44 protein-coding genes, 3 tRNA genes and 1 riboswitch (1 of these 48 only partly in view) are annotated in these 56,354 nt (G+C 63.3%); of the genes, 33 read left to right on the forward strand and 14 right to left on the reverse strand.

The features are described 5' to 3' along the window. The 6 genes from hrcA to AB4Y82_RS12005 form a co-directional block, all read left to right on the forward strand. On the forward strand, nucleotides 1–552 hold the 3' portion of the coding sequence (gene hrcA, locus AB4Y82_RS11980; RefSeq protein ID WP_441604133.1) for a heat-inducible transcriptional repressor HrcA. Its footprint begins 501 nt before the window's first position; only the last 552 of its 1,053 coding nucleotides appear in the window; the start codon falls outside the window, past its left edge; its stop codon occupies nucleotides 550–552. An 85-nt stretch (nucleotides 553–637) separates the two neighbouring features. Continuing rightward, entirely contained in the window at nucleotides 638–1,165 is a 528-nt protein-coding gene (gene grpE / locus AB4Y82_RS11985) for a nucleotide exchange factor GrpE (RefSeq protein ID WP_441604134.1), read from the forward strand. 160 nt (nucleotides 1,166–1,325) lie between these two features. Next, a complete protein-coding gene (gene dnaK / locus AB4Y82_RS11990; protein WP_441604135.1) occupies nucleotides 1,326–3,254 on the forward strand; it encodes a molecular chaperone DnaK in 1,929 nt (642 codons plus the stop codon). Nucleotides 3,255–3,384: 130 nt separating this feature from the next. Then, the gene (dnaJ, locus tag AB4Y82_RS11995; RefSeq protein ID WP_441604136.1) at nucleotides 3,385–4,518 is read left to right on the forward strand and encodes a molecular chaperone DnaJ; all 1,134 of its coding nucleotides are present in this window, start codon (nucleotides 3,385–3,387) and stop codon (nucleotides 4,516–4,518) included. A gap of 149 nt (nucleotides 4,519–4,667) precedes the next feature. After that, on the forward strand, nucleotides 4,668–5,471 hold the full coding sequence (gene dapB / locus AB4Y82_RS12000; protein WP_441604137.1) for a 4-hydroxy-tetrahydrodipicolinate reductase: 804 nt from the start codon (nucleotides 4,668–4,670) through the stop codon (nucleotides 5,469–5,471). 70 nt (nucleotides 5,472–5,541) lie between these two features. Beyond that, nucleotides 5,542–5,675, forward strand: a riboswitch (yybP-ykoY riboswitch). Between the two features lie 101 nt (nucleotides 5,676–5,776). Further along, on the forward strand, nucleotides 5,777–6,784 hold the full coding sequence (locus AB4Y82_RS12005; RefSeq protein ID WP_441604138.1) for a sodium:calcium antiporter: 1,008 nt from the start codon (nucleotides 5,777–5,779) through the stop codon (nucleotides 6,782–6,784). 41 nt (nucleotides 6,785–6,825) lie between these two features. Here AB4Y82_RS12005 and AB4Y82_RS12010 read toward each other — a convergent pair whose 3' ends face one another. Continuing rightward, nucleotides 6,826–7,521, reverse strand: coding sequence for a 2OG-Fe(II) oxygenase (locus AB4Y82_RS12010; protein ID WP_441604139.1), 696 nt, complete (start codon nucleotides 7,519–7,521; stop codon nucleotides 6,826–6,828). 213 nt (nucleotides 7,522–7,734) lie between these two features. Here AB4Y82_RS12010 and carA point away from each other — a divergent pair, with 213 nt between their 5' ends. From carA to greA, 3 genes are read left to right on the forward strand one after another with little or no spacing between them, the layout of a single operon-like run. Beyond that, nucleotides 7,735–8,871: a glutamine-hydrolyzing carbamoyl-phosphate synthase small subunit gene (carA, locus tag AB4Y82_RS12015; RefSeq protein WP_441604140.1), complete on the forward strand. Its 1,137-nt coding sequence runs from the start codon at nucleotides 7,735–7,737 to the stop codon at nucleotides 8,869–8,871. Further along, the gene (gene carB / locus AB4Y82_RS12020; protein WP_441604141.1) at nucleotides 8,864–12,091 is read left to right on the forward strand and encodes a carbamoyl-phosphate synthase large subunit; all 3,228 of its coding nucleotides are present in this window, start codon (nucleotides 8,864–8,866) and stop codon (nucleotides 12,089–12,091) included. Before carA ends, carB begins: the two co-directional genes overlap by 8 nt. Then, nucleotides 12,088–12,564 carry a transcription elongation factor GreA gene (greA, locus tag AB4Y82_RS12025; RefSeq protein WP_441604142.1) on the forward strand — a complete coding sequence of 159 codons (477 nt, stop codon included), beginning with the start codon at nucleotides 12,088–12,090 and terminating at the stop codon, nucleotides 12,562–12,564. Before carB ends, greA begins: the two co-directional genes overlap by 4 nt. Nucleotides 12,565–12,750: 186 nt before the next feature. On the opposite strand, the gene ykgO is transcribed toward greA, so the two are convergent. The 4 genes from ykgO to AB4Y82_RS12045 all read right to left on the reverse strand — a co-directional run bounded on the left by ykgO (nucleotide 12,751) and on the right by AB4Y82_RS12045 (nucleotide 16,714). Continuing rightward, nucleotides 12,751–12,876, reverse strand: a complete 126-nt coding sequence (gene ykgO, locus AB4Y82_RS12030) for a type B 50S ribosomal protein L36 (protein WP_010342887.1) — start codon at nucleotides 12,874–12,876, stop codon at nucleotides 12,751–12,753. Between the two features lie 126 nt (nucleotides 12,877–13,002). Then, nucleotides 13,003–13,899: a LysR substrate-binding domain-containing protein gene (locus AB4Y82_RS12035; RefSeq protein WP_441604143.1), complete on the reverse strand. Its 897-nt coding sequence runs from the start codon at nucleotides 13,897–13,899 to the stop codon at nucleotides 13,003–13,005. Nucleotides 13,900–14,260: 361 nt separating this feature from the next. Continuing rightward, entirely contained in the window at nucleotides 14,261–16,279 is a 2,019-nt protein-coding gene (locus tag AB4Y82_RS12040; protein WP_441604144.1) for an FAD-dependent oxidoreductase, read from the reverse strand. Between the two features lie 177 nt (nucleotides 16,280–16,456). Then, nucleotides 16,457–16,714, reverse strand: coding sequence for an acyl-CoA-binding protein (locus AB4Y82_RS12045; RefSeq protein WP_046973383.1), 258 nt, complete (start codon nucleotides 16,712–16,714; stop codon nucleotides 16,457–16,459). A 116-nt stretch (nucleotides 16,715–16,830) separates the two neighbouring features. Between AB4Y82_RS12045 and cmk the strand changes: the two genes are divergently transcribed. The 12 genes from cmk (at nucleotide 16,831) to AB4Y82_RS12105 (ending at nucleotide 35,640) form a co-directional block, all read left to right on the forward strand. Next, nucleotides 16,831–17,511 carry a (d)CMP kinase gene (cmk, locus tag AB4Y82_RS12050; RefSeq protein WP_441604145.1) on the forward strand — a complete coding sequence of 227 codons (681 nt, stop codon included), beginning with the start codon at nucleotides 16,831–16,833 and terminating at the stop codon, nucleotides 17,509–17,511. A gap of 167 nt (nucleotides 17,512–17,678) precedes the next feature. Beyond that, entirely contained in the window at nucleotides 17,679–19,352 is a 1,674-nt protein-coding gene (gene rpsA, locus AB4Y82_RS12055; protein WP_204636274.1) for a 30S ribosomal protein S1, read from the forward strand. A 73-nt stretch (nucleotides 19,353–19,425) separates the two neighbouring features. Then, nucleotides 19,426–19,713 carry an integration host factor subunit beta gene (locus AB4Y82_RS12060; protein ID WP_046973381.1) on the forward strand — a complete coding sequence of 96 codons (288 nt, stop codon included), beginning with the start codon at nucleotides 19,426–19,428 and terminating at the stop codon, nucleotides 19,711–19,713. A gap of 172 nt (nucleotides 19,714–19,885) precedes the next feature. Then, the gene (locus tag AB4Y82_RS12065; protein ID WP_441604146.1) at nucleotides 19,886–20,152 is read left to right on the forward strand and encodes a lipopolysaccharide assembly protein LapA domain-containing protein; all 267 of its coding nucleotides are present in this window, start codon (nucleotides 19,886–19,888) and stop codon (nucleotides 20,150–20,152) included. Further along, the gene (gene lapB / locus AB4Y82_RS12070; protein ID WP_121880817.1) at nucleotides 20,149–21,324 is read left to right on the forward strand and encodes a lipopolysaccharide assembly protein LapB; all 1,176 of its coding nucleotides are present in this window, start codon (nucleotides 20,149–20,151) and stop codon (nucleotides 21,322–21,324) included. The genes AB4Y82_RS12065 and lapB overlap by 4 nt, the downstream gene beginning before the upstream one ends. Nucleotides 21,325–21,331: 7 nt before the next feature. Then, the gene (locus tag AB4Y82_RS12075) at nucleotides 21,332–22,363 is read left to right on the forward strand and encodes an MraY family glycosyltransferase (RefSeq protein WP_441604147.1); all 1,032 of its coding nucleotides are present in this window, start codon (nucleotides 21,332–21,334) and stop codon (nucleotides 22,361–22,363) included. Next, on the forward strand, nucleotides 22,350–24,245 hold the full coding sequence (locus AB4Y82_RS12080; RefSeq protein ID WP_441604148.1) for a polysaccharide biosynthesis protein: 1,896 nt from the start codon (nucleotides 22,350–22,352) through the stop codon (nucleotides 24,243–24,245). Before AB4Y82_RS12075 ends, AB4Y82_RS12080 begins: the two co-directional genes overlap by 14 nt. Further along, on the forward strand, nucleotides 24,246–25,118 hold the full coding sequence (gene galU, locus AB4Y82_RS12085) for a UTP--glucose-1-phosphate uridylyltransferase GalU (RefSeq protein WP_441604149.1): 873 nt from the start codon (nucleotides 24,246–24,248) through the stop codon (nucleotides 25,116–25,118). A gap of 325 nt (nucleotides 25,119–25,443) precedes the next feature. Beyond that, nucleotides 25,444–31,470 carry an MG2 domain-containing protein gene (locus AB4Y82_RS12090; RefSeq protein WP_441604150.1) on the forward strand — a complete coding sequence of 2,009 codons (6,027 nt, stop codon included), beginning with the start codon at nucleotides 25,444–25,446 and terminating at the stop codon, nucleotides 31,468–31,470. 51 nt (nucleotides 31,471–31,521) lie between these two features. Continuing rightward, nucleotides 31,522–33,915 (forward strand): penicillin-binding protein 1C, encoded by a 2,394-nt coding sequence (pbpC, locus tag AB4Y82_RS12095; RefSeq protein ID WP_441604151.1) that lies wholly within the window; start codon nucleotides 31,522–31,524, stop codon nucleotides 33,913–33,915. 88 nt (nucleotides 33,916–34,003) lie between these two features. Further along, on the forward strand, nucleotides 34,004–35,293 hold the full coding sequence (locus tag AB4Y82_RS12100) for an NAD(P)/FAD-dependent oxidoreductase (protein WP_441604152.1): 1,290 nt from the start codon (nucleotides 34,004–34,006) through the stop codon (nucleotides 35,291–35,293). Then, nucleotides 35,290–35,640, forward strand: a complete 351-nt coding sequence (locus tag AB4Y82_RS12105) for a tRNA-binding protein (RefSeq protein ID WP_441604165.1) — start codon at nucleotides 35,290–35,292, stop codon at nucleotides 35,638–35,640. Before AB4Y82_RS12100 ends, AB4Y82_RS12105 begins: the two co-directional genes overlap by 4 nt. Here AB4Y82_RS12105 and AB4Y82_RS12110 read toward each other — a convergent pair whose 3' ends face one another. Beyond that, on the reverse strand, nucleotides 35,641–36,915 hold the full coding sequence (locus AB4Y82_RS12110) for an MFS transporter (protein ID WP_441604153.1): 1,275 nt from the start codon (nucleotides 36,913–36,915) through the stop codon (nucleotides 35,641–35,643). It lies immediately after the preceding gene. A 70-nt stretch (nucleotides 36,916–36,985) separates the two neighbouring features. On the opposite strand from AB4Y82_RS12110, the gene AB4Y82_RS12115 reads away from it, so the two are divergent. Then, nucleotides 36,986–37,597, forward strand: coding sequence for a TetR/AcrR family transcriptional regulator (locus AB4Y82_RS12115; RefSeq protein WP_441604154.1), 612 nt, complete (start codon nucleotides 36,986–36,988; stop codon nucleotides 37,595–37,597). A gap of 3 nt (nucleotides 37,598–37,600) precedes the next feature. On the opposite strand, the gene AB4Y82_RS12120 is transcribed toward AB4Y82_RS12115, so the two are convergent. Together AB4Y82_RS12120 and AB4Y82_RS12125 are read right to left on the reverse strand one after the other, a co-directional pair. After that, nucleotides 37,601–38,545 (reverse strand): MBL fold metallo-hydrolase, encoded by a 945-nt coding sequence (locus tag AB4Y82_RS12120; RefSeq protein WP_441611298.1) that lies wholly within the window; start codon nucleotides 38,543–38,545, stop codon nucleotides 37,601–37,603. Nucleotides 38,546–38,650: 105 nt separating this feature from the next. Continuing rightward, entirely contained in the window at nucleotides 38,651–39,352 is a 702-nt protein-coding gene (locus AB4Y82_RS12125; protein ID WP_441611300.1) for a pirin family protein, read from the reverse strand. A 238-nt stretch (nucleotides 39,353–39,590) separates the two neighbouring features. Between AB4Y82_RS12125 and AB4Y82_RS12130 the strand changes: the two genes are divergently transcribed. From AB4Y82_RS12130 to AB4Y82_RS12155, 6 genes are all read left to right on the forward strand, one after another. Then, nucleotides 39,591–39,666, forward strand: a tRNA-Gly gene (locus tag AB4Y82_RS12130). Between the two features lie 82 nt (nucleotides 39,667–39,748). Continuing rightward, a tRNA-Cys gene (locus tag AB4Y82_RS12135) sits at nucleotides 39,749–39,822 on the forward strand. Nucleotides 39,823–39,923: 101 nt separating this feature from the next. Then, nucleotides 39,924–40,010: transfer RNA gene (locus AB4Y82_RS12140), tRNA-Leu, on the forward strand. Nucleotides 40,011–40,552: 542 nt separating this feature from the next. After that, nucleotides 40,553–41,008 (forward strand): hypothetical protein, encoded by a 456-nt coding sequence (locus AB4Y82_RS12145; protein WP_441611301.1) that lies wholly within the window; start codon nucleotides 40,553–40,555, stop codon nucleotides 41,006–41,008. Nucleotides 41,009–41,556: 548 nt separating this feature from the next. Further along, nucleotides 41,557–41,862 carry a hypothetical protein gene (locus AB4Y82_RS12150; RefSeq protein ID WP_441605662.1) on the forward strand — a complete coding sequence of 102 codons (306 nt, stop codon included), beginning with the start codon at nucleotides 41,557–41,559 and terminating at the stop codon, nucleotides 41,860–41,862. A gap of 253 nt (nucleotides 41,863–42,115) precedes the next feature. Continuing rightward, nucleotides 42,116–42,466, forward strand: a complete 351-nt coding sequence (locus AB4Y82_RS12155; RefSeq protein WP_441605661.1) for a hypothetical protein — start codon at nucleotides 42,116–42,118, stop codon at nucleotides 42,464–42,466. 2,288 nt (nucleotides 42,467–44,754) lie between these two features. Here the strand turns inward: AB4Y82_RS12155 and AB4Y82_RS12160 are convergent. Next, on the reverse strand, nucleotides 44,755–45,273 hold the full coding sequence (locus tag AB4Y82_RS12160) for a hypothetical protein (protein WP_441605660.1): 519 nt from the start codon (nucleotides 45,271–45,273) through the stop codon (nucleotides 44,755–44,757). 436 nt (nucleotides 45,274–45,709) lie between these two features. Between AB4Y82_RS12160 and AB4Y82_RS12165 the strand changes: the two genes are divergently transcribed. Together AB4Y82_RS12165 and AB4Y82_RS12170 are read left to right on the forward strand one after the other, a co-directional pair. Continuing rightward, nucleotides 45,710–45,955 carry a hypothetical protein gene (locus AB4Y82_RS12165; RefSeq protein ID WP_441605659.1) on the forward strand — a complete coding sequence of 82 codons (246 nt, stop codon included), beginning with the start codon at nucleotides 45,710–45,712 and terminating at the stop codon, nucleotides 45,953–45,955. 152 nt (nucleotides 45,956–46,107) lie between these two features. Then, nucleotides 46,108–46,776: a response regulator gene (locus AB4Y82_RS12170; protein WP_441605658.1), complete on the forward strand. Its 669-nt coding sequence runs from the start codon at nucleotides 46,108–46,110 to the stop codon at nucleotides 46,774–46,776. Between the two features lie 71 nt (nucleotides 46,777–46,847). Here the strand turns inward: AB4Y82_RS12170 and AB4Y82_RS12175 are convergent, their stop codons facing one another. Continuing rightward, nucleotides 46,848–50,072 (reverse strand): Rne/Rng family ribonuclease, encoded by a 3,225-nt coding sequence (locus AB4Y82_RS12175; protein WP_441611302.1) that lies wholly within the window; start codon nucleotides 50,070–50,072, stop codon nucleotides 46,848–46,850. 341 nt (nucleotides 50,073–50,413) lie between these two features. On the opposite strand from AB4Y82_RS12175, the gene AB4Y82_RS12180 reads away from it, so the two are divergent. After that, on the forward strand, nucleotides 50,414–51,454 hold the full coding sequence (locus AB4Y82_RS12180) for an RluA family pseudouridine synthase (RefSeq protein WP_441605656.1): 1,041 nt from the start codon (nucleotides 50,414–50,416) through the stop codon (nucleotides 51,452–51,454). On the opposite strand, the gene AB4Y82_RS12185 is transcribed toward AB4Y82_RS12180, so the two are convergent. Both AB4Y82_RS12185 and AB4Y82_RS12190 read right to left on the reverse strand, forming a co-directional pair. After that, nucleotides 51,383–52,918 carry a CPBP family glutamic-type intramembrane protease gene (locus tag AB4Y82_RS12185; RefSeq protein WP_441605655.1) on the reverse strand — a complete coding sequence of 512 codons (1,536 nt, stop codon included), beginning with the start codon at nucleotides 52,916–52,918 and terminating at the stop codon, nucleotides 51,383–51,385. The genes AB4Y82_RS12180 and AB4Y82_RS12185 overlap by 72 nt on opposite strands. Further along, nucleotides 52,915–53,256: a 4a-hydroxytetrahydrobiopterin dehydratase gene (locus AB4Y82_RS12190; RefSeq protein ID WP_441605654.1), complete on the reverse strand. Its 342-nt coding sequence runs from the start codon at nucleotides 53,254–53,256 to the stop codon at nucleotides 52,915–52,917. Before AB4Y82_RS12190 ends, AB4Y82_RS12185 begins: the two co-directional genes overlap by 4 nt. A 138-nt stretch (nucleotides 53,257–53,394) precedes the next feature. Here AB4Y82_RS12190 and AB4Y82_RS12195 point away from each other — a divergent pair, with 138 nt between their 5' ends. After that, complete coding sequence (locus tag AB4Y82_RS12195) at nucleotides 53,395–54,003, forward strand: NfuA family Fe-S biogenesis protein (protein WP_441605653.1); 609 nt, start codon at nucleotides 53,395–53,397, stop codon at nucleotides 54,001–54,003. A gap of 69 nt (nucleotides 54,004–54,072) precedes the next feature. Here the strand turns inward: AB4Y82_RS12195 and AB4Y82_RS12200 are convergent, their stop codons facing one another. Next, nucleotides 54,073–54,426 carry a c-type cytochrome gene (locus AB4Y82_RS12200; protein ID WP_441605652.1) on the reverse strand — a complete coding sequence of 118 codons (354 nt, stop codon included), beginning with the start codon at nucleotides 54,424–54,426 and terminating at the stop codon, nucleotides 54,073–54,075. 17 nt (nucleotides 54,427–54,443) lie between these two features. Beyond that, nucleotides 54,444–54,767: a c-type cytochrome gene (locus AB4Y82_RS12205; protein WP_046971176.1), complete on the reverse strand. Its 324-nt coding sequence runs from the start codon at nucleotides 54,765–54,767 to the stop codon at nucleotides 54,444–54,446. A 179-nt stretch (nucleotides 54,768–54,946) separates the two neighbouring features. On the opposite strand from AB4Y82_RS12205, the gene AB4Y82_RS12210 reads away from it, so the two are divergent. Next, nucleotides 54,947–56,107: a glycoside hydrolase family 18 protein gene (locus tag AB4Y82_RS12210; protein ID WP_441605651.1), complete on the forward strand. Its 1,161-nt coding sequence runs from the start codon at nucleotides 54,947–54,949 to the stop codon at nucleotides 56,105–56,107. Nucleotides 56,108–56,354 lie beyond the last annotated feature (247 nt).

Consider the following 56,354-nt stretch of genomic DNA (forward strand, 5'->3'; position numbering starts at 1 on the left):
CAGCTGGCCAAGCCGCTGGACGCGCGCGAGCTGGAGCACGCCGCCAACTACCTCAATACCCAGTTCGCCGGCCTGCGCCTGGACGATATCCGCGCCCATCTGCTGCGCGAGTTGCGCGAGACCAGCGGCGAACTCAACCGCCTGATGTCCAGCGCGGTGGAACTGGCCGCGGCCTCGTTCGCACCCCAGACCGAAAGCGACGACGTGCTGGTCAGCGGCCAGACCAACTTGATGGGTTATTCGGAACTAGCGAACTTAGAGCGCCTGCGCGAGCTGTTCGAGGCCTTCCAGCAGAAAAACGAGCTGCTGCAGCTGATGGAAGTGTGTGCCAAGGCCCCCGGCGTGCGGCTGTTTATTGGCGAAGAATCGGGTTTTGCCGCACTTGATGGTTGCAGTGTGGTCACGGCCAGCTATGGTGCGCAGGGTCGCGTGCTGGGCGCGGTGGGGGTCATCGGACCCACCCGCATGGCCTATGAACGGGTGATTCCCGTGGTACAAGCCACGGCCGGATTGCTTAGCGACGCCTTGAATCGCGTCGCTACGACCTTATAACCCGCTCGGGAGGCGGGGTTTTACCCGCAAGTGTTTGACGGTTGGTGCGCGATGCACCGGCCACGGATAAGGCTTGGAGTGATTCATGCAAAGCAACGACCCAACGGTGTCCAACGAGACGCCAGGCCAGCAGGGCGAGACGGGCAGCGCCGAACTGGAAGCGCTGAAGTCGCGTATCGCCGAACTGGAAACCAGCAACGTAGAGCTGCGCGACACCGTGCTGCGCGAAAAGGCGGAAATCGAGAACCAGCGTCGCCGACTTCATCGCGACGTGGAGCAGGCTCGCCGCTTCGCCAACGAGAAGCTGCTCAACGAGCTGCTGCCGGTCTATGACGGGCTGGAGCGCGGCCTGCAGGTGGAAGGCGGTGATATCGCCAGCGTGCGCGAGGGCATTGCGCTCACGCTCAAGTCGCTGCTGAAGATCGCCGAGAACAACGGCCTGGTGCAGGTCGATCCGCTGGGTCAGCCGCTGGATCCGGAGCGGCATCACGCGGTGAGCATGGTGGAGGCCCCGGGCGCGGCCCCCAACACGGTCGTCAACGTGCTGCAGAAGGGCTACGTGTTGAACGACAGGCTGCTGCGCCCGGCGTTGGTGGCGGTCGCCAAGGAATGACGCCCGCGCCGGCGGTCGAGGACGCCTGAATGGCGTCCCCTGTCGGCAACGGTGGCAAGGCATCCGGGGTCTTGTCGGCATTGAGATGCCACGCGGCAAACCCCATCTGACAAAACAGTTGCGGCCGAGGGGTCGCTTAAAGAATTCGGGAGTAAACAACATGGGTAAAATCATCGGTATCGACCTGGGCACGACCAACTCGTGCGTTGCCGTGATGGACGGCACCACCGCCAAGGTCATCGAGAACTCGGAAGGCGATCGCACCACGCCGTCCATCGTCGCTTTCACCAAGGACAACGAAGTCATGGTGGGCGCGCCGGCCAAGCGCCAGAGCGTGACCAACCCCAAGAACACCTTCTACGCGGTGAAGCGCCTGATCGGCCGCAAGTTCACCGACGCGGAAGTGCAGAAAGACCTGCACATCGTGCCCTACGGCATCGTGGCGCACGAAAACGGCGACGCCTGGGTCGAAACGGCTGATGGCCGCAAGATGGCTCCGCAGGAGATCTCGGCCAAGGTCCTCATGAAGATGAAGAAGACCGCCGAAGACTATCTCGGCGAGCCGGTGACCGAAGCCGTGATCACCGTGCCGGCCTACTTCAACGACAGCCAGCGCCAGGCCACCAAGGACGCCGGCCGCATCGCGGGCCTGGACGTCAAGCGCATCATCAACGAGCCGACCGCCGCCGCACTGGCCTACGGTCTGGACAAGAAGGGCGGCGACCGCAAGATCGCCGTGTACGACCTCGGCGGCGGCACGTTCGACGTGTCCATCATCGAGATCGCCGAAGTCGACGGCGAGAAGCAGTTCGAAGTGCTGGCCACCAATGGCGACACCTTCCTGGGTGGCGAAGACTTCGACATGCGCGTCATCGACTACCTCGTCGAAGAATTCAAGAAAGACCAGGGCATGGACCTGCGCAAGGATCCGCTCGCGCTGCAGCGCCTGAAGGACGCCGCCGAGCGCGCCAAGATCGAGCTGTCCTCCAGCCACCAGACCGAAGTGAACCTGCCGTACATCACGGCCGACGCCTCCGGTCCGAAGCACCTCAACATCAAGCTCACCCGCGCCAAGCTCGAAGCGCTGGTGGAAGACCTGGTCAAGCGCACCATCGAGCCGTGCCGCACCGCGTTGAATGACGCCGGCCTGCGCGTGTCCGACATCAATGAGGTGATCCTCGTCGGTGGCCAGACCCGCATGCCCAAGGTGCAGGAGTCGGTGAAAGACTTCTTCGGCAAGGAACCGCGCAAGGACGTCAACCCGGACGAGGCCGTCGCTGTCGGCGCCGCGATCCAGGGCGGCGTGCTGGGCGGCACCGTCAAGGACGTGCTGCTGCTGGACGTCACCCCGCTGTCGCTCGGCATCGAGACGATGGGCGGCGTGATGACCAAGCTGATCGAGAAGAACACCACCGTGCCGACCAAGGCCTCGCAGGTGTTCTCCACCGCCGACGACAACCAGACCGCGGTGACCGTGCACGTGCTGCAGGGTGAGCGCGAGCGCGCCAGCGCCAACAAGTCGCTGGGCAAGTTCGACCTGCAGGGCATCGACGCTGCACCTCGCGGCATGCCGCAGATCGAGGTCACCTTCGACATCGACGCCAACGGCATCCTGCACGTCTCGGCCAAGGACAAGAAGACCGGCAAGGAACAGAAGATCGAGATCAAGGCCGGCTCGGGCCTGTCCGAGGAAGAGATCAACCGCATGGTGGCCGACGCCGAGGCCAACAAGGAAGAAGACAAGAAGTTCCACGAACTCGTCGGCACCCGCAACAAGGCCGACCAGCTGGTCCACGCCACCCGCAGCGCGCTCAAAGAGCACGGCGGCAAGGTGCCGGCCGATCAGCTGAGCACGATCGAAGGCGCCTTGTCGGATCTGGAAAAGGTCAAGGACAGCGACGACAAGTCGGCCATCGATTCGAAGATCGAGAAGCTCGAGCAGGTCGCCCAGGCGCTGTACGCCGCGGCCCAGGGCGGTGCCCAGGCTGATGCCGGCGCACACGCGGGCGGTCAGCAGCAGGGCGGCCCGGCCGGCCACGACGACGTGGTCGATGCCGAGTTCACTGAAGTCAAGGACGAGAAAAAGTAATATTGGCCGGTCGGCGCTGCCGATCTGACGCAGCCCGCGCCCGGGAGTTCACCTAGGCGCGGGCTGTTTGTTGAGTAGACATGGGTCCTACGATTCATGAGTAAGAGAGCAGTCCATGCCGGATGCAACGATGAGCAAGCGTGATTACTACGAAGTCCTGGGTGTAGAACGTACCGTCACCGAGGTCGAACTGAAGAAGTCGTTCCGTCGACTGGCGATGAAGTACCACCCGGACCGTTGTCCGGACGATCCGCATGCGCAAGAGAAATTCAAAGAGGCCAAGGAGGCCTACGAAGTGCTGGCCGACGCGCAGAAGCGCGCGATGTATGACCAGCACGGCCATGCCGCGTTCGAGCACGGCATGGGCGGTCGCGGCGGCGCCGGTGGCTTTGGCGACATGGGCGACATCTTCGGCGATATCTTTGGCGACATTTTCGGCATGGGCGGTGGCGGCGGACGCGGACGTTCGCGTCGCGGCTCCGACCTGCGCTACATCATGGAGCTCGATCTGGAAGAAGCCGTCTTCGGCGTCGAGAAGAAGATCGAGATTCCCACCCAGGTCAATTGCCATCACTGCAACGGCAGCGGTTCGGCCGACGGCAAGACGGTGACCTGCAAGACCTGCGCAGGCCATGGCCGCGTGCGCATGCAGAACGGCATTTTCTCCATCCAGCAGGCCTGCCCGCATTGCGGCGGCAGCGGCCAGGCGATCGAGAAGCCCTGCAAGCAGTGCGATGGCGAAGGCCGTCTGGAAGAAACTCGCCAGCTGTCGGTGAACATTCCTGCCGGCGTCGACAACGGCGATCGGATCCGCCTGACCGGGCAGGGCGAAGCCGGTCCGACCGGTGGCGAAGCCGGTGACCTTTACGTTGAAGTGCGCGTGCGCGATCACGCCATCTTCCAGCGTGACGGCAATGATCTGCATTGCGAGCTGCCGATCCGTTTTGCGCAGGCGGCGCTGGGTGCGGAGTTGCTGGTGCCCACGCTGGAAGGCGAAGTGCCGATCAATATTCCGCCGGAAACGCAGACGGGCCAGATGTTCCGTCTGCGCGGCCGCGGCGTGAAGTCGGTGCGCAGCACTCGCAACGGTGATCTCATTTGCCGCGTGGTAGTGGAAACGCCGGTGCGTCTCACCAAACAGCAGCGCGACCTGTTCGAGCAGCTTGAGGCAACCTTTGCCGATGGCGAGGCCGACAAGCACACGCCGCGCGCCAAGACCTGGGTCGATGGCGTCAAGCAGTTCTGGTCGCGCGTCACCTCGTAAGTTCACGCGATCCGCCGGCCCACAAAGCCCTGGCTCCCGCCGGGGCTTTGCTTTTTGTGGAACCCCGTTGACGGCGGCTACGCACGCGGGCGCCCGCAGGCGGTAGCATCGCCTCTCATGTCCGTCGTGCCCGAGAAAGGAAGCCATCTATGACCCAGCCCGTCCGCCTTGCCATCAATGGCGCCACTGGCCGCATGGGACAGGCCTTGCTGACCTTGGTGAAGGACGATGCCCGCTTCGCGCTGGTCGCTGCAATCGCCTCGCCCGAATCGTCCAGGCTGGGTCAGCCCGTCGATGCATGCGAGGGCTCGCTGGCCTATACGCATGAATGGCCGGCGGCCGATGCGCTGGACGTGGTGGTGGATTTCAGCGGCCCGGCGGGTCTGGCCGAAGCGCTGACCTATTGCGAATCGCATGGCGTGGCGCTGGTCACCGGCACCACCGGCCTGGACGCGACCTTTGCGCAACGCCTCAACGCCTCGGCGGCCCGCATCGCCTTGCTGCGCTCGGCGAACTTCAGCCTGGGCGTGGCGGTGCTTACGCGACTGCTGCGCCAGGCTGCTGCAGCCTTGCCGGATTGGGATCTGGACATCATCGAGGCGCACCACAACCGCAAGGAAGATGCGCCATCGGGTACGGCGCTCGCGCTGGGCGAGGCGGCAGCGTCCGCACGCGGCACGTCGCTGCGCGAGAGCGCGGTGTACGCGCGCGAAGGGCGGGTGGGTCCGCGTCAGCAGGGCACCATCGGCTTCGCGGTGGTGCGCGGCGGCGATATCGTCGGCGAGCACGAAGTGTTGCTGATGGGACAGGGTGAACGTGTGGAGCTGGTCCATCGCGCCACCGATCGTTCGATCTTTGCCCGCGGCGCACTTGAGGCTGCACATTGGCTCAGCGGTCGCGAAGCGGGCGATTACGATCTCGATGCGATGCTGGCGGATCGGGCCTCGCGCTGAGCCGATGCGGCGCGAAAACGCGTCGCGTTCCTGGCGCTCGCTTGCCTGGGGGCGGCGGGGCCTCTAAAATCCCGTGTGTTGTCATTGGGGAGTAGCCATCCTCACCCCACGCAACCGGCCTCCGGTTGCTTCTAGAGGAATCCGCGTCAACAGACTTGAAGCTTCGGCTTCATGGCGTGGATGGTCACCGGTTCCTTCTGGTTCCGGCAGCCCGGCGAGACCTTTGGCCGCGACGCGCTCACCCTGCCGGGCGAGCTCGCGTCGCTGCGCCAATGGTTTTCCGCTCGCCCGGCCTTGGAAAAAGCATGCTCATTGCCCTGTTGTTCCTGCTCTCGGCCGGTGCGATCTATCTCGCCTGCGAATATTTCGTCAACGGCGTGGAATGGTTCGGCCAGAAGCTCAACCTGGGCGCGACGGCTACAGGCACCGTGCTGGCGGCCTTCGGCACGGCGTTGCCGGAAAGCGCGGTGACCTTTGTCGCGGTGATCCTCGGCAAGACGCCCGAGCAAAAAGACATTGGCGTGGGCGCCGCGCTCGGCGGCCCCTTGGTGCTGGCGACGATCGCGTACGCGGTGGTCGGCGTGGCGCTGTGGATGAATCGCCACAAGCTGCAGCGTGCCGACCATCAAGTGCGTGTGGCGCACGGACGCCTGGCGCGCGATCAGTCGTGGTTCCTGGCGATCTTCGTGGTGAAGTGCACGCTTGGCCTGGTCGCATTTGCCTTCAAGCCGTGGCTCGGTGTGCTGTTCCTGGCCGCCTATGGCTTGTACGTGTGGCGCGAGTTGAAGTCTTCCGACACCGCACCTGAGGAAGAAGAACTCGAGCCGCTGAAGTTCCAGCCCAAGGCGATCGATCCGTCGATCTGGTGGGTGATTGCGCAGACCACGCTGGCGCTGATCGTCATTGCCTTCGCGTCGCATACCTTCGTCAAACAGATCGAAGCGATCGGCATTGCGCTCAATCTCTCGCCACATCTGGTGGCGCTGGTGCTGAGCCCGGTGGCCACCGAGCTGCCTGAGACCATGAATGCGCTGATCTGGGTGCGTCAGGGCAAGGAGCGCCTGGCGCTGGCCAATATCTCCGGCGCCATGATGATTCAGGCGACCATCCCCAGCTCGCTGGCGCTATTTGCCACGCCGTGGCTGTTCGATGCGCCGCTGATGGTGGCGGGCGTGCTCACCGGTGTGGCCATCATCTACCTGTGGCAGTTGTTCCGTCGCGGACGCGTGGATGCCCGCTCTCTGGTGCCGGTGGGGCTGCTCTACGGCGTGTTTGCTGCCTATATCGCGTGGCACTACGGGACGCAGCTGTAAGCACCCGGGGCAGGGCGCACCGCTGAGTGCGCCCTCGCTGATCAGTCGCGATGCGCGGCGTTGCGATCGCGGTCGGCGCCCAGCTTGCGATCAAGCGAGCCGAAGATCTTCTTGAACGCGCGCGCAAATTTGCCGCGCTTGGTCTTGCGCAGCTTTTCTTCTTCGCTGGTGAGCCAGGCCACCTGGATCACGCGGCGCTCGCCCTCGTAGGGCAGGTGGCCGTGGAAGGAATTCTCACAGCGCTTGAACACCGCAAATTCGCCGTAGAGCGGCTTGAGCTCCGGCGCGATCATGCTGTCGATGCTGTCGATACTGCCCAGAAAGCGCAGACAGCCGTCGCTGGTGTCCGGCCAGAGGTTGTTGAGGTAGAGCAGAGCCGTGGCCACCTTGGACTTGCTGTCCGTATGGATGGTCCCGTGGCGCTTGTTGAGCGACCGGCACAGCGTGATGAGGGTGGGGTACTGGCCCAGGTTCTCGATCCCCAGGCGCTCGCCGATGGCGCGGGCGAACTCGGCCGAGCTCAGGCGGTTCACCAGTGCATTGATCGAGGGGCCGCAGTCGCTGGCGTCATACGGGAAGAAACCGGCGCTCGCATAGCGCGGAAAATCGCGCTCCAGGTCGCCGCGCGCCTCGTCCGGCAACTGACCGTGCGCGATCAGGAACGGGAACGGCTCCGCCCTGATGTCGGTGTCCGGTCGGTCAAGACGGGCGGGATCGAGCAGCGCGACTGAGTTCATGGATGTCCGAGCATGGGTGAGACCGCGCTAGTGTACTGCCCGGACAGGGGCCCGCAGGGCTTTTCTCCCGGTGGCGTTCAGCTGTTTTTGGTGGACACCAAGGGGGYTTGCACCTATCATTGCGACCCGCCCTGCAACATTCCTCGACTAAGGTCCTCAAGCCTGCTTTGGTGCGGCTTGCGGACCTTGCTGCACCTAAAAGGCGGTCCTCCGATGCCTATTCCCGCTCTGCTTGCCCTCGAAGACGGCAGCGTGTTCCACGGCTACGCCGTTGGCGCGACTGGCGAAACTGTCGGCGAGGTGGTTTTCAACACCGCCATGACCGGCTACCAGGAGATCCTCACCGATCCCTCGTACGCCAAACAGCTTGTCACCCTGACTTATCCGCACATCGGCAACACCGGCGTGAACGTCGAGGACGAAGAGTCCGCTTCGGTCCACGCCGCCGGCCTGATCGTGCGCGACGTGCCGCGCCGTGCCAGCAACTGGCGCAGCACCGAAAGCCTGACCGATTACCTCAAGCGCCACGGCATCGTGGCCCTGGCCGGCATCGACACGCGCCGCCTGACCCGCATCCTGCGCGACAAGGGCGCTTTGAACGGCTGCATCGTCGCCGGCGAGCAGATCGACGTCGAAGACGCACTTGCCAAGGCGCGCGCCTTCCCCGGCCTCAATGGCATGGACCTGGCCAAGGTGGTCAGCGTGGGCGAGTCCTACCAGTGGAACGAGGGCGTCTACGACCTCGATCGCACCGCCTTCAACCAGCCGTCCAAACGCTTCAAGGTCGTGGCCTACGACTACGGCGTGAAGTACAACATCCTGCGCCTGCTGGCCGAGCAGGGTTGCGACATCACCGTGGTGCCTGCGCAGACGCCGGCTGGCGACGTGCTGGCGATGAAGCCCGATGGCGTGTTCCTGTCCAACGGCCCCGGCGATCCGGCGGCCTGCGACTACGCCGTGGAAGCCACCAAGCAGTTCCTAGAGGCGAAGATCCCGCTGTTCGGCATCTGCCTGGGTCACCAGATCATGGGCCTGGCGCTGGGCGCCAAGACGCTGAAGATGAAGTTCGGCCACCACGGCGCGAACCATCCGGTGAAGGATCTGGACGATGGCCGCGTGCTGATCACCTCGCAGAACCACGGTTTCGCGGTCGATCCGGCCACGCTGCCGGCGAACGTGCGCGTCACCCATACCTCGCTGTTCGATGGCTCGCTGCAGGGCTTCGCGCTCACCGACCGTCCGGCGTTCTGCTTCCAGGGTCACCCGGAAGCGAGCCCCGGCCCGCACGAGATGAGCTACCTGTTTGATCGTTTTGCCGCCCTGATGCAGGAGGCCCGCAAGAATGGCTAAGCGCACCGATATCAAGAGCATCCTCATCATCGGCGCCGGTCCGATCGTCATCGGCCAGGCCTGCGAGTTCGACTACTCCGGCGCCCAGGCCTGCAAGGCGCTGAAGGAAGAGGGTTACCGCGTCATCCTGGTGAACTCCAATCCCGCCACCATCATGACCGACCCGGAGACGGCCGACGCCGTCTACATCGAGCCGATCAACTGGCAGACGGTGGAACGCATCATCGCCAAGGAGCGCCCCGATGCGGTGCTGCCGACGATGGGCGGCCAGACTGGCCTCAACTGCGCGCTGGATCTCGCCGACCACGGCGTGCTCGAGAAGTACAACGTCGAACTGATCGGCGCGTCGCGCGAAGCCATCCGCATGGCCGAAGACCGCGAGCTGTTCCGCGTCGCCATGGCCGAGATCGGCCTGGAGTGCCCGAAGGCCGAAGTGGTTCGTACTTTCGAGCAGGCGCTGATCACGCAGACGAAGGTGGGCTATCCCACCATCATCCGCCCCAGCTTCACGCTGGGCGGCTCCGGTGGCGGTATCGCGTACAACCGCGAAGAATTCGAAGAGATCGTCAAGCGCGGCCTCGAGCTTTCGCCGGTGGGCGAAGTGCTGGTCGAGGAATCCGTGCTCGGCTGGAAAGAATTCGAGATGGAAGTGGTCCGCGACAAGGCGGACAACTGCATCATCGTGTGCTCGATCGAAAACCTCGATCCGATGGGCGTGCACACCGGCGACTCGATTACGGTCGCGCCGGCGCAGACGCTCACCGACAAGGAATACCAGCGCCTGCGCGATGCATCCATCGCGGTGCTGCGCAAGATCGGCGTGGATACCGGCGGCTCCAACGTGCAGTTCGGCATCAATGCCGAGAACGGCCGCGTGGTGGTGATCGAGATGAATCCGCGCGTGTCGCGTTCGTCGGCGCTCGCTTCCAAGGCCACCGGTTTCCCGATCGCCAAGATCGCGGCGAAGCTGGCGGTGGGCTACACGCTCGACGAACTCAAGAACGACATCACCGGCGGTCTCACCCCGGCCTCGTTCGAGCCGAGCATCGATTACGTCGTCACCAAGATTCCGCGCTTCGCGTTCGAGAAGTTCCCCTCGGCCGACGCGCGCCTCACCACGCAGATGAAGTCCGTCGGCGAAGTGATGGCGATGGGCCGCACCTTCCACGAATCGCTGCAGAAGGCGCTGCGTGGCCTGGAAATCGGCAAGACCGGCCTCAACCCGACCGGCCTGGATCTGACCACCGAAGAGGGCGTCAACGCACTCAAGCGCGAACTGCGCGAGCCGCGTCCGGATCGCGTGTTCCATCTGGCCGATGCGTTCCGCGCCGGCTTGTCGCTGGAAGACGTGTACGGTTTGAGCCGCGTCGATCCCTGGTTCCTGGCGGCGTTCGAAGACATCGTGCTCACCGAGAAGGACGTCCAGACGCAGGGCATCACCGTGCTCGACGCCGCGCGCATGCGCGAGTTGAAGCGCATGGGCTTCTCCGACGCGCGCCTGGCCGAACTGCTCGACACCAATGAAGCGGCCATGCGCCATCTGCGTCGTACGCTGGGCGTGCGCCCGGTGTACAAGCGCGTGGACTCCTGCGCCGCCGAGTTCGCCACCACCACGGCCTACATGTACTCGACCTACGAGGAAGAGTGCGAGGCCAACCCGACCAATCGCGACAAGATCGTCGTGCTTGGTGGCGGCCCGAACCGCATCGGCCAAGGTATCGAGTTCGATTACTGCTGCGTGCACGCAGCGCTCGCCCTACGCGAGGATGGTTTCGAAACCATCATGGTCAACTGCAATCCGGAAACGGTTTCGACCGACTACGACACCTCCGATCGCCTGTACTTCGAGCCGCTCACGCTCGAGGACGTGCTGGAGATCGTTGATCTGGAGAAGCCCAAGGGCGTGATCGTGCAGTACGGTGGCCAGACGCCGCTCAAGCTTGCACGTGCGCTGGAAGCGGCTGGCGTACCGGTGATCGGTACTTCGCCCGACAGCATCGACCTGGCCGAGGATCGCGAGCGCTTCCAGCAGATGATCGAGAAGATCGGCCTGAAGCAGCCGCCGAACCGCACTGCGCGCACGCCGGAAGAGGCTTTGGCCTCGGCACGCGAAATCGGCTACCCGCTGGTGGTGCGTCCGAGCTACGTGCTGGGCGGCCGCGCGATGGAAATCGTCTATAGCGATGCCGATCTTTCGCGTTACATCCGCGATGCCGTGCAGGTCTCCAACGATTCGCCGGTGCTGCTGGATCGCTTCCTCGATCACGCGGTCGAAGTGGACGTGGACATCATCGCCGACGCCGAAGGCAACGTGCTGGTCGGCGGCATCATGGAGCATATCGAAGAGGCCGGCGTCCATTCGGGCGACTCGTCCTGCTCGCTGCCGCCGTACTCGCTGACGCAGGAGGTGCAGGATGAAATGCGCCGCCAGGTCACCGCGATGGCGAAGGAGCTGAAGGTCATCGGCCTGATGAATACGCAGTTCGCCATCCAGGGCGATACGGTGTTCATCCTCGAAGTGAACCCGCGCGCCTCGCGGACCGTGCCGTTCGTATCCAAGGCGACCGGCGTGCCGCTCGCCAAGATCGCCGCACGCGCCATGGCCGGCCGCTCGTTGATCGAGCAGGGCACCACGCGCGAAGTGATCCCGAGCTACTACTCGGTGAAGGAAGCGATCTTCCCGTTCCTGAAGTTCCAGAACGTGGATCCGATCCTCGGTCCTGAAATGCGCTCCACCGGTGAGGTGATGGGCGTGGGCCGCAGCTTCGGCGCCGCCTTTGCGCGCGGTCACGATGCCGCCGGCATCAAGACGCCGCCGAAGGGCAAGGTGTTCGTATCGGTGCGCGATGCCGACAAGGATCGCCTGCTGCCGGTCGCCCGCGAAGTGCTGGAGCGCGGCTTCAGCCTGGTCGCCACTGACGGCACGGCCAAGTACCTGGCCGAGCATGGCGTGGCCTGCGAGCGCATCAACAAGGTGATCGAAGGCCGTCCGCACATCGTCGACCTGATCAAGAACGGCGAGATCGTCTATATCGTCAACACCACCGAGGGCAAGGCGGCGATTGCCGACTCGTTCTCGATCCGACGTGAAGCCCTGCAGCAGCGCGTCACGTACTCCACCACGGTCGCGGGCGCCCGCGCGCTGGTGCATTCGCTGGATTATCACGGCGACGGCTCGGTGCACAGCCTGCAGGAACTGCACAAGGAACTGAAAGCATGAGTCGTGCGCCCATTACCAAGGCAGGCTCCGAGCGCCTTCGTAGCGAGCTGGAAAAGCTGAAGTCCACCGATCGGCCGCATATCATCGCGGCCATCGCTGAGGCGCGCGCGCATGGCGACCTGAAAGAGAACGCGGAGTACCACGCGGCACGCGAGCAGCAGAGCTTCATCGAAGGCCGCATCGCGGCCTTGGAAGCGCTGCTGTCGACGGCCGAAGTCATCGACGTCAGCCGTCTTGCGGCCGGTTCGCGCGTGGTGTTCGGCGCCACCGTGGATCTGGAAGACGAGGACAGCGGTGAAGCGGTGACCTATCAGATCGTGGGCGACCTGGAAGCCGACATCAAGCAGCGCCTGATCGCCGTCTCCTCACCGATCGCGCGCGCGCTGATCGGCAAGAGCGAAGGTGACAGCTTCGAGTTCACCGCGCCCAATGGTGTGAAGCATTACGAGATCACGGGCGTGCGTTACGCCTGATCTCGCGGGGAACCATCCCTTGTAGGAGCGCACTTGTGCGCGACCGCAGCGCTGAAGCTCAACGCTTCGCCGGGTTGTCGCGCACAAGTGCGCTCCTACAGAAAGGCCGGTCGCTGTTCAAACTCAAGGCAACAAAAAAGGGCCGCTTTCGCGGCCCTTCTTCTTAAGACTCATCGCAGCTAGCAATTAGCGCTGACGAGCCTTGAAACGCGGGTTGCTCTTGCAGATCACGAACACTTTGCCGCGACGACGCACAACCTTGCAGTCACGGTGCCGCGCCTTGGCGGACTTCAAAGAGGAAAGCACCTTCACGGCCAGCTCCTGAAACTATTAAAAGAAAAATACAAGACGGCAAGTGTAAACAGTTTCCAGGAGTCGCACAAGTCTTTGGATCGACTGCCAATTGACTGTTCATGACGGATCGGGCGGTCGTCGCGGTCAATCTGCTTCGGTCATGGCGCTCAGGAAGCGCCGGACCACTGGCGAGGGCTCGTCGATCCGGCTGGCGAGGGCAAGCAGCATATAGGCATCGGGATCCTCCAGCCGCAGGTATTTCACGCCGGGCAGGCTGACCGAGCGCATCGAGGCAGGCACCAGGGCCAGCCCCATGCCGGCGGCCACCAGCACCAGCAGACCATTGATCTGCTGCGCCTGCTGGCTGATCAGCGGGTGGAAGTTGGCCTTGGCGGCGATCTGCGCCAAGCGGTCGTACAGCGTGGCGGCCAGTTCGCGAGGCTGGACCACGAAGGCCTCCATGGCCACTTCGCGCAGCCAGATGCTTTCGCGGTCGGCCAGCGGGTGGTTGGCGGGCAGGGCGAGCAGCAGAGGTTCGCGGTCGATCACGTCTAGCCGCAGAAGCTTGGCCATGCCGGGGTGCTCGGGTTCGTCGCGCACGAAGCCCACGTCCACCTCGCCAGCCAGCAGGGCGGCGTACTGCTGCTCGGTGTACATCTCGCTGAGGATCAGCCGTACCTGGGGGGCAAAGCTGCGGTAGCGCAGCAACGTCTGGGGCAGGGCCGGGTGGAAGGTCACCGACACCGTATAGGCCAGCCGCAGCTTGCCGCTGAAGCCGGTGGCGGCGTCCGCCATCTGGGCGCGGGCCTCTTCGGCCTTGGCCAGGATCTGTCTGGCCTGATCCAGGAACAGCTTGCCGGATTCGGTCAACGCGACGTTGCGCTTGTTCCGTTCCAGCAGGCGCACTCCCAAGTCGTTCTCAAGCGCTTGTATCTGCTGGGAAAGAGGTGGCTGGGAGATGTAGAGCCGCTGGGCTGCGCGAGTGAAGCTCAGCTCCTCGGCGACCGTTACAAAGTAACGAAGCTGTCTGAAGTCGAACATGGGAGGGCTTTAATAGGGTTTTCGTATAAGTCGATGCCTAAATATATATTTGTTTCTATAACCCGTCGATCATATTATTTCTTCCGTCCCGCCACCGTCCCCTCCCCCCAGGTGGCGGCGACCCTCGCCCCGCTGCGACGCTATCCCCGCGATGTCTGGTCTTCCTCCCCCCTGACCCACATCGACGCGTCGCCCAGCGGGGCGCTTTCTTTTCAGACGCAGCGCCCGGCCGAAAGGCCGGGCGTTGTCGTTTGTGGCCGAGGCATGATTCACCATCTCCCTTGTGGGAGCGCACCCTGTGCGCGACTGAGGTCGCCCCAGTCGCGCACAGGGTGCGCTCCCACAGGGGACTGAGGCTTGGTCAAAGCGTGGCGGCCAACCTCGTACCCTGGTCAATGGCGCGCTTGGCATCCAGCTCGGCAGCCACATCGGCGCCGCCGATGACATGGGTGGTGACACCAGCGGCCATCAGGGCATCCGCCAGCGACCGATTCGGCTCCTGCCCGGCGCAGACGATCACGTTGTCCACCGGCAGCACCTGTGGCTGCCCATCCACCCTGATGTGCAGGCCCGCGTCGTCGAAACGCTCGTAGCTCACGCCGCCCAGCATGGTGACGCGCTTGGCCTTGAGCGTGGCGCGATGCACCCAGCCGGTGGTCTTGTTGAGGCGGGCGCCGGGGCGTCCTTCGGAGCGCTGCAGCAGCCATAGCTGGCGGGCCGGCGCTTCGGGATGGGCCGGGGCGAGGCCGCCGCGGTTGTCGAGCTGCATGTCCACGCCCCATTCGCGGGTCCAGCGCGCGACGTCGAGCGTGGCCGATGGCGCGTGTTCCACCAGAAATTCGGCCACGTCGAAGCCAATGCCGCCGGCGCCGATGATGGCGACACGTTGACCCACGGGCTTGTTGCGCGCGAGCACGTCGAGGTAGCTCAGCACGCGTGGGTCATCGCTGCCGGGAAACTGCACATGACGCGGCGTGATGCCGGTGGCGACCACCACTTCATCGTGGCCATCGGCGGCGAGCGTGGCAGCGCTGGCGACGTGCCCAAGTTTCACCGTCACGCCGGCGTCGTCGAGGCGATGGCGGAAATAACGCAGGGTTTCGTGGAATTCCTCTTTGCCGGGAATCCGCTTCGCGTAGTTGAACTGGCCGCCGATTTCGCTGGCCTTGTCGATCAAGGTCACCGCGTGGCCGCGTTCGGCCAGCGTGCTCGCGCAGGCGAGGCCGGCGGGGCCGGCACCGATCACGGCAATCTTCTTGCGCAAACTTGTCGGCTCAATGCGCAACTCGGTTTCGTGGCAGGCGCGCGGATTGAGCAGGCAACTTGCGCGCTGATTCTTGAAGACGTGATCGAGACACGCCTGGTTGCACGCAATGCACGTGTTGATGCGATCGCTGCGTCCCACCTTCGCCTTGAGCGCCCACTCGGGGTCGGCCAGCAACGGGCGCGCCATCGACACCATGTCCGCATCGCCGTCGGCAAGAACCCGCTCGGCCACCTCCGGCATATTGATGCGGTTGGTGGTGATCAGCGGAATTGCTACTTCACCCTTGAGCTTTTTGGTGACCCACGCAAAGCCCGCGCGCGGCACGCTGGTGACGATGGTGGGCACGCGGGCTTCGTGCCAGCCGATGCCGGTATTGATGATGCTGGCGCCGGCCGCTTCGATCGCCTTGGCGAGCGTGACGATCTCGCTCCAGTCCTGGCCGTTCTGCACCAGGTCCAGCATCGACAGGCGATAGATGATGATGAAGTCGCGACCCACCGCCTCGCGCGTGCGGCGCACGATTTCCACGGGAAAACGCATGCGTCTGGCGGCATCGCCACCCCAGGCATCGCTGCGCTGGTTGGCATGCGAGGCCAGGAACTGGTTGATCAAATAGCCTTCCGAACCCATCACCTCGATGCCGTCGTAGCCGGCATCCTGGGCGAGTTTCGCGCAAGCCACGAAATCACCGATAGTGCGCTCAACGCCGCGGCTGGAAAGCGCGCGCGGAGTGAACGGCGTGATCGGGGATTTGATCTTTGATGGCGCGACCGAAAGCGGGTGATAGCCATAGCGCCCCGCATGCAGTATCTGCATGCACAGCTTGCCGCCTTCGCCATGCACCGCCCGCGTCAGCTTGCGGTGGCGCGCGACATGCCACGGCATGCTCAGCCTGCCGCCGAACGGCTTCAGCCATCCCTGGATGCTGGGCGCAATGCCGCCGGTCACCATCAGGCCGACGCCGCCCCGCGCACGCTCGGCGAAGTAGGCGGCGAGCTTGTCGTAGTCGCTGGATTTGTCCTCCAGCCCGGTATGCATCGAGCCCATCAGGATGCGATTGGGCAGGGTGGTGTGCCCGAGGTCGAGCGGGGAGAACAGGTGTGGGAAGTTCATGCGGACCGTCGACGAGGTTCAAACGATCGTATGAATGTGCCTGTGGTAGGCGTTTGAAAGCAAGGGCCGGCGATGTCCTCGTGCCCCAGGCGCGGGCACAACATCGCGATCGCCTGCTCACTGGGAGCCGACGGAGAGGGCATACAACAAGGGTTCGGCCCCGATGCGGGGCGGGACTTAGCTCAGGAGTTCCTGCACAAACTCGATGTAGCGCTGCATTGCTTCCTCTTCGGAAACGCCGCGCAGATGGGCCCAGGCCTCGTACTTTGCGGTACCCACGAAGTCGAAGAAGCCCGGCGGGTCGCCATGGACATCGCCTTCGGAGCCTTGCTTGTACAAGGCATAGAGCTTGAGCAGGGTGTCGTTGTCCGGCCGCTGGCCAAGCCGCTGGATATCTTCGGCGGCCTGATCGAATTCGCGGCGCAGATCGGTCATGGTGTGAAGTTGCATAGGGTCTGACGGAAAGAGATGGCGAGTGGACATCCTCCCGTTCCGTGCGAGGACCAACGCGATAGCATATGCGTTTTCTTTCGTCGCCGTCAGGAGCCCCCATGACTTCATCGCAGTCCGTCCCCGTACTTACCATCGACGGACCCTCGGGGTCGGGCAAGGGCACCATCAGTCGCATGGTCGCTGAGAAACTGGGCTGGCGCCTGCTGGACTCCGGCGCCCTGTACCGCGCGGTGGGCTATGCGGCGGGCATGGAGGGGCTGGACCTGTCCGACGCCGAGGCGGTGACCCGCTGCGCCCAGACCACCAAGATCCGCTTTGTGGCGACGACCGATGGCAGTGATACCCGGATCATGGTCAACGGGCACGATGCCACGGATGAATTGCGGACTGAAACGGCTGGCGGGGCGGCCTCGGCCATCGCCTCGATTCCTTCGGTACGTCAAGCACTTGTAGAGATGCAGCTGGGCTTTCGCAAGGCCCCGGGCCTGGTTGCCGACGGTCGCGACATGGGTACCGTGATCTTCCCCTCGGCGCCCTTCAAGGTGTTTCTGACCGCCAGTGCCGCCGAGCGGGCGAAAAGGCGCTATAAGCAGTTGAAGGAAAAGGGGCTGAGCGTTACACTTGGCACTCTTCAGCGCGAGATCGAGGCGCGCGACGAACGTGATGCGTCACGAACCGTCGCGCCGCTTAAGCCGGCCGCCGATGCGGTTTTCATCGATACCACCGGCATGGGCATCGACGTCGTCGTCGCGAAAGTATTGGCTGTCGTGCAGTCCTGACCAGGGCTGCCGGCGGCTTTTGGCGCCCCTGCCGCGGCAGGGGTCTTGGTCAACGGTGCCAACGGAGCGATCCGGCGACACCCATAACCGGTGGGCCGACTGTCTGTGCGCTATTCATTCCACGGCGCGCATAGGACTTAAGGCCTTTTCTCATTTCTGGAATCAACATGACTGAAAGTTTTGCCGAACTGTTTGAACAGAGCCAACAGGCTATCTCCAAGCTGAAGCCGGGCGCGATCGTCACGGGTATCGTTGTGGAAATCCGCAACGACGTCGTCGTGATCAACGCTGGCCTGAAGAGCGAAGGCATCGTCCCGATCGAGCAGTTCAAGGACGAGAGCGGAGAGCTGGAAGTGCAGGTAGGCGACGAGGTGAAGGTTGCCCTCGACGCCCTGGAAGACGGTTTCGGCGAGACCAAGCTCTCCCGTGAGAAGGCCAAGCGTTCCATGGTATGGGACGACCTCGAGCAGGCCTTCGACAAGGAAGAGACCATCACCGGCAAGATTTCCGGCAAGGTCAAGGGTGGTTTCACCGTCGACATCAAGGACGTCCGCGCATTCCTGCCGGGCTCGCTGGTCGACGTGCGTCCGGTCCGCGATCCGGTTTACCTGGAAGGCAAGGACCTCGAGTTCAAGATCATCAAGCTCGACCGCAAGCGCAACAACGTTGTGGTCAGCCGCCGCGCCGTCGTCGAGACCGAGTTCTCCGAAGAGCGCGAGAAGCTGCTTGAGCGCCTCACCGAGGGCGCAGTGGTCAAGGGCACCGTCAAGAACCTCACCGACTACGGCGCGTTCGTGGACCTGGGCGGTATCGACGGCCTGCTGCACATCACCGACATGGCGTGGAAGCGCGTGCGTCATCCGTCCGAAGTCGTCAACGTCGGCGACGAGCTGGACGTCCGCGTGCTGAAGTACGACCGCGAGCGCAACCGCGTGTCGCTGGGCCTCAAGCAGCTGGGCGACGACCCGTGGGTCGCCATCGCTCGCCGCTACCCGGTCGGCAGCCGCCTGTTCGGCAAGGTCTCCAACGTCACCGATTACGGTTGCTTCGTTGAGATCGAGCCGGGCGTGGAAGGCCTCGTGCACGTTTCCGAAATGGATTGGACCAACAAGAACGTCAACCCGGCCAAGGTGGTGCAGGTCGGTGACGAGACCGAGGTCATGGTCCTGGACGTGGATGAAGAGCGTCGCCGCATCTCGCTGGGTATCAAGCAGACCCGCTCGAACCCGTGGGAAGCTTTCGCAGCGATGCACAAGAAGAACGACAAGGTGTCCGGTCAGATCAAGTCGATCACCGACTTCGGCATCTTCATCGGTCTGGACGGCGGCATCGACGGCCTGGTTCACCTGTCCGACATCTCCTGGCAGGCGTCTGGCGAAGACCTCGTTCGCAACTTCAAGAAGGGCGACGAGATCGAAGCCGTGGTGCTGGCCGTTGATCCGGAGCGCGAGCGCATCTCCCTCGGCATCAAGCAGATGGAGCAGGATCCGTTCGGTCAGTTCATGGCTACCAACCCGCGCGGCACCATCGTCAACGGTACCGTCAAGGAAGTGGATGCCAAGGGCGCCGTGATCGACCTGGGCGAGGGCGTCGAGGGTTACCTTCGCGCCAACGACATCGCCAAGGAGCGCATCGACGATGCCACGCAGCATCTGAAGGTTGGCGACAAGGTCGAAGCCAAGTTCACCGGCATGGACCGTAAGGGCCGCCAGCTGCAGCTGTCGATCCGCGCCAAGGACGAAGAAGACGTTGCCGATGCCATGGCTGAGTACTCGTCCGCTTCCGGCGGCACGACCAAGCTTGGCGCGCTGCTCAAAGAGCAGCTCAACAAGGCTGACTAAGCAATAAGCAAAGCAGGAATGCGGGGCGGCGGTACGTCGCCCCGCGGTTACACGTCACGGACATTGGGGACCCATGACCAAATCCGAATTGATTGAGGCGCTGGCACGGCGTCAGACCCACCTTGCGTTCGCCGACGTGGAGTTGGCGGTCAAGAGCGTGATCGAACAGATGAGCCATGCCCTGTCCAATGGCGAGCGCATCGAAGTCCGAGGCTTCGGCAGCTTTGCGCTGCACTACCGCCCGCCGCGTATGGGACGCAATCCCAAGACCGGCGACGCCGTAGCCCTGCCGGGCAAGCATGTCCCGCATTTCAAGCCGGGCAAGGAATTGCGCGAGCGCGTCAACTTGAATCTGGATTGATCACCCGTTCGACGGGAATCACCACGATCTTTGGAAGGCAGGACGGCGATGAGCCGTTCCTGCCTTCTTTTTTTCAGCGGACGGAGCAGGAAAAAACGAACGGCGGCGCAATTCTGAAGGTCGGCCGAACAGCCGCCTGTGCCGCTCCACGGCAATCGGGTAAAGTCCCCGTATGCGCCTGATCGTTACGCTGATTCTTCTCCTCTTCATTGCGGCCGGCATCGTCGTCGGCGCGCTCAATGCCGATCTGGTCGCCTATGACCTCGGCTTTGCCCGCCTGCAGCTGCCCAAAGGCGCCGCCCTGTTGCTGGCGCTGGTGATCGGCTGGCTGCTGGGTGGACTCACCGCCTGGCTTGGCGTCAGTTCTCGCCATCGCCGCCTGCGCCGCAAGACGGCCGCGGCGGATGGCAAGGCGAAAACCTCTCCGGCTGGTGCATGAGCGCGCTTCTCTACGTCCTCGTCCTGCTCGTACCCGCAGCATTTGCCAGTGGCTGGTGGACCGCCCGCCGGGCCGGTGTGCGGCGCTCAGGCGCGCAGGTGAGCGAGCTTTCGTCGGACTACTTCCGCGGCCTCAACTACCTGCTCAACGAGGAGCAGGACAAGGCCATCGAGGTGTTCCTCAAGCTGGCCGAATACAACCGCGACACGGTGGAAACCCATCTTGCGCTGGGCAATCTGTTCCGCCGTCGTGGTGAAGTGGATCGTGCGATCCGCCTGCACCAGCATCTGGTCTCGCGGCCGGGTCTGTCCGATGCCATGAAGACCGTCGCCCTGCTGGAGCTGGGCGAGGACTATATGCGCGCCGGCCTGCTCGATCGCGCCGAAACCCTGTTCTCCGATCTGGTGGCGATGGATGCGCATGCGCCGTCCGCGCTGCGCCACCTGATTGCGATCTACCAGCACGAGCGCGACTGGCATAAGGCCATCGAGCATGCGCGCCGCCTGGAAGCGATGACGGGCGAAGACGAGGCGAACATGATCGCCCAGTTCTATTGCGAGCTGGCCGAACAGTCGCGACAGCACGGCGCCCGCCAGGAAGCGCGCGAATATCTGCGCCAGGCGTTTGCCTGCCAGGCCGATTGCGTGCGAGCCTTCATGCTGACCGGACGTCTATACGCCGAAGAAGGTCAGCACGCGGAAGCGGCCAAGGCCTATGAGCATGCCGTCGAGGCGGACATCGCCTTCGTGCCGGAAATCCTGCCGCCGCTGCTCAACAGCTATGCACGCTCGCAGCAGATGGAGCATGCCGAGCACTTCATGCGCGACATCCTCGAGCGCTATCACGGCATCTCGCCGGTGCTCGCGCTGACGCGCCTGTATCAACAGCGCGACGGTGAGCGCACCGCTGTTGAATTTCTCACCTCCCAGTTGCGCCAGCGTCCCTCGGTGCGCGGACTGATGGCCTTGATCGACGCCACCATGGACAAGATGGAAGGCGAGGCGCGCGAGAACTTCCTGATCCTGCGCGACCTCACCAAGAAGCTGCTCGAGGGCCAGGCGATGTATCGCTGCAGCCGTTGCGGCTTCGGCGCCAAGGCGCACCACTGGCAATGCCCCAGCTGCAAGAACTGGAGCACGATCCGTCCCATCCACGGCGTAGCCAACGAATGAGGCAAGGATGACTCCCGCTACGCTGGCGTTAGGGATGGTGCTGGCCGCGTTGGTGATTGCGATGGTGGTCGTCCGCGGCGCCATCGCCTACGCGCATCGCCGCGGCATGATGGACATGCCCGGGCAGCGTCGTTCCCATACGGTCCCCACGCCTCGTGGCGGTGGCATCGGCATCGTCGTGGCGGTGCTGCTGACCATGCCGCTGAGCCTCATCATGCTGCCGGTGGCACTGCCGCCGGTCGTGGTGGCAGCGTTCGCCGTGACCACGCTGCTGGTCGCTGCGGTGGGTTGGTGGGACGACCATCGCTCGCTGCCGATCCTGCCGCGCTTTGCCATCCAGCTGTTGGCGGCTGGCTTGTTGGCGATGGCGCTCGCGATCACCGGGATGTCCTGGTGGTGGGTGCCGGTGCTGGTTCTCGCCGGCGGCTGGAGCATCAACCTGCACAACTTCATGGACGGCATCGACGGCCTGCTGGCCCAGCAGGTGATCTTCGTCGGGGTGGGATTGGCCCTGTTGGCCTCTGCAGCCGCCCAACTGGCCTTGGCGACGGCCTGCGCCTGCCTGGCCGGGGCGGCCCTGGGTTTTTGGGTCTTCAACCGGCCCCGGGCCCGCATTTTCATGGGAGATGTGGGCAGCGGCACCATGGGATTGCTGATTTTCGCCCTGACCGCAACGCTCTGGCGGGTCGATTGGCACTTACTGTGGCCTGCTTTGATCCTCAGTTCATCTTTTGTAGCGGACGCTAGCCTTACTCTGTTGGCTCGTATGGTCAGTGGCCGCCGTTGGTACACTGCACACCGTGAACACCTGTACCAGTGGATGGTACGCAGTGGTTTCACGCATGCCACGGGGGGGGCGTGCTATCTGGCCTGGAACGTGTTGGTGGCAGCGCCCTTGGCGCTCCTCGCATGGGCCAGGCCAGCGTGGTCGGTGCCGGTCTTTACCGGTACCTACCTGATAGCGACCGCCGTCTGGATATTCATGAAGCGCCGTAGTCTGCGGCGTGTTTTGGACAAGGGTCGACATGTCGCTACGTAATTGGGTCGGTGTCATTCATCCGCGTACGGCCGTGGTCCTCCACGACCTGCTGATGGCTGCGCTGGCATGGTGGATCGCCAAGGCCCTGCGCTACGCCATGATCGACAACGCGGCGATCAGCTTCCACGCGCTGGAGTTTCCGCTGGTCCTGCTGGTGCAGGGCGCGGTCCTGAGCTGGACCGGCCTGTACAAGGGCGTGTGGCGCTTTGCCAGCCTGCCGGACCTGTGGAACATCCTGCGTGCGGCGATCATCGGCGCGCTCGCCATCGCGGCCGTGCTCATCCTCTACAACCGCCTTGCCGATGTGCCGCGCTCGGTGCTGCTGGTGTACCCGGTGGTGCTGTCGGTCCTGCTCGGCACACCGCGCCTGGCGTATCGCTTCTGGAAGGACAGCCGGGTCGACCTGTTCCAGGCCAAGCCGGCCCAGCGCGTGCTTATCGTGGGTGCCGATCGCGCCGGCGAGGCGCTCTCGCGCGATCTGCATCGCGACAACGGTTTCACCGTGGTGGGTTTCGTCGACGACAAGGAAAGCCTGCGCGGCGCCAGCATCAATGGTCGCCCGGTGCTTGGTCGCATCGACCAGATTCCCGAGCTGGCACGCGAAGTGGCTGCACAGATGCTGCTCATCGCCATGCCTGGCGCCACCACCCAGGAAATGCGCCGGGTGGTGGAGCTGTGCGATCTCAGTGGCCTGCCGTATCGCACCGTGCCCAAGCTGGAAGACGTGGTTTCCGGTCGCGCGCACTTCAACGAGATCAAGGAAGTCGCCATCGAGGATCTGCTCGGCCGCGACACCGTGGAGCTCGATTGGACGGCCATCCGCGTCACGCTTACCGGTCGCCGCGTGCTGGTGACGGGCGGCGGCGGTTCGATCGGTTCGGAGCTCTGCCGCCAGGTCGCGCGCCTGGGAGCGCAGGCCTTGTGCGTGGTCGACAACTGCGAATTCAATCTCTACCGGATTTCGCAGGAGTTACGCGCCGAGTATCCGGAACTGATCTTTGAAGGCGTCCTCGCCGATTGCGGCGATGTCGCCGCAATGCGCAAGCTGTTCGGCGAATACAAGCCGCAGGTCGTGTTCCACGCCGCGGCCTACAAGCATGTGCCGATGTTGCAGGGCCAGTTGCGCGCCGCGTTCCGAAACAATGTGCTGGCCACGCGCAACGTGGCCGACCTGGCGGATCGCCACCAGGTGGAAGCCTTCGTGCTGATTTCCACCGACAAGGCGGTCAACCCGACCAGCGTGATGGGCGCCTGCAAGCGTCTGGCGGAAATCTGGTGCCAGAACCTCAACGAGCATTCCAATACGCACTTCATCACGGTGCGCTTCGGCAATGTGCTCGATTCGGCAGGTTCGGTGGTGCCGCTGTTCCGCGAGCAGATCCGCAACGGCGGCCCGCTCACCATCACGCATCCGGAAATCTCCCGCTACTTCATGACCATCCCCGAGGCCTGCCAGCTGATCCTGCAGGCAGCCAGCATCGGCAAGGGCGGCGAGATCTTTGCGCTGGACATGGGTGAGCCGATCAAGATCCGCGATCTGGCCGAGCAGATGATCCGCCTGGCCGGTCGCAAGCCGGGAACGGAAATTCCCATCGTCTACACCGGTCTGCGTTCCGGTGAGAAGCTGTTCGAGGAGCTGTTCCACCCGCTCGAGAATTACATCGAGACGACGCACGTGAAGATCTTTCTTGCGCAATACCGTCCGGTGAAATGGGATTTGCTCAACACGCAGATGGCCAAGGCAGCGGACGCTGTGGTGGCTTACGACGAGGATACGCTGCGTCAATGCGTCTCCAATCTGCTGCCGTCGTTCCGCTGGAGCGATTCGGTGCAGATGGATAACGTGGTGACGCTGCGTCGTAATGAATCAGGAGAGAAGTGAGTGAGTAAGCCGTTGCGCAAGGTCGTGTTTCCTGTCGCCGGTCTCGGCACGCGTTTTCTTCCCGCGACCAAGGTGGTTGCCAAGGAAATGCTGCCGGTGCTGGATCGTCCGTTGATCCAGTACGCCGTCGATGAAGCGGTGGACGCTGGCGCGGACACGCTGATTTTCGTCACCAACCGCTACAAGCACGCCATCGCGGACTATTTCGACAAGGCCTACGAGCTGGAAGCGAAGCTGCAGGAAAAGGGCAAGGACGAATTGCTCGCACTGGTGCAGGGCACCTTGCCCAGGCACGTGCGCGCCATCTTCGTGACCCAGCCCGAAGCGCTCGGTCTGGGGCATGCGGTGCTGTGCGCCAAGCCGGTGGTGGGCGACGAGCCGTTTGGCGTGGTGCTGCCGGACGACCTGATCTGGAACAAGGGCAAGGGCGCGCTGCGCCAGATGGCCGAGCTCGCCCAGTCGGCCAACGCCGGCGTGATCGCCGTGGAAGAAGTGCCGCACAGCGACACCGACAAGTACGGCATCGTCGATGCCACGCCGGTGGACGAGCGCAGCGCCAAGATTCGCCACATGGTGGAAAAGCCCAAGCCGGCCGACGCGCCGTCGAACCTGGCCGTGGTCGGCCGCTACGTGCTGCCGGGTCGCATTTTCCAGTTGCTCGAGCAGACCACGCCCGGCGCCGGTGGCGAAATCCAGCTGACCGACGCCATCGATGCCTTGCTCAAGGAGCAGGGCGATGTGCTGGCGTACCGCTTCGAAGGCACGCGCTTCGATTGCGGCAACAAGGCCGGCCTGGTCCGCGCCACCATGCACATGGCCTTGCAGGATCCCAAGCTCGCGCCGGTCGTGCGCGAGATCATGGCCACGCTCTGATCTTTGCCTGACGTACCGGCCCCGGCCGGTACCTCATCTGGCCTTGCGCAACGCGGGCCGGGAACAGTCTCAAAGGGCGGGCGGCGCCGATGCGTCGCTGACGCAACCATGCCAGAATCCTTGCCGCGCTTTGCCATCTTTGGCGCGCAAGCTGTTCGTGGGGTAAGCCGGTGATGTTGAGTCCGCTTCGCAAGAGGCGGGCGTTTTGGCGCACCTGAGCTGCACCGAGACCGGCTTGCCCGAGGAATGTTCTGATCGATTGCGCGCGTCAAATCGATCACAGTGTCCCCAGTCGTGTTCATCGGATGAAGAACGGGAAGGCATCATGGATCTGCTGCGATTTCTGCTGTTGTTGCCCTTGCGCCTGCTGCGCGGGCTACTGACGGGCCTGGGCCTGATACTGCGTCCGCTGTTCGGACAGGTCAGCTGGTCGGCGCCCACCTGGGTGCCCGCGACCGGCGGCTGGATTCGCCGTCGCCCGGTGCATGCCGCCGGCGCACTGCTCGCGGCCCTCGTACTCGCCGCCGCGGGGTGGTTCGGCTGGCAGTGGTACAAGAATCGTCCCCAGCCGGTTGAGCCAACGCGCATCACGCTGAGCGCATCGGCCCCTTCCATCACGGACTATACGAAGCAACCGATCGTCATCAGTCCGCTGATGGTGACGTTCTCCGGGTCAGCTGCGCCCATCGAGCAGGTGGGCAAGCCGGTTACCGCCGGTATTGCCATGCAACCGGCAGTAAAGGGGCAGTGGACGTGGGTCGACGATCGCACCTTGCGCTTCGTCCCCGCCGAGGATTGGCCGGTCGGCAAGCACTACGAAGTGCGCTTCGATGTCGCCAAGGCGTTCGCCCGCCAGGTGCTCATGGCTGACGACCACTTCGAGTTCGACACGCCGGCATTCGAGGCCAAGGTGGAGCGGGGCGAGTTCTATCAGGATCCGCAGGACGCCACCGCTAAGAAGACCATCCAGCCGGTGACGTTCAATTACCCGGTCGACACCGCCGATTTCGAGAAGCGCATCGAAGTGGGCCTGATGCAGCGCGGGTCCCGCGACGCGCCGCTGAAGTACACGGTCACCTACGACCAGTACAAGCTGCATGCCTGGATCCACTCGCAGCCGCTGTCCTTGCCGCGCGACGAAAGCGCCGTGGCCTACACCATCGCCAAGGGAGTGCGCAGCGCGCGTGGCGGCGACGCCACCGCTGCCGAGCTGAAGACGCAGGTGCGCGTGCCTGGCCTTTACAGCCTCACCATCGACGGCATCGAGCCGACCCTGGTCGACAACGAAAAGTACGAACCCGAACAGGTGTTGCTGGTCAATGTCGGCGGCGCCGTTCGCGACACCGAGCTGGCTGGTCTGATCAAGGCGTGGGTGCTGCCGCCGCGCAAGGCCGCAGAGCAGCAGGATGACGATGCGCCGCCGTATCCGTGGAGTGAAGGGGAAGTGGGCGAGGCGCAGCTGCGCCAGAGCCAGCCGCTGAAGCTTGAGATGGTGCCCACCGAGAATGACTACGACGCCGTGCAGAGCTTCAAGTTCCACGCGTCGCCCGGGCAGCGTGTGTATGTGCGGGTGGACAAAGGGCTGAAGACCTTTGGTGGCTACATCCTGGGCAAGCCCTATGGCAGCGTCGTCACGGTACCCAACTATCCCAAGCTGCTGCGCTTCATGGCGGACGGTTCGCTGTTGTCCATATCGGGCAGCAAGCGTGTCTCGGTCGTGTCGCGCAATCTTCCCGGCATGCGCGTGGAGATTGGTCGCGTGCTGCCGGATCAGCTGCAACATCTGGTGAGCCTCAACCAGGGTTCGTACGCGCATCCGGACCTGAGCTACGCCTTCAGCGAAGACCATATCGTCGAGCGCTTTGAACAGAAGCGCAGCTTCCCCAAGGACGATCCGGCCAAGGCCCATTACGAGGGCGTCGACCTTGGCCAATACCTGAAGGAAGGCAAGCACGGCGTCTTCCTGTTGCACCTGTCCAGCTACGACGCCGTGGCGGAAAAAAAGCAGGAAGACGCTCGCAAGGCTGCGCAGAACGAACCGCAGGCAGCGCCCACCAACGATGCGTCAGGCGACGAATCGGAAGATGGCGAAGCTGACCAGGGCGAGATGTCGAACGATGACGATGGCAGCGTGCCTGCGGCTGACACGCGCATGATCGTGGTCACTGACCTGGGCATGCTGGTGAAGCGTTCGCTGGATGGCAGCCAGGATGTGTTCGTGCAATCGATCCGCTCCGGCCAGCCGGTCGGCGGTGCCTCGGTATCCGTGCTGGCGGTGAACGGGCAGACGCTGTTCAGCGATACCACCTCGGCGGATGGCGTCGTGCATTTCCCAAGCTTCAAGGGGCTGGAGCGTGAAAAGCAGCCGACGCTGTATGTGGTGAAAAAGGGTGACGACTTGTCGTTCCTGCCCATTGGCGGCAGCAGCAGCTATGACCGCAAACTCGACTTCTCGCGTTTCGACGTGGGCGGCGAGCGCAATGCGCAGAACGAAGGCCAGCTGTCGGCCTACCTGTTCTCCGATCGCGGCATCTATCGACCGGGCGATACCTTCCATGTGGGACTGATCGTGCGCGCTGCCAGCTGGACGCGCAGCGTGGCGGGCGTGCCGCTGCAGGCGGAGATCGTCGATCCGCGCGGCATGACAGTGAAGCAGTTGCCAATGTCGATGGACGCCACCGGTTTTGGCGAACTCGACTACGCGCCCGCCGAAACCGCGCCGACCGGTACCTGGACGGTGAACCTCTACATCGTCAAGGACGGCAAGGCGGCTGCGCAGATCGGGAGCACCACCGTGCAGGTGAAGGAATTCCTGCCCGATCGCATGAAGGTCGAAGCCAAGCTCGCCGGGCAAGTGACCGAGGGCTGGGTCAAGCCGGACCAGATCAAGGGCGTGGTCGACGTGATGAACCTGTTCGGCACGCCCGCCGCGAATCGTCGCGTGGAAGCGTCGGTGACGCTGCGTCCGGCATGGCCGGCATTCCGCAGCTGGCCCGACTATCACTTCTACGATGTGCGCCGCGCCAAAGAGGGCTATGAAGACAAGCTGCAGGACGGCAAGACCGACGACAAAGGCCATGCCGAGTTCGATCTGGACCTGAAGAAATACGCCGACGCCACGTATCAGCTGTACTTCCTGGTCAAGGCGTACGAGCCCGAGGGCGGTCGCAGCGTGGCCGCGGCAGCGCAGACGCTGGTGTCGAGCAACGACTGGGTAGTGGGTTACAAATCCGTCGACAACCTCGATTACATCAACCGCGATGCGTCGCGCAACGTGCATCTGGTGGCGATCGACCACACGGCCAAGTCGATGGCGCTCAAAGAGCTCAAGGCGCGCCTGATCGAACGTCGCTATATTTCGGTGCTGACCAAGCAGGACTCGGGCGTCTTCAAGTACCAGTCCAAGCTCAAGGAAGTGCCGCTCAACGAGCAGCCGCTGTCGATTCCGGCCAACGGCATGGATTACGCGCTGCCGACCGACAAGCCGGGCAACTATGCGCTGGTGATCGTGCGCAGCAGCGACGGCGTGGAAGTCAATCGCGTCGAGTACTCCGTGGCGGGTGCGGCCAACGTGTCGCGTTCGCTGGATCGCAACGCGGAGCTGCAGCTCAATCTGAGCAAGCAGGATTACGCGCCCGGCGAATCGGTGGATATCGCCATACGAGCGCCCTATGCGGGCAGTGGCCTGATCACCATCGAGCGCGACAAGGTCTATGCGCACGCCTGGTTCCACGCCGATACCAGCAGCTCTGTGCAGCACATCACCGTGCCGGCGGACTTCGAGGGCAACGGCTATATCAATGTGCAGTACATCCGCGATCCTTCCTCGGATGAAATCTTCATGAGCCCGCTGAGCTATGGCGTGGTGCCGTTCTCGGTCAATCTGGACGCACGCCGCAATGCCATCAAGGTGGATGCGCCGGCGCTGGTGAAACCCGGCCAAACCGTCACGTTCAAATTGAGCGCCCCGCAGCCGACCCGCGCCGTGGTGTTTGCCGTGGACGAAGGCATCCTGCAGGTGGCGCGCTACAAGCTGGGCGATCCTCTGAAGTTCTTCTTCCGCAAGCGCATGCTCGAAGTGGGCACCTCGCAGATCCTCGACCTGATCCTGCCCGACTTCGAGAAGCTGATGGCGATGGCCGCACCCGGCGGCGACGCCGACGGCGCGATCGGTCGCCAGCTCAATCCGTTCAAGCGCAAGCGCGACAAGCCGGTGGCGTATTGGTCCGGCATCGTCGAGGTGAATGGCGAGAAGGATCTCACCTATCGGGTGCCCGACTACTTCAACGGCAAGCTGCGCGTGATGGCGGTGGCGGTGTCGTCCGATCGCATCGGCACCTACGAGGGAGGCACCACGGTACGCGGCGACTTCGTGCTCTCGCCCAATGTGCCCACGACGCTGGCGCCGGGTGACGAAGTCGAAGTCAGCGTGGGTGTTGCCAATAACCTCACCGGACTTGGCGGCAAGCAAGTGCCCGTGGCGGTGACCTTGAAGACAGGGCCGCAGCTGCAGGTGGTCGGCGCGCCGAACCAGAGCTTGAATCTGGGCGAGATGCGCGAGGGCGTGGTCACGTTCCGCGTCAAGGCGACCGACAAGCTCGGCTCCGGCAACCTGAGTTTCACCGCGGGCTATGGCGACAAGTCGGCCCACCAGAGCGTAGACGTTTCCGTGCGCCCGGCGTCGGCTTATCGCACCCAGGTGGATGTGGGCCGCGTGGATGCGGGTACCAAGCAGGATCAGCCGGATCTACGCCGCCTGTTCACCGAATATGCGTCGCGTGATGCGGCCATTTCCAATATCCCGGTGGTGTTGTCCAGCGGCCTGACCACGTATCTGGTCAATTTCCAGCACTACTGCAGCGAGCAGATCGTCAGTTCCGCCATTCCCAGGCTGGTGCTGTCGAAGTGGCCGCAGGTGAAGGTGTTTGCGGATGCCTTGCAGCCGGCGATGAGCGGCAAGAAGCTCAGCAACGAGGAAGCCTTGACCCAGTTCCTGGACGTGCTGCACTCGCGCCAGAACGGGCAGGGCGGCTTCGGCCTGTGGTCGGCGACGCCGGACTCCAATCCGTTCGTGTCGACCTATGCCATGCACTTCATGCTGGAAGCACGCGATCGTGGGGTGGAGATTCCGCGCGACATGTTCGATGCCGGCAACAAGTACCTGCATCAGCTGGCCAGCGACGACACGCTCGATGGGCTGGATCTGCTGCGCCAGCGCGCGTATGCCGTGTACTTGCTGACCCGCCAGGGCAACGTCACCACCAACGACCTGGCTGCCGTGCAGAAGCGTCTGCAGGATGCGTACCCGGATCAATGGAAAAGCGATCTCGCCGCTGCCTGGCTGGCGTCCTCCTACCAGTTGCTCAAGCAGGACAAGCAGGCTGCGCAGCTGATCGCCGGCCCGCAGAAACTGCTCGAGCGCAGTGCGGCCGACAAAGACTATCGCTACGGCTATTACTACGACTCGTTGATCCGCGACGCGAGCACCTTGTACCTGCTCAGCAAACACTTCCCCGAGCGCACCCGGGCACTGTCGCCCCGTGTGATGGAGAACATCACCGAGCCGCTGGAACGCGGCTGGAACAACACGCTGTCCTCGTCGATGGTGCTGCTGGCGCTCGATAGCTACGCCTCGCAGAACACCACGCAGCTGGACAAACTGCGCATCGATCAGGTGCACGCCGACGGCGCGGTCAAGGCCATCGCCGCGCTGCAGGGCAATCTGCTGCAAGCGGGCAGTTGGGATGCGGACGCCAAGCGCCTGCGCTTCACCAACGACAGCACGCTGCCGGCGTGGCGTGTGGTGAGCCAGGGCGGCTTCGATCGCGATCAGCCGTCCAAGGCGATCAAGGACGGGCTGGAAATCACCCGCGATTACACCGACGTCAACGGCAAGGCGATCGACAAGGTCACCATCGGTCAGGAAATCGATGTGCACGTGAAAATCCGCGCCACCGACGATCGTGGCATCGACAACGTGGCCATCGTCGACTTGCTGCCCGGCGGTTTCGAACCGGTGATCCAGCCGCCGCCGGCGGTGACGGATCAGCAGCAGGACGGCAGCGAGCAAAACGACGCCGGTGGCGATAGCGAGGTCAAGGCCAGCGCCTGGCGTTCGCCGATCGGCGTAGGCAACACCAGCTGGGCGCTGCAGTACACCGACGTGCGAGAGGATCGGGTGGTGCTCTACGGCACGGCCACGCCGGAGGTGGGCGAATTCGTCTACCGCATCAAGGCGACCAATGCCGGCAAGTTCATCGTGCCGCCGGCCTATGGCGAGGCGCTGTACGACCGTCGCGTGCAGGCGCGCACGGCTGGCGGCGTCACCCTGGAGGTCGTCCGTCAGCCTTGAGGAAAGCGGAGCGCCCATGCCAGCGCATGGGTGCTCCCACGGACACGCCGCATGACCACGCCGCCGCTCATCGCCCGTAGTTGCCGCGCTCTGCTTCGCTGGATCGTGCGCTGGCAGAATGCCTTGGTCGGCGTCGCGCTGCTGGCGGCATTGCTGGTGGGAGTGCGCGTGTGGCCGCACCATCCCCTGAGTGCCTGGCTGCCGTCGTCGACCGCGGTGTACGACGCGCGAGGCCGATTGCTGCGCCTCACGCTGGCCAGCGATCAGCGTTATCGACTATGGGTGCCGCTCAAGGACGTATCCCCCGCATTGGTTGACGGCGTGCTGCTGCACGAGGATCGCTGGTATCGCTGGCACCCCGGCTTCAATCCCTATGGGCTGATGCGTGGTGCCTGGGTCACCTATGTGAGCCATGGCAATCGGCAGGGCGGTTCCACCGTCACGATGCAGCTGGCACGCTTGCTCTGGCGGCTCAATACGCGCACGCCCGCAGGCAAGCTGCAGCAAATCGGCCGTGCGCTGCAGCTGGAACTGTTTTATTCCAAGGATCAGATTCTCGAGGCGTATCTCAACGCTGCGCCGTACGGACGCAATGTTGAAGGCGTGGGTGCTGCGAGCCTGGCCTACTTCGACAAACCCGGCGATGCGCTGAGTCTGCCCGAAGCGTTGACGCTTGCGGTGATTCCGCAGGATCCAAGCCGACGGCTGCAGGCCGGTGCGGATGCGCCGGATCTGATTAGCCAACGGCTCAGCACTTCGCGCAATCGCCTCTACGCGAAATGGAAAGCGCTGCATCCCAAGGACGCGAGTCTGCAGCCGCTGTTCGCCTTGCCGTTGCGCCTGCGTCCGCTATCCAAGCTACCGTTCGAAGCACCCCATGCCGTGGATCAGGTACTCGCCGAGCGCAGGGTGCTGTCCAGCGATACGGACAGTCGCGTCACCACCACCCTCGATCTCGATCTCCAGCACGTGCTGGAGCGGCAGGTCGATCACTACGTCGAGCGCAACAGCGGTCGCGGCATTCGCAATGTGGCAGCCATCCTGGTGGACACGCGCGACATGGGCGTGAAGGCAATGGTCGGTTCAGCCGACTACGCCAATGCGGATATCCAGGGGCAAGTGAACGGCACGCTGGCCAAGCGTTCGCCGGGTTCAACGCTGAAGCCCTTCATCTATGCGCTGGGATTCGACAAGGGCGTGCTCCATCCACAGACGGTTTTGCGGGATGTGCCGACCGCGTTCGGCCCGTACGCGCCGGAGAATTTCGACGGGCACTTCCTCGGGCCGGTGACCGCCACCGAGGCCCTGGTGCGCAGTCGCAATATTCCGGCTGTGTGGGTGGCGTCGCAGCTCCAGCAGCCGAGCTTCTACCAGTTCCTGCGCGATGCCGGCATCAGTCGCATGGCGAGCGAAAAGCATTACGGACTCGCCCTGGTGCTCGGCGGCGGCGAAGTGACCATGCAGGAGCTGGCCGGCCTCTACGCGATGCTCGCCAATCGTGGCGAGCTGCGCCCACTGCGCTTGCTTGCGACCAACGCGCCCAGCAATGGCACGCGCCTGCTCAGCGAAGAGGCCAGCTTCATGGCGATGGACATGCTGCGGCAGAATCCGCGGCCGGACGAGACCACCGGTGCGCAGCCGGATCGTCTGCCGGTGTATTGGAAGACCGGCACATCATGGGGCTTTCGCGATGCATGGACGGCTGGCAGTTTCGGGCCGTACGTGCTGGTGGTCTGGGTCGGCAACTTTGATGGCAGCAGCAATCCCGCCTTTGTCGGCGTCGACGCGGCGGCGCCGTTGTTCTTCCAGATGGAAGACGCCTTGCGCGCCGCGCAGCCGCAGATGAGCGAACCCGTGCGACATATGCCGGCGCAACTTCGGCGCGTGGAGATCTGCCTGGCGAGCGGCGATCTGCCCAACCAGTGGTGTCCGCAACGCGGCATGACGTGGTTCATCCCCGGCAAATCGCCAATCCGGGTAAGCCAGGTGCACCGCCCGGTGGTGATCGACGATGACACCGGCAAGCCGGCCTGTCCACCGTATGCGGGCAAGCGGACGCACGTGGAGGTTTACGAATTCTGGCCGTCCGAACTGCAGCGCGTGTTCGTGCAGGCCGGTATCCCGCGCCGCACGCCACCGCGTAACGACAGCTGCGTACTGAGCGGCGTGGACGGCGAGCCTCCGTCGATCACCTCGCCTCTGCGCGGCAGCATCTACGCGCTGCGCCTGAAGTCGAACGGCCAGGATCGCATCGCCTTCAGCGCCAACGCGGACGCTTCGGTGCGCGAGATGTACTGGTTCGTCAACGATGCCTACGTGGGACGCAGCGCGCCCGGCGAGTCGATGTTCTGGCAGCCGGCCAGCGCAGGCAACTACGAGGTGCGCGTGGTCGATGACCGAGGGCGCAGCGACCTCAGGCCCTTGGGCGTGAACGTGGTCGACTGAGGCGTCGTGATCATCGGCATGGCCCAATGACATGCCGGGGCTGCGCTATGCTTGATGGCCCGACCCGAGACAGCCACACGTCCATCGCATGACTTCGTCACCGGCCGCTTCTTACTACCTCGCCACGGCGACGCCATACGCGCCGTACGCTCCGTTGCAAGGCAAGACCGATGCGCGCGTGGCGATCATCGGCGGCGGTTTTGCCGGCCTGCACACGGCCCTCGGCCTGGCCGAACGCGGCGTCCGCGATGTGGTGTTGCTCGAGCGTGAGCGCGTCGGCTTCGGTGCCTCCGGGCGCAACGGTGGTTTCGTCTTTGGCGGCTACTCGCTGGGCGAGCAGGCGCTGCTCGACCAGCGCGGACAAGAGGCGGCACAGGCCCTGTTTCGGCTCACGACCGAGGCGGTGACGCGTATTCGCCAGCGCGTCGCACAGCACGACATTCCCTGCGACCTGGTGGACGAAGGCATCATCTGGGCCAACTGGTTCCGCGATCCCGCCGTGCTGCGCCAACGACAGGAACTGCTCGCACGCCACTACGGCGTGAGCTGGGAATGGCTGCCGCAGCACGAGTTGCGCGGGCGCGTGCATACCACGCGTTACTACGACGGCCTGTACGAACGCGATGCGCTGCATCTGCATCCACTCAACTTTGCCATCGGACTTGCTGGCGCAGCGGCGGCGCAGGGCGTACGTGTTCACGAGAATACCGATGTATGGCAACTGCGGCGGGAGGGCACGCGCTGGCGGATCGAAACCGCGCAGGGTTCGGTCCACGCCGATCAGGTCGTCCTTGCGTGCGGCGGTTATCTGGCCGGGCTGCGCCGTCAGGTCGATCGCGCCATCCTGCCCATCGCCACTTATGTGATGGTGACGGAACCGCTGGGCGACCGGATGGCGGATTGCCTGGAGACGCGGGCGGCTGTCTACGATTCGCGCTTTGCCTTTGACTACTACCGTCCGCTACCGGATAGCCGCCTGCTGTGGGGCGGCCGCATTTCGGTGCGCGATCGCTCGCCGCGTGCGGTGCAGGCATTGCTGATGCGCGACTTGCTGCGTGTGTTTCCGCAACTGAAAGGCGTGGGCGTCGATTACGCGTGGTCCGGCCTGATGAGCTACGCGCGCCACCAGATGCCGCAGATCGGCAGCAGCGGCGACGGTTTATGGTGGGCGCAGGCGTTCGGTGGGCACGGCCTGGCACCGACGTGTGCGGCAGGCGACCTGCTGGCTTCGGCGCTGGCCGAGGGCGATGACCGCTGGAAGCAGTTTGCTCCCTATGGCTTGGCGCCCACGTATCGACCGTTCGGCTACATTGGCGCGCAGAGCAGTTATTGGTGGCAGCAGAGCAAGGACTGGTTCAAGACGAGGTTGGAAGGATGAGCGGCATAAACACAGTCAACGAAATCAGTTGGGCCGATTTCGAAAAAGTGTTGATCGTCGCCGGCACCGTGACGCGCGTCGAGCCCTTTCCCGAAGCGCGCAAGCCGGCGTGGAAAGTGTGGGCGGATTTTGGACCCTATGGTGAGAAGAAGACCAGCGCGCAGGTCGTGAATCTCTATCGCGCCGAAGATCTGCTCGGACGCCAGATTGTCGGCGTGATCAACTTCCCTGAGAAGCAGATCGGGCCTTTTCGCTCGCAGTTTCTGCTCACCGGGTTCCACACCGATGAAGGCGTGGTGCTCACGGCGATCGACCGACCCGTTCCCAACGGCACCCGGCTTGCCTGATCACGCGGGCTGCAACGCGGGTTGCAGCGGCGAGCGACGCCGTATCATCAAGGCCAGTCCCGCCGCGATCAGGCCGGTCACGCCTGCCACCACGAACGGCTGCAGGTAGTCGCCGTTCTGCGTGCGCAGCGCACCTGCAAAGAACGCGGCGCTTGCGGCACCGATCTGATGACCGGCGGCCACCCAGCCAAACACCACAGGCGCATCGCGATCGCCAAACGCTTCAGAAGCAAGGCGCAACGTCGGAGGCACCGTGGCGATCCAGTCCAGGCCGTAGAACATGCCGAACAGCGACAGACTGGTCAGCGAGAAATCGGAATAGGGCAGCCAGATAAGCGATAGCCCGCGCAGGCCGTAATAGACGAACAGCAGCTTGCGAGGATCGCAGCGATCGGTCAGCCACCCCGACAGCGTGGTGCCGACCAGGTCGAACGCACCCATCATCGCCAGCAGACTCGCCGCGCGCACTTCGGGAATGCCATGGTCGCCGCACATCGCGATGAAGTGCGTGCCGATCAGGCCGTTGGTGGTGAAGCCACAGATGAAGAACGTGGCGAACAGGAACCAGAACGTGCGCTGCCTGGATGCCGTCGCCAAGGTTCCCAACGCGATGGCGAGCAGGTTGCGACGCGGTGCGGTGTCCACCTCATCTTCAGTCGCGCCATAGGGGCGCAGACCGATATCCGACGGACGCTCCGGCAGCAGCCACCAGGCGAGTGGGATCAGCAGGGCGCAGCCCGCAGCGACAGTCCACACCACCGGCCGCCAGCCACCATGTTCGGCAATCGCTGCAAGCGCCGGCAGGAAGGCGAGGGTGCCGGTAGCCGTGCTGGCGGTGAGCAAGCCCATCATCAAACCGCGATGGGTGATGAACCAGCGATTCACCACGGTGGCGCCCAACACGATGGCCACGCAACCCGATCCAATGCCGGAGAACAGTCCCCAGCTCAGCATCAGGTGCCAGGGCTGCGTCATCCAGGCGCTGGCAGAGATGGACAGCGTCATCAGGACCAGGGCCGCGATCAAGGTCCGGCGCACGCCTACGGCCTGCATAAGCGCTGCTGCGAAGGGACCAACCATGCCGTACAGGAAGATGCCCAGGGCGGCCGAGAGGGAAATCGTGTCCCGGCTCCAGCCAAAGGCCTTGCCCAGGGGAAGGATCAGCACGCCCGGCGCAGCGCGGACGCCGGCGGCGGCGAGCAGGGCGAGAAAGATCACGCCGGCAACGACAAAGGCGTACTTCTGGCCGAAGGGACGGGTGCGCTGTATAGTCATGTTACCGACCGGTACGTAGAATGGGCGAATCGTACGTACCGATCGGTAACATTGTCAACCCTGATCAGCCATGCCGACCAAACGCAGCCAGACCCCGCCGACCGAACCCACCTCCGACGCCAAACCCAAGGCGGCCGAACGCATTCGCCGTACCGCGCGCGAACTGTTCTATCGCGAAGGCATCCGCGCGATCGGTGTGGAAGAGATCGTGACGCGCGCCGGCGTGACCAAGCCCAGTCTCTACCGCAGCTACGCGTCCAAGGACGAACTCGCCGCCGAATACCTGCGCGACTACGAAGTGGCTTTCTGGAAAGTGTTCGAGGCTGGCGCGCAAATCCATCCCGATGATGCGCGGGCACAACTGATGGCGTACTTCGAAGGGCTGGCTCAACGCGCCACCCAGGCAGGCTATCGCGGCTGTGGATTGACCAACGCGGTGGTGGAATATCCCGGCGACGATCATCCCGCGCGCAAGGTCGCCGAGGAACACAAGCAGAAGTTGCGCGAGCGACTGATCGAACTGTCGACGGCGATGGGAGCGAAAGATCCGGCACTGCTCGCCAATGGCCTGCTCCTGCTGCTCGAGGGTACGTATTCCTCGGGCCAGCTATTCGGACCGCATGGCCCCGCTGAATCGCTGGTCAAAGTCGCCAATCAGTTGATCGACGCATCGCGGCCTTGATCTTTAGCTGGCGCGGCGCTGCTGATCCAGCCAGATGCCGAGGCCTTGCGCGTTGAGCTCCACGTCCATGCCCAGGATCTCCAGCAATTGCGCGCGGTCACCCGACCAGCCATGTGCTTGTGCGCGGGTCAGATAGAGCTCGGTCAACGCGGTTTTCATTGCCTCATGGCGTGGTGCTGCGTCCGTTGATGCATCGCCGGCGGATTGGGCGATGGACACCATCGCATCGATCTGCGCGTGCAAATCATCGGCGAATCTTTCGACGCCTTCGACGCGATCGTAGTGAGTGAGATACATCGCCAAAGGTTGCAGCGCGATCAGTCGGTTGATCGAGGCATGCAAGGCCTCCGGATCGAACTGCACCGGCGACGTCGTCGGCAGGATGAAGGGACCTCTCGCGGTGTCGAATTCGCGATACGACAATCCAAACGTGTCGCCGGTGAAGCACACCCTAGCGCGTTCGTCGTAAACGCTCAGATGATGGCGCGCGTGTCCGGGTGTATCCAGGCAAAGCAGCGGGCGACCCGATAGGGAAACCACATGTCCGTCCGGCGCCTCCACCACGCGTTCGGCGGGAATGGCACGCAGCCGACCATACGTGGCTTCCATCACTTCTTCGCCATAGACCGCCGATGCGCCGGCCCATAGTTGACTGGGATCGATCATGTGTCGCGCGCCGCGAGGATGCACGACCACGCGCGCATTGGGCAGCTGCGCGATCAACTCGCCGGCGCCGCCGGCATGATCGAGATGAACGTGGGTGAGAATCAGCCAGTCGACGTTGGCCGGCGCAAGCCCTGCCGCGTCCAGCGCGTTGAGCATGTTGGGCACGGCATAGTTGGTGCCGCAGTCGATGAAGGCCGCGCGTGCGTTTTCCACCAGCAGATAGGCCGCATCGAAGTGCGGGCGCACGAAACCGGTGTCGATCGTGTGAATGCCGTGTGCCATCGCCAACCTCGCGCTGTGGGATCAGGCGAGGTTAGCAAGGTCGCTGCGGTGGTTCACTCCCACCTTGGTCGACGGAGGATGGACGGCGCCATCCTCCGCTAACGATTACGCTGCCGTATCGACCAGCACCAGCTCGGCATCTTCCAGCGCCGTCACGGTAAGTTTCGATTCGTCGCGAATCGCAGCGCCGTCACGCGCATCCAGCGCCACGCCGTTCACTTCGATCTTGCCCTTGGCGGGGACGAGATAGGCGTAGCGGGTGGTGTCCAAGTCGTACACCGCGGTCTCGCCGGCTTTCAGCGTCGCACCCAGCACGCGCGCATTCGTGCGCAAGGGCAGGGCATCGGCGTCGTCGTTGAAGCCGCTGGCAAGCGTCACGAAGCGGCCGGAACGATCGCCCGGCGGGAACGGCTTGGTGCCCCACGACGGCGGCTTGCCGTGCTCATCGGGAATGATCCAGATCTGGAAGATCTGCGTATTGCCCGATTCCAGGTTGTATTCCGCATGCGTGATGCCCGAACCGGCACTCATCACCTGCACATCGCCAGCCACGGTGCGGCCCTTGTTGCCAAGATTGTCCTGATGCGTGATGGCGCCTTCGCGCACATAGGTGATGATTTCCATGTCCGCATGCGGATGCGGCGGAAAGCCCGTCTGCGGCGCGATGGTGTCGTCGTTCCACACGCGCAGCGCACCCCAGCCCATGCGCGCCGGGGCGTGATAGTTGGCGAACGAGAAGTGATGCTTGGCGTCGAGCCAGCCGTGGTTGGCTCCGCCCAGGCTATTAAAAGGTCGGCGGTCGATCATGCTGCACTCCTGATAGTGGGTAGCGCCTAAAAGCGCCTGCACACAAGATAAGCCCGCGCCGCGTGGTTACCAGTCACTGCAAAGGGAACGGACTGTTGCCGGAATACGCTTATGGGGTGGCGGCGGGTTGCGCCGCGAGGTTTCGAGACGCCGACCGCAGGGCTCGGCAGAATGATGAAAAAAGTCTTGCCAGACTCTTCACAAATGCCTTCGTTCTGCTATTATTTCCGACTCAGACGCGGGAATAGCTCAGTTGGTAGAGCACGACCTTGCCAAGGTCGGGGTCGCGAGTTCGAGTCTCGTTTCCCGCTCCAGTTTTCGGCAAAACCTCGGCATTCCGGGGTTTTGTTTTTTCAAACGGATGGTGACTGTTTCAGGTTACGATCCGTGCGCAATGGCCTGGTGGCAGAGTGGTCATGCAGCGGCCTGCAAAGCCGTGTACGCCGGTTCGATTCCGACCCAGGCCTCCATTGCGCACCAGTATCAACCCGCCGCCAGGCGGGTTTTTTCTTGGCCGCATCCCTGCGAGCGCCCGTCGCACGCGTGCTAGGATGCGCATCCTTCCGTATCGGCCCGGATGGCGAAACTGGTAGACGCAAGGGACTTAAAATCCCTCGGAGGCGACTCCATGCGGGTTCGATCCCCGCTCCGGGCACCATAAAAACAGGCACTTACGTGCAAGCACCCCTTGGATGATGACGTTAGCACTGAATCTGGTGCCCGTTTGGTGTCCGTTGCGCTCCGGCTGACCCTTTTCTGGTGCCCGTTGGTGTCCGTTGCGCCCTGGCCGCAGCTACCCGGCGCCGCGCGCGAGAAGCTCGGTGATCACGACTGTCGCGTCCATTCAAGGCGTTAACTTGTAGTTGATGCCTGCGTCGTGACGTCTTGGCCCGCCCATTTGTTTGTCGCTACAGCTCCATCGCGATCTCTCTGGCTATCAAGGAGTCGTGATGGGACCATCGCGCGCGACCGAATCCAGGCACCTCGGACGGACGGCTGGATCTGCGCCCCAATCTGCAAAGAAAAATTGCGCATCCTTGATTTCCCGCATGTTTCTGGCGCGCGGTACCTGAGCCATATTCAGGTGCCCGCGTGTCACGACAGAGAAGTCGAGAGCACTCGGGACGAATGTGTACTCCCATATGCGTCGTGACAGCACCTTAGAGCCACGGGGAACGCCCCCTGGACAAGGTGCATCACATGAACTTTGAAGTAGCGGCAAAGAAGAAGGTAATCCGCGCCAAGTTCCCCGATGCCGTGATCGTGCTCGCTGCCGACAACGATCGCTGGTCTATCACGCCGATTAACAACCCGGGTGTGCACCACGCGCGCAAGGCGGCGCATGCCGTGGGCGGACTGGTCGCCGTACCGGACTTCCATGACATATCCGACGACCTGGACACGGAAGGCAAGCGCAAGGACAAGCCCACCGACTACAACGACATGCACCAGCGCCCCGGCTATGGCCTTGACGCTGTCGCGGCGAGCATCAATGCCGTGTTGTACCAGCAGGCGGACCCAGATTCCGCACCGGAGGCTGACGAGCCGCTGCCGCGTGAGGGCGAGACCCAGTTTCCCGCCGAGGCCAGTGAGGTGCCGCGCGTATCGCGCTCGCGCACGCAGGACGATGCCGCCGATGGACGAGGCAGAGGGTAACGATGAGCATGCGTTTTGGCATGATGGTTACGCCATCACCGATGCAATGCAGCGGATTCTGTGTGGACGAGCTGCGATGTCTCAAGACGATCGGGCGAAGGATCTGCGGATGCGCGCTAGCTCGTACCGTGAACTGACGCGGAGTTACGAACGTCGGATGTGGGGATGGCTGGTAAACGCAGCAGGCCACTTTCTGACGGCAATGGGATCAAGATAGAGCTCCGGCGTAGCGTCCGCTTCCGACCCAAAGTAGACCTCCGCGATCGCCTGGAATGGAGGATGCACCGATGCCGCGCGTCGCCTCGATTGAGTTTATCGAGGGTGGGGGTGGGTGAAGTCTTTGAAAGCAATGCTGCATTTATAAGGTCCAGGGATGCGCTCCAAGACACCCATTCGGCAGCAGATCGGAATCGTGTAACCGGTCAAAATTGCAACCCGTACGAAATATCGACAGGCGCAGTATTTTACGATTACCCTGCTTGTTGCGACCCACATCGGGAGGTCGCTGGTTGCCTCGCACCACACGCCGACACCCAAGGAGCAGGGAAGTGAAGCATTGGTTTTGTCTAATCGTTGCCAGCGTTCTGCTGGCGTCTTGCAGTTGGCGTCCGCTTTCCGAAGTGGAGTGTCAGCAGATGACCGACAAGGAGATTGAGTATGCGGTCGCTCGCGCTCCCGCGGCAGAAGCGGAATCCCTGCGTGAACACTTGCTCGGAAATGCCGATGCCGGCCTGAAGCGCTGCATGAAAGGCGCCACGTATCGGCGCAGTGACTACAGATGCATGATGAGGGCGAATGAGCCAGAAAGAGTTGGCAAGTGCATTTCCGTGGTGAGCGAGCGGATGCTTCATTAATGGACGCATCGCGATCCTAGCTGATGGTGCCGGCTGCGGTCGCGGCGGCCGGCATCAAGTTCACTGACGCGAAAACGGGCCAGAAGTATGAGGTCTTGGCGCTCGGCGCGGCGAAGACCGTCGCGACGTTAGTAGCACGTTCATTGGAATGAGTAGAGGGACATGTCCGCTTCCGACCCATAGCGGACCTTGGGGTAAGCGATGGGCTGTGGCAGACTTTCGCGATGAGTTCATGCAGGGAGGCGGTCAGAGCATGGCAACGATTTTGGATTTTGCGTGTGCCGGCACGTTCAGCGCCGGCCTTATCATCACGATCTTCAACAAGGCCATTTCCGACGGCGCTCGCAATTGGGCGGCAAGGCTAGCCTGGGCGCTCATCGGCACGGCCTTCGGCATCTATGTCTTCGGCTGTATCCGCGGGATGCTGTATTCGCTTGATGCCGGTGTAGTGGTCGCCGGAAGTCGTGGTGGAGGGAGGGCTACCTTCCATCGTGACGAGCATCCGTTGCTCTTCGGAATCACGTTTCTCGGGCTCACCTGCGCAACGGGAGTCATCGCCTTCCTTTCAATCGTTTGTCTATGGAAGGCAGTCAAAAAGGACTGAAATCCGATTTGTTTGATGATGACGACGCATGTCCGCTTTCGACCCATAGCAGACAGTTCGGGACGGAAACACACCCTGAGAACGGCTAAAGAAGTAGGGGCTGAGGGTCCTGGCTCGACTATGTTGGCGCGCCAGCCATCTATTCTTCCGTCAACATGCTGTGGAGCTTTAGATCATGATGGGTGCCAATATCGTCGTTATCAGTGGGGCAACGCTTCCTGCTGTCTAGTCAGTCAATGGCTAGGTTGGTGCGGTTTAGCTTGAGCTTTCAGGGGATGTGACTTCACCCACCGGATCTCTTGTTTCGACTTTGGCAACCGTAAATTCCAACGTCGGTACTTTCGGCACGTCGACGCAGATCCCTTCGCTTACCGTCAATGCCAAGGGGCTTGTCACTGCCGCTTCTAACAATGCACTCTCGCTGGTAGCACCGCCCCCCATTGGTAGCACCACACCCAATTCAGGTGCCTTCACGACGCTGAGTGCGACGGGTGCCATTGCACCCAGCCAAACTAGCGGAATTGTGGGGACTACCACGAACAACAATGCCAATGCGGGAAGCGTTGGGGAGTATTCCAGTGTCACGTCAACAGTAACCACCATCACTAGCGCTACGCCCACCAATATTGCGACGCTCTCTCTCTCGGCGGGCGATTGGGATGTGCAAGGACATGTCTTTTACACTCCTTAGACAGGTGCCACTCTTACCGCTGCCGTGGGAGGAATAAGCCTGACCTCGGCTACGCTTCCAGCCATCCCAGGTTACGCACAGTGTGGTGGTATTAGCGTGCCGGCAGGCAATGCCTTTTCTATCGTCGCGCCAGTCGCGCGCATCTCACTGTCTTCTACGGCCAACGTATTTCTGGTCGGGCAAACGGTAAGCGGCGGTGGCACCGTGAACAGTCAGGGATTCATTCGCGCTCGGCGCGTGCGGTAACGACATGCTTTGGGCGACTGGCTAACGCCGTGGCGCGCTCAGGTGGCGGCGAAAGACATGGTGGAGATGCTTCCCAATATGGGTGTTGGGACGAATAGCAGTCCCCGATTGGAAGTGCAGGGGGCAGACCACGCGTGAGCGCGACGTGCCATCGGACTGAACGAGTTTGCATCCTGACGTAAGCGTTAGGCCCGCGAGCTATCGTCGAGACTACGGGCCTATTTGGACGGGAGAGTTCGGATTCCGAACGAACTGCAAGTGTCCGTTGAGATGAATTGACAGGTCGCAAACTGTCCCCAAAGCAGTTGCATAGTTGGGAGTACTCTCGGGAGAAATGTGGCCGGCATTCTCTGGATAGATGAGGCCTGTGTATAGGCCGATGAGATGAATCCCGGTTGGCTTTTCAACGAACACTGGCCCGCCAGACATTACGCTTGCGCCAGAAGACTCCATCAGTATTTCTCTCGTCCGACCAAAGGCCCTCGTTGCGGCGACAAACCGCGTTAGCACGATAGGAGTGGGTTGGCCCGAGCCGCCAGCACTGTACCCATACGGATAACCGACAACATACAGCTTGTCACCGACCTCCAGCATTTGCCCGGTTGGGATGACGTCGCTTTCTTCTACTACCTGTACGTCCACGTACCTGACTTCCTCGGGTACCTCTAGCCGGATGACGTCATGCCAAAAGGGAACAAAAAGATTGATCGCGTTTAGGTCGCCATTTGGAATGTGTTGGTCGTCCTGAAACCATCGCGGAGCCGGAGGAGATAAACCTGGCTCGTAAAGGGGAATGGAGACCGTTTGCAACCCGCCGATTGAAACGATTCCCTCCTGTCTCTGACGGGCGTCTTGCATATCCACTAGTACGCTCGTGCGATTTGGCAGGTTATGGCCTACTTTTAGATTGTGCTTGTCGTAGCCAGTCACTGCATGCCAGCAAGTGTATAGATACACCTTGCCACCGGAGCGCCTCAGAAAGCCGCTTGCATGCGCGACAACATTTCCGTCTGCGCGCTGGATATGAAGCAGGACAGCCTTCAAGGGAAGCATATTTCGAACGAAAGTTAGCGGAGGCTGCAATGGCATGGCTGGCTACTTGATGGGCCTGATTTTTATGTGTTCGGAGCCTACCAAACTATGTCAACTGGCTGCATCGCCTGATGCTATCTCCCTGACTGGGAAGCACGGAGCCGCCGCTGGCTTTTCTAAAATAGAGTCAAATAGCAGGATGCCCAGTTTTGGCCGCGCACCAAAGTAGCAATTATTAGCAAAGGGGCTTGGTCACTGAGAACAGCGAGTAACAGGGACTGGGGCGTCCGACGAAGCACGAACGAGCATCTACGTCACCCTAAAGAGATGCAGCGACGTGCTGTGCCATGTCCTCGATGAGAGCGTCTGGCGTCGTCAGATTGCTCCCTGAGTTGGTTCGGTCGCTGAAGAAGGCCATCATTTGACCGTCAGACGTTCTGAGCACGCGTACTGACACTCCCGCCCGCTCTGTCCGGAAGGTAAAGGGAGCAACTCGGTAGTAGTCCACTACCTCACCATTGACGACGTACTGAAAGCCCTTGGCCTTCGCATAGGCCACGGCTTGTTCATCGTCGAGTTGGACCTTCGGCCCGATTGGCCGACTTAGGGGCATGGCCTTCATGCCCGGCTGTTGCGCAAGTACTCGAGCGAATATCGCGCCGGCGCTAAGGCCTGAGCCGTCGCAATCCTCCTGGCCAGTGATTGCGCAGTCCCTAAACATCACCACGGCAATATCACTGCCTGTCGGCACACGTTCACGAATCGTCACGGGCGGCATTGATACACACGCTGCCAGGAGCGCAGCCGCAACCAATGGTGCAAGATATTTCTTGGGCATCACCAATTCCCCTAGTGGCTTCTGACGTATACGGTATTGGGTGAAAGGCCACTTCTATGGCTACCCCTGGCTAGGGTAGTGGTCGGCAGCGCGAACGCCGCAAAAGCAAGACCGTCCAGCAATGGGACCGCAACGAACTGTTTCGTGAGTTTTCCCCTGTAACCGGGTTGCCCGGTCTCGCATCTGCTCTTCTCGAATATAGGTCGGCAGGGCAGTGCGAATCCTTACTACTTGCGGTGTAGTCGACCGCGTCCGAGACGGATACCATCGACAGCCCCACGACGACTCAGGCCTGGGTACATGGCGGGTTTGTGAGTAACTTTGGGAGTAACTTCCGGAACGAAGGCTGGGAAGTGGCTAACCCACTGACTTGTCGATCCCGGGTCCGGCACCATTCGCACGATCACCGCTGCGATTCGCACTATCGAGGGATGTCATGAGCGGCATCAGACTTCTCGGCCCTTTTGAGGATCGCGTTGCGGCGCAATTGCCCGAAGGCTTTGTCGTGGGCCAGTGCAAGAGTGCCGGCAGGATTGAGCAGGGTGCGGTCATCCATGGGGTGGCTCGTCGCGTCGGCGAACAGCAGTGGACTGATGAGGATGGCCACGAGATGACCGTGATGGTCGAGGATTTCGACCTTGACGCGGTGGCCTTACGGAACTGGTCAACCGGTGTCGAATGAGCTCGTCGGCGTGCTGGCGATGAGACATGTAAGGCAATGCCCTTCACGTCGGTAGGCCCTTATTGCGGATCTGTTTTTTAAGTAGTTCAGCTGCTTGCATTAACCCAGGTGGCGGCCTATGGTCGTTAGGACAAACCCAAGGAGGGAGACTGGTGATCAAGGTAGTTTTAATTGACGATCACGAGCTGGTGCGCACGGGATTCAGGATGATCCTGCAGCAGCAGCCGGATATTCAGATCTGCGGCGAAGCGGGAACTGCCGAAGAAGGGTTGAGACTGATCCGCGCAAAGGCGCCGGATATCGCCCTGGTGGATGTCCATATGCCCGGCATGAGCGGCATCGAGCTGACCGAGCGCGTATCGCGCTCCAAGCTGGCCACCCACATCATCATCGTCACCGTGGTTGATGACGCACGCTTTCCCAAGCGCTTGCTCGATGCCGGCGCGCTGGGTTATCTCACCAAGGGTTGCACGTCCGACGAGCTGCTCGACGCGGTGCGTCAGGTCGCGTCCGGTCGACGCTATCTGGCCCCGGCGGTGGCGCAGCAGCTGGCGCTGGCGACGTTGGACGGGGAAGGTTCTCCGTTCGATGCCTTGTCCAGCCGTGAGCTCGAGGTGGCCATGATGCTGGTCCGTGGCAAAGCCCTGACCATGATCGGCGAGCAGCTCAATCTCAGTCCCAAGACCGTATCCACCTATAAGCAGCGCCTGATGGAAAAGCTGCAGGTGGATCATGTGATCAGCCTGGCGCATCTGATGACGATCCACGGCCTGCTCGATACCCACAACAACCAGGTGGGCAACAACCAGCCTGGCGGCTGATCTTCTCGCAGGGCAGGCATAAAAAAAGCCGGACATTCGTCCGGCTTCTTTTTTATCGACTAGACGCGTCCTCAACCGTGCGAGGAGGCGTCCTTCTTGACGTCGTCTGCCGTTTCTTCGCTAACCGCATGCGGCGCTGCGGGCTCGACGGCCTGCGGCTGCGACAGTGCGGCATGCGCCAGCAGATCGCCCTGTGCAGGCGACGCCACTGGCGTCGCTTCGGGCTCAACCAGGTGCTCGGCCTTGACCGCTACCTCGTTGTGCTCGGCCACCGCGGGAGCGGCAGGCTCGGCAACGGCAGCGTGACTGATCGGCGCCGACACCGGCTCGATCTTCGGCGACACATCGAGATGAGCGCGGAAGTCGATGGTGGTGGTGGCTTCGATCGGCGTGGCCTCGACGGCAACCGGGGTGACCACCGGTTCCACGGCGTGCGTGGTGCTCGCAGGGACGTCGGTGATCGGGCTGTGCGTCGCGGCTTCGAACACCGGAGCGGCCGTTGCCATCACGGGTTCTTCGTGCGCCGGCGTGGCGTTCGACGCTTCGCGGAAGGCGGGCGCTTCGACCTGCACATGCTCGGCGACGTATTCCACCACCGCTTCGGCAGCCGGAATTGGCGGCAGCGTCGGCAGATTGAACGAGGTGGGCGCCACGGCGCTGATCACCTGCTCGGGCGCGTGCACCGGTGCCGGCGCTGCGGCTACGGGAGCGGCTTCTTCGGACTTGATGGACGCCACGTCGGACGTAGCGGCCGGCGATTCCTCACGAGTCGCATGCACCACGGCCGCGGCAGTGCTGACCACCGCCGCGGTCACCTGTGCAACCGGGGCCGGGGCCGGGGCCGAGGTCGCAGTGGGAGCGGCAGCGCTTGCTGCCTCGGACCGGTCTTCATCGTCGAGGTCATCGAAATCCTGGCCATCGGCCGATTCCGCGGCCTGAGCGCCGGTCTGCGTGGCGTCTTCATGACGGCGACGACGACGGCCACCGCGACGACCGCGACGACGGCGCGACTGGCCGCCCTCGGCCTCCGCGGCGCCCGCGACGGCCGGAGCCGTATCCGCGGCCACAGCTTCGCCCGTGGTTTCGCCCGGTGCCACCAGATTCTGGTTCTTGATCAGCTCGGCGTCCGCAGCGTTGGCGGGGCGTTCTGCCAGCGCATGGCTGGCTGCCGGTGCGGCGGCGGCTGCCGTCGCCGCGGGCTGAGCCTGCTGGCCCTGACCCTGCGGCTGACGCGGCTGGCGCGGCTGCTGTTCCTGACGCGGCTGTTGCTGCTTGCGCTCGCCCTGAGCCGCCTGCTGGCCTTCGCCTTTGGGCTGCTGCGGCTGGCGATCCTGCTTGGGCTGCTGCTGGGCCTGCGGCGGACGCTCCTGCTTGGGCTGCTGGCGGCCGCCCTTGGCCTGCTGCTGGCCCTTCTGACCCTGCTGCGGCTGTTCGCGGCGCTGCTGCTGCTGGCGGTTGCCCTGCGGCTGGCCGCCCTGGGCCGGGCGAGCGCGCTCGTCGCGACGGTTATTGTTGCGGTTGGAGCCTGCCGGTTCGGCCTTGACGGCCGGCGCCGGCGCGGCCGGTGCAGCCGTGCCGCGGAACCAGCCGAGCAGGCGCGAGATCACGCCGCCGGCGGGGGCGGGTGCGGCAGCCGGCTGGCGTGCCGCCGGTGCCTGCGCGACAGGTTCGGCAGCGCTTTCTTCGCGCACGGGAGCCGGCGACGACGGCACGATGCCGCTGACGGCGGGCTGCTCGCTGCTGCCCAGGGCCTGGCCCATCTTCGGCACGGCGGACGCTTCGACCGCGGTGAGGCGCTCGTAGCTGGGCTTGCTGTGCTCGCCCATGTCAGCTTCGCGGATGCGCTGGATTTCGATATGCGGCGTCTCGAGCTTGTCGTCGGCCACGATGACTACGTGCACTTTGTTGCGCAGCTCGATCTCAACCACGCTGGCGCGCTTTTCGTTGAGCATGAAGTTGGCCACGGTCGGCGGAGCCTGCACCAGCACCTGGCCGGTGTTGTCCTTCATGGCGTGCTCTTCGATCAGACGCAGCGTGGACAGGGCCAGCGACTCGACGCCGCGGATATGGCCATGGCCTTCGCAACGCGGGCACACGATCTGGGTGGCTTCGCCCAGCGACGGACGCAGGCGCTGGCGGGACATCTCCAGCAGGCCGAAGCGCGAGATGCGGCCGATCTGCACGCGGGCGCGGTCCAGCTTCAGGGCGTCCTTGAGACGCTCTTCCACTTCGCGCTGGTGCTTGGGGCTGTCCATGTCGATGAAGTCGATCACGATCAGGCCGCCGGCATCGCGGATGCGCAGCTGGCGGGCGATTTCCACCGCCGCTTCCAGGTTGGTGTTGAACGCGGTTTCTTCGATGTCGCTGCCCTTGGTGGCCTTCGACGAGTTGATGTCGATGGCGGTCAGGGCTTCGGTCTGGTCGACCACGATCGAGCCGCCGGAGGGCAGGCGGACCTGGCGGTCGAACACGCTCTCGATCTGGGTTTCGATCTGGTAGCGCGAGAACAGCGGAGTCTCGTCGCGGTACATCTTGAGCTTGCGCAGGGCGTTGGGCATCACCTGCTGCATGAACTCGCGCGCATCGTTGTACAGCGATTCCTCGTCGATGAGGATTTCGCCGATGTCGTTGCGCAGGTAGTCGCGCAGGGCGCGGATGAACAGCTTCGACTCCTGATAGATCAGGAACGGGGCCTTCTGCGCCTGGGCGGCGCCGGAAATGGCCTTCCACAGCTGAAGCAGGTAATCGAGATCCCACTGCAGCTCTTCGGCATCGCGGCCGAGGCCGGCGGTGCGCACGATCAGGCCCACGTCGTCAGGGACGTTGAGGTGCTCGAGTGCTTCCTTCAGTGCCTGGCGATCTTCGCCTTCGATGCGACGCGACACGCCACCCGCTTTGGGGTTGTTCGGCATCAGCACCATGTAACGGCCGGCGAGGCTGATGAAGGTGGTCAGGGCTGCGCCCTTGTTGCCACGCTCCTCTTTCTCCACCTGCACGACCACTTCGTGACCTTCCTTGATGAGGTCGCGGATATTGGCCTTGTTGGGGTCCAGGCCCGGCGTGAAGTACTCGCGGGCGACTTCCTTCAGCGGCAGGAAGCCGTGGCGTTCGGCGCCGTAGTCGACGAAGCAGGCTTCCAGGGACGGTTCCACACGAGTGATGCGGCCCTTGTAGATATTGGCCTTTTTCTGTTCGCGGGACGGGATTTCGATATCGAGATCGTAAAGGGTCTGGCCATCGACGATGGCCACACGCAACTCTTCACGCTGAGTTGCGTTGATCAACATACGTTTCATTGTAATTTTTCCTCGGCTTGCCGCGCGTCGCGTGCCTCGGTGGCGCCAGTCACTTCGGCGGCCTGCCGGGGATCGCGCCGCTGCGGTTAAGCGGCAAATGACGGCATCGTTCTCGGTGCCGGGATGATTCTTAGGTCGCGCCAGCCGCCCCGGGTTCCCTAGGAAACCGGACAAACGACAACCCGAACCGTTACGATGTAAGGGAGCAGCAACCGGCTGCCAAAGAGGCGACCGGCGCTATCCTCGCCGACGTCACGGGGTGGGTGTCCCGCCCCTATCCGAACTTCGGCGGGGCAAGACCAAACGCCGCCCGAGTATCCTATTTCGGCAGGTTTTATTCAATGCAGACGGTAACTTCCCCCGACGCACCTCACGGTGTGCGTCAAGTTGAGATCGGCCCCGAGCGGGACGGTCAGCGCATCGACAATGCGCTCATGACGCTGCTCAAGGGGGTACCAAAGAGCATGATTTACCGCATTCTGCGCACCGGACAGGTGCGTGTGAACGGTAAGCGCGCCAAGCCCGATACGCGTCTCGTGGCGGGCGATATGCTGCGAATTCCGCCCGTGCGGGTGGCCGAAAAGGTCGAGACCAAGGGCCCAGCGGCGGGCATGGTCTCAGCCATCACTGATTCGATCATCTTCGAAGACAAGCATTTTATTGCCATCGACAAGCCCAGCGGCATCGCCAGTCACGGCGGCAGCGGAGTCAGCCATGGCGCCATCGAGCTGTTGCGGGCAGCCCGTCCCACCGAGCATGTCGAGCTGGTCCATCGTCTCGATCGTGATACCAGCGGCGTGCTGGTGTTCGCCAAGACCCGCGCCGGGCTGACCGGCTTGCAGGCGGCCATTCGCGACGGCTCGGTGGTCAAGCAGTACCTCTGCCTGATGGTCGGCCATCCGAACAAAGCGAAGTTCAGCGTGAATGCGCCGCTGCTCAAGTCGATACTGCAGGGCGGCGAGCGTATGGTGAGGGTGTCCGACAACGGCAAGCCGTCGCTCACCTTCTTCCAGGAAATGGAGCAGTACCCAGGCGGTCGTCTGATGCAGGCAACCCTGGGCACGGGCCGCACCCACCAGATTCGCGTCCATGCTGCCCATATCGGCCACCCGCTGGCGGGCGACCCGAAGTACGGCGACAAAGAGATCAACAAGGGCATGAAGGAGCTCGGCCTCAATCGGCTGTTCCTGCACGCCTCGCACATGAGTTTCGAGCTGGATGGCCGTTCTTACAGCTTTTCAGCTCCGATGCCCGACGATCTGAAGGATTTCCTCGACGTTCTGGCGGTGAAGGGCAACAAGATCCGTCGTCTACTGGAAAAAGCGCGCGCTCACCTCGAGCGAACGCAAGAGATGACCGGTAAGCCCACTTTCCACAAGTAAGGCGCTGGCGGCGTGAGCGACGGCGATGGGCAGCAGGCGCGGCGAGCGCATGAAACTCCACGCCCACCACAGCTCGGCCGCTACGCACAGCTGCATCAGTGAGCCGTTCGGGGTGTGCAGCAGGCCGAACAAGGCCGCCGTGACCAGGAGGATGGCCGGGCGCGGCAGGCCGGTCCGTTCCAGCCGACCCAGGACCAGGGCGAGCATCGCCCACTGCTGCAGCAGCGCCCAGGCGAGGTAGGCCAGGATGTGGTGAACATCCAGATGGAGCAGGTGGTGGCCGTCAGCCAGGGTCAGCGCCAGGGCGACGGGCAGCGGCAGCAGGGGATAGATCCAATCGGACCAGCTTCGTCCGAGCCAGCCCCATTCCACCGGCCGTCGGCGCCATTCGCTCTGGCCGCCATAGACCAGCGCCGCCAGAAAGGCGGTGATGCCCGGGATGGACGCTCCCGGTCCCCAGCGCAATCCGGCGATGAGCCAAAGTGGACCGAAGGCGATCGCGGCCACTTCGGTCCATGGCCGCACCACGCCCGGACGCTGCCGGATGGCCAGCCAGGCCAGCCACGCGAGATAAAGCGCAGCCACCCCGGCATCGAGCCAGGTCGGCATATGGTTCGATGTTGCGCGCGGCAGTGCCTGCCCGAAGGGAAGAATGATGGCGGCCGGCCAGTACTGGCGCACCCGGTCCCGCCACAACAGCATGGCTTCCGCGGTAGCGCCTTCCGGCAATCGGACCATTGGTGTTCGGTAGCTGGCCAGTTGCTGGGGTGTGGGGGTCCAGTTGACCGAGGATTCGGAGCCGAGCAAGCGGATGTCGGCCATCTGGCGGTCGATCTTGGGCGGCAGCGAGACGGGCTCGGGCGAGGCCAGTGCGGCCCGATGCAGGGCGAGCGTCGCTCCCGCCGGGATCGTCACCCGCAGCCGCAGCAGATACGCCACTACGTCCGGAGCGCCGCAGGGCGCGCCATCGATAGCCCGCCACGCCTGCCTCGCCAGATCGATGGACAACGAGGCCGTCTTGGTCGAAATCATGGCGGCGCGATCGGCGGAGCACGGTGTACCCGACTCAGTCGGCTGATAGCTCACGTCCAGCACGCCCTCGCGGTTGCCCTGCACGTCGATGCGCAGCACGGGCCAGTGCGCGAGGTCGATCGGTCCGGCCAGCGGCAGGCCGACTTCAAACGGCGTGCCGTCGCGGCTGGTGATCACCAGTCCGTCGGGCGTGGCGGCGAGCTCGGCCGCGCCGAACACGCGGCTCGCCACCAGATCGGAGGGGTGACGCAGCCGCCACTCCCATAGAGGCCTGCCAGCGCGCAGCGTGGCGACATCGTGGCTGGCCTGGTGAATCAACTGGCCGCGCGTGATCCAGCCGGACAGCGCCGCCATGCACCACAGCAGCACCGCTACCGCTGCGAGGAAACCCGCAACGGGAAGCAGGCGCAGCGTGGAGTGCGCTGAGTTCAACGCTCGAGCAGAACGTCGACGCGCGCCGCGCAAATGATGTCGTTCATCGACAAGCCGCCGACGTCGTGCGTGGACCACAACAGCTGGCAGTGACCGTAGCCGGCTTCCAGATCCGGGTGGTGGTCCTCTTGATTGGCCATGAAGCCAACCGCATTGATGAAGCCGAGCGTGTGGTGAAAGTCAGGGAACTTGAAATCCTTGACGATGGCCTTGCCGTCGTCGGTGACTTTCCAGCCGGGCAGCGCGACGAGCAGTTCCTTGAGCTTGGCGGCGTCCAGCGCGTGTTCCTTGCCCTTGCGCGGCGTGCAGTGCTGGCTGGCGAGTTGGCTGCGGTTCATGGCGAATCGTCCGTCGTGAGAGAAAGGTGCGAAGCGTCGAAGCTACGCCAGGAAAAGTCAAAGCCGGGCAGGCGACGCAAAATAGGACTAAAATGGTGCTGTATTCCCGGCCAGGCCGGTGTTTCAGCTGGAGTAGACATGATCGACATTTCAGAACGCGCGCAACGGCACTTCCTGCGCCTGCTTTCGCAGCAGGGCATCGAAGGGCTGAGCATCCGCCTGCGCGTGACCGCCCCGGGTACGCCGGCGGCCAATTGCGAGCTGGAGTTTGCCGAGCCCGACGAGCTGACCGGGCAGGAATGGACCATCGTCTGCGATGGTTTCGACTTCAACGTGGAGGGCGACAGCGCTCCCTGGCTGGAAGGCGCGAGTATCGATTTCGAGCCTAACGCCACCGGCGGCCAGCTCAATATCCGCGCGCCGCGCATCAAGGGTGAGATCCCGGGCGAGGAAGCTGGCCTGATCGAGCGCGTGCGTTATGTGCTCGAGGCCGAGGTGAATCCCAAGATCGCCTCGCACGGCGGCCGCGTGAGCCTGCTGGAAGTCAACGCCAACGGCGTGGTGATCCTGCAGTTCGGCGGCGGTTGTCATGGTTGCGGCATGGTCGACGTCACGCTCAAGCACGGCGTGGAAAAGACCTTGCGCGAACGCGTGCCGGAAATCACCGAAGTGCGCGACGCCACCGATCATAGTGGCGGCAGCAATCCGTACTACAGCAAGAAGGAAGGCCAGTCCGCGCTAAGCTGATCAACAGCCGTCTGGACGTCCAAAAAAAAGGCCCGCGCGATGCGGGCCTTTTCACTATTGCAGTGCGGCTTACTTGTCGCCCTGGATATGACCTTGCAGCGTATCGAGCTTGGTCGGCAGGCTGGAGAAGTAAGCGGCAACGTCCTGGATGTCCTGGTCCGACAGCTGCGCCACGAAACCCTTCATGATGGCGTTGTCGCGCTGACCGGTCTTGTACTCGTTGAGGGCCTGCTGCAGGTACATGTTGTACTGGCCGGCCAGGCGCGGGTACTGCGGATCGATCGAGTTGCCGTCGGTGCCGTGGCAGGCGAAGCAGGTAGCTGCCTTCTGCTTGCCGTTTTCGATGTTGCCGGCAGCCAGCAGCTGGGTGGAAGCGACCGCCAGGACGGCGCCGAAGGAAAGCAGGGTCAGTGCACGATGCATGCGTTCGGGTCCTTGGCTTACTTGGCGAGGCTGGACAGGTAGGCGGCGATGTCCTGGATGTCCTGGTCGGACAGACTCTGCGCCTGGGCCATCATGGTCGGATGCTTGCGCTCGCCGGCCTTGTATTCGTGCAGTGCACTGATGATGTATTGCTGGTTCTGGCCGGCGATGCGCGGCACCGGATAGTTCGGATACGCGTTGGCGTAACCGGGTACGCCATGGCAGCCATTGCACGTATAGATCAACTTGCGTCCGGCAGCTTTATCACCCTCGGCATGCACGCTGGCAGTGGCGAAAAGAGCTGCGGCCACGGTCAGGCCAAGCAGTTGCAGTCGAGTCATCAGCATCGTCCCCACGATTCCGGCTGGTACATGGTGAAAGTCTCGGAAGTATAGTCGTAGCGTTCACGAACGGACAACATGTCGCAAGCCACTGATTCCAATCAGTGCAAGACTTCACAGTAGCGGGGAGGTGCAGGCGCGCCCCTGCGCTGCGCAACGTCATACGCAAAGGACCGAGCATGAAAGGAAGGCTGGAAAATGCGGGAAATCGCTGTGGCCTGAAGGCTGCGCTGACGATGGCGATGGCCTTGGGCGTCGCCTGGAGCGGGGCCCACGCGCAGGCCGCACCCCCTGCGGCAGATTACCGCATCGTCGGCTATGTCTCCGATTCCCAGCCGTTGCCGCCGGTGAGTGCGCAGAAGCTCGACGTCATCAACTATGCGTTTGCGAAGGTGGACGTCAAAGGGGATGTGCAATTTCCCAGCCCCGTCGCAGGCCAGACGCTGGCGACCTTCACCGGTCTGCGCAAGATCAATCCCAACCTCAAGATCATCGTCTCCGTAGGCGGCTGGGGCGCGGACTATTTCTCCGATGTGGCTTTGGCAGCCGACACGCGCCAGCGCATGGCCGACAGCGTGGCCGCCTTCATCGAGAAATACGATGTGGATGGCGTGGATCTGGACTGGGAATATCCCACGCTGGCGGGTCCCGGCATCAGCCATCGCCCTGAGGACAAGCGCAATTTCAGCCTTTTGCTGGAAGCGCTGCGTGCCCGTCTCGACAAGCTGGGCGCGGCGCACCAGGGGCGTCACTACCTGCTGACTATCGCCGCCGCCGACGGCGAATTCGTGGCGGGCATCGAGCTGGAGCGTGTGTCGCGTTCGCTCGACTGGATCAACCTGATGACTTACGACTTCCACAACAGCCTGACGCCGACCACCGGGCATCACGCGGGGCTGCATCTGGCCGATGTGGCTCCGGCGGACGATCGTGCGGGTGACAAGGCGGTGGCGCAGTTCCTTGCGGCGGGTGTGCCGGCGAAGAAGCTCAATCTTGGCGCGGCGTTCTATGGGCGCGCGTTCTCAGGTGTCGATCCGGCGCACGATGGTCTGCAGCAGAAGTACGCCAAGTACGCGGGCAGTCCTTCGTGGCAGGAGCTGGTGGCCAGCTATATCGACAAGAACGGCTATGTGCGGCACTGGGATGCGAAGGCGCAGGCGCCTTATTTGTGGAACGCCAAGACGCGCACGTTTGTTACTTATGAGGATCCGCAGTCGTTGCGGGCGAAGGTGGCGTTCGTCAAGGCGAAGGGGTTGGGTGGGGTGATGTATTGGGAGCAGAGTTTGGATCGGAATGAGGAGTTGTTGGGGGTGTTGGATGAGGCGTTGGGTCATCGCTGACTTTCGCTCTTCATCCTGGCGCAGATATCACTTGCTCGTGATCCCGGCGCAGGCCGGGATCCAGAGCCTCGGTTTCTGATTGTCGCGTTGCCGCCAGGGTGCCGCCTACGCGGCGGGCGTTTCGATCGGCTGCCGCCGACCGAGTCACTTTTCTTTTGCTGGCCCAAAAGATCCCACGGGACTAGCTTCGCGTCGAAAGTAACCCAAAGAAAATGGCCTGATAACGCCCGCAGCATCGTGTTGGGAT

The organism is Dyella sp. 2YAF14 (genome assembly GCF_052114725.1).
In the GTDB taxonomy this organism is placed as follows: Bacteria; Pseudomonadota; Gammaproteobacteria; order Xanthomonadales; family Rhodanobacteraceae; genus Dyella.

Excerpts from the sequence above, each read along its gene's own strand:
- AB4Y82_RS12180 (WP_441605656.1), top strand. The coding sequence starts at position 50,414 with ATGCAGACGGTAACTTCCCCCGACGCACCTCACGGTGTGCGTCAAGTT.
- AB4Y82_RS12065 (WP_441604146.1), top strand. The coding sequence starts at position 19,886 with ATGCGCCTGATCGTTACGCTGATTCTTCTCCTCTTCATTGCGGCCGGC.
- AB4Y82_RS12205 (WP_046971176.1), bottom strand. The coding sequence starts at position 54,767 with ATGACTCGACTGCAACTGCTTGGCCTGACCGTGGCCGCAGCTCTTTTC.
- pbpC (WP_441604151.1), top strand. The coding sequence starts at position 31,522 with ATGACCACGCCGCCGCTCATCGCCCGTAGTTGCCGCGCTCTGCTTCGC.
- AB4Y82_RS12040 (WP_441604144.1), bottom strand. The coding sequence starts at position 16,279 with ATGAACTTCCCACACCTGTTCTCCCCGCTCGACCTCGGGCACACCACC.
- cmk (WP_441604145.1), top strand. The coding sequence starts at position 16,831 with ATGACTTCATCGCAGTCCGTCCCCGTACTTACCATCGACGGACCCTCG.
- AB4Y82_RS12080 (WP_441604148.1), top strand. The coding sequence starts at position 22,350 with ATGTCGCTACGTAATTGGGTCGGTGTCATTCATCCGCGTACGGCCGTG.
- rpsA (WP_204636274.1), top strand. The coding sequence starts at position 17,679 with ATGACTGAAAGTTTTGCCGAACTGTTTGAACAGAGCCAACAGGCTATC.
- dapB (WP_441604137.1), top strand. The coding sequence starts at position 4,668 with ATGACCCAGCCCGTCCGCCTTGCCATCAATGGCGCCACTGGCCGCATG.
- AB4Y82_RS12090 (WP_441604150.1), top strand. The coding sequence starts at position 25,444 with ATGGATCTGCTGCGATTTCTGCTGTTGTTGCCCTTGCGCCTGCTGCGC.
- AB4Y82_RS12125 (WP_441611300.1), bottom strand. The coding sequence starts at position 39,352 with ATGATCGACCGCCGACCTTTTAATAGCCTGGGCGGAGCCAACCACGGC.
- carB (WP_441604141.1), top strand. The coding sequence starts at position 8,864 with ATGGCTAAGCGCACCGATATCAAGAGCATCCTCATCATCGGCGCCGGT.
- AB4Y82_RS12110 (WP_441604153.1), bottom strand. The coding sequence starts at position 36,915 with ATGACTATACAGCGCACCCGTCCCTTCGGCCAGAAGTACGCCTTTGTC.
- AB4Y82_RS12210 (WP_441605651.1), top strand. The coding sequence starts at position 54,947 with ATGAAAGGAAGGCTGGAAAATGCGGGAAATCGCTGTGGCCTGAAGGCT.
- AB4Y82_RS12075 (WP_441604147.1), top strand. The coding sequence starts at position 21,332 with ATGACTCCCGCTACGCTGGCGTTAGGGATGGTGCTGGCCGCGTTGGTG.
- AB4Y82_RS12060 (WP_046973381.1), top strand. The coding sequence starts at position 19,426 with ATGACCAAATCCGAATTGATTGAGGCGCTGGCACGGCGTCAGACCCAC.
- AB4Y82_RS12045 (WP_046973383.1), bottom strand. The coding sequence starts at position 16,714 with ATGACCGATCTGCGCCGCGAATTCGATCAGGCCGCCGAAGATATCCAG.
- greA (WP_441604142.1), top strand. The coding sequence starts at position 12,088 with ATGAGTCGTGCGCCCATTACCAAGGCAGGCTCCGAGCGCCTTCGTAGC.
- AB4Y82_RS12115 (WP_441604154.1), top strand. The coding sequence starts at position 36,986 with ATGCCGACCAAACGCAGCCAGACCCCGCCGACCGAACCCACCTCCGAC.
- AB4Y82_RS12105 (WP_441604165.1), top strand. The coding sequence starts at position 35,290 with ATGAGCGGCATAAACACAGTCAACGAAATCAGTTGGGCCGATTTCGAA.
- dnaJ (WP_441604136.1), top strand. The coding sequence starts at position 3,385 with ATGAGCAAGCGTGATTACTACGAAGTCCTGGGTGTAGAACGTACCGTC.
- AB4Y82_RS12120 (WP_441611298.1), bottom strand. The coding sequence starts at position 38,545 with ATGGCACACGGCATTCACACGATCGACACCGGTTTCGTGCGCCCGCAC.
- AB4Y82_RS12010 (WP_441604139.1), bottom strand. The coding sequence starts at position 7,521 with ATGAACTCAGTCGCGCTGCTCGATCCCGCCCGTCTTGACCGACCGGAC.
- AB4Y82_RS12175 (WP_441611302.1), bottom strand. The coding sequence starts at position 50,072 with ATGAAACGTATGTTGATCAACGCAACTCAGCGTGAAGAGTTGCGTGTG.
- AB4Y82_RS12200 (WP_441605652.1), bottom strand. The coding sequence starts at position 54,426 with ATGCATCGTGCACTGACCCTGCTTTCCTTCGGCGCCGTCCTGGCGGTC.
- AB4Y82_RS12165 (WP_441605659.1), top strand. The coding sequence starts at position 45,710 with ATGAGCGGCATCAGACTTCTCGGCCCTTTTGAGGATCGCGTTGCGGCG.
- carA (WP_441604140.1), top strand. The coding sequence starts at position 7,735 with ATGCCTATTCCCGCTCTGCTTGCCCTCGAAGACGGCAGCGTGTTCCAC.
- grpE (WP_441604134.1), top strand. The coding sequence starts at position 638 with ATGCAAAGCAACGACCCAACGGTGTCCAACGAGACGCCAGGCCAGCAG.
- AB4Y82_RS12190 (WP_441605654.1), bottom strand. The coding sequence starts at position 53,256 with ATGAACCGCAGCCAACTCGCCAGCCAGCACTGCACGCCGCGCAAGGGC.
- lapB (WP_121880817.1), top strand. The coding sequence starts at position 20,149 with ATGAGCGCGCTTCTCTACGTCCTCGTCCTGCTCGTACCCGCAGCATTT.
- AB4Y82_RS12195 (WP_441605653.1), top strand. The coding sequence starts at position 53,395 with ATGATCGACATTTCAGAACGCGCGCAACGGCACTTCCTGCGCCTGCTT.
- AB4Y82_RS12005 (WP_441604138.1), top strand. The coding sequence starts at position 5,777 with ATGCTCATTGCCCTGTTGTTCCTGCTCTCGGCCGGTGCGATCTATCTC.
- AB4Y82_RS12145 (WP_441611301.1), top strand. The coding sequence starts at position 40,553 with ATGAACTTTGAAGTAGCGGCAAAGAAGAAGGTAATCCGCGCCAAGTTC.
- AB4Y82_RS12160 (WP_441605660.1), bottom strand. The coding sequence starts at position 45,273 with ATGCCCAAGAAATATCTTGCACCATTGGTTGCGGCTGCGCTCCTGGCA.
- dnaK (WP_441604135.1), top strand. The coding sequence starts at position 1,326 with ATGGGTAAAATCATCGGTATCGACCTGGGCACGACCAACTCGTGCGTT.
- AB4Y82_RS12035 (WP_441604143.1), bottom strand. The coding sequence starts at position 13,899 with ATGTTCGACTTCAGACAGCTTCGTTACTTTGTAACGGTCGCCGAGGAG.
- AB4Y82_RS12155 (WP_441605661.1), top strand. The coding sequence starts at position 42,116 with ATGGCAACGATTTTGGATTTTGCGTGTGCCGGCACGTTCAGCGCCGGC.
- AB4Y82_RS12100 (WP_441604152.1), top strand. The coding sequence starts at position 34,004 with ATGACTTCGTCACCGGCCGCTTCTTACTACCTCGCCACGGCGACGCCA.